The organism is Gordonia sp. PS3, assembly GCF_041950545.1.
In the GTDB taxonomy this organism is placed as follows: Bacteria; Actinomycetota; Actinomycetes; order Mycobacteriales; family Mycobacteriaceae; genus Gordonia; species Gordonia sihwensis.
Map to the genome: position 1 here is coordinate 2,401,462 of NZ_CP169524.1, position 57,671 is coordinate 2,459,132.

The window sequence follows — 57,671 nt, forward strand, 5'->3', positions numbered from 1 at the left end:
AACAGGTCCCCCGACTCCAGGTCGAAGTCCCGGTACGGTCGACTCCGGTTCTCGGTGTTGCCGAACCGGAAACGCGCCGTATCGCCGATCGACAGCGAGACCACCGGCTCGCGCGACACCTCGTCCCGGTCCTGATGCATCCCCATCCTCGCGCCGGCGTCGTAGTAGTTCACAAGCGCCGTGTCGGGCGTGTACCGCTCGGCGCTCGGATCGCCGGCCGCCGTCAGCGCCTGGCGCCCCAGCCGCACCATCCAGTCCGGGAAGCCGAGCACCCGGCGCCCGTTGACGTCGACGGCGTCGCGCGAGTACCGGTACGGACGCCAATGCCAGCCGAGGCAGACGGTCCGCACGCTCATCCGATGCTCCCCGATGCGCGCCGAATGCGGCGGCACCGGTCCGGCCGCCCACCGGCGGTACTGCGCGACCAACCACCGCTGCTGGTGCGGCGTGAGCCACCCGCGGACCAGCGCCGCGCCGTCCGGGAGCTCGGGCGGCGGCCGCCCCAGATCGTCGTCGCCGAAGAGCGTGTTCGGGCTCCCGTTCACGCGGCACGCTCCAGCGTCAGCAGTGCCGTCTTCGCTTCGACGCCCCCCAGATAGCCGCCGAGGCTCCCGTCGGCGCGCAGCACCCGATGGCATGGGACGACGACGGGCAACGGGTTGGTGGCGCATGCGGTGCCGACCGCGCGCACGGCCCCCGGGTTACCCACCGACTCGGCGACCTCCCGGTACGACTGCGTGTGCCCGTACCCGATGTGCGGCAGATACCGCTGCACCGTCTGCCGGAAGCCGGACGACAGCCGGAAGTCCAGCGCCACGTCGAACCGCCGGCGCCGGCCGCGGAAGTACTCGTCCAACTGTGCTGCGACGGCGTCGAGCCGACGCGGCGCGCGAAGTATCCGGGAACTCACCTTCGCGGCCAGAACGTCCAGCACCGCGTCGAAGTCCTCGCTCTCGAACGCGATGCGGACCAATCCGGCCTCGGTGGCGGCCAGGAGCAGCGGCCCGACCGGGGTGTCGACCGTCCGATACGCCACGTCCAGCAGCGCGTTCTCGTCAGCGGCTGTCGTGAGCCGGGCGTGCAGCCGGCCGAGGTCGTCCGGTGCGACCGGGAACAGGTCCGTCATCGCGGGCCTCCCTTCTCCGAGCAGATATCGGTGGTGCCGTAGGTCTTGCGCAGGGATCTGATGCCGTCGGCGGCGGCGCGCCGGACCGCCGCGGGCGTTCCGCCGATGATCTCGGCCGTCTCGACGTGACTGAGCCGAGCGAGGTAGTGGTAGCCGACCGCCAGACGCTGCCGGGGCGGGAGGTCGGCGACCGCGTCCCACACGTCCGCGTCCCCGGTTCCCGGCAGCCCGTATTGCGACTCCCGTTCGGGCACCTCGTCGATCGGCACCGCGTTCCGCGCACGCGCCCGGATGACGTCGATCGCCTTCCGTTGCGCCACCCGGACCAGCCAGGCTTCGACGTCGGTGCCCTCCTCCAGATCCGGCCACGCTCGCAGCGCCGCCAGAAAGGTCTCCGACCACGCGTCGTCCGCATCCGGGCCGGCACCGAGCACACCGCGGCACACGCGCAGCACAACGGCTCCGTGCTGCGCGACGATCCGGTCGAAGGGCTCCCTCATCGTGGATCGTCAGAACAGGCGGGCATCGGACACCTCCGGCGGTTCTTCGATCTCCAGCAGCCGACGTTTGCGATCCAGCCCGCCGGCGTACCCGGTGAGCGAGCCGTCCGCGCCGATCACGCGGTGGCACGGAATGATCACGCTGATCGGGTTGCGGCCCACGCACTGACCGACGCGCTGTGCCAGGCGCGGGTTGCCGAGCCTGCGCGCGAGCTCACCGTACGTCGTCGTCTCCCCGTACGGGATCTCTCTCAGCATCGCCCACACCCGTTCGGAGAAATCGTCTCCGGAGGTCGCGATCTCGACGTCGAACTCACGCCGGTCGCCGGCGACGTACTCGTCGAGTTCCCGGGCCGCCTGGACGAACACCGGGTCGTCGGCGGCGGTCGGCTCCCCGTACTCCGTTTCGGGCGGCAGATGCCAGTGGTGGGGGAAGTAGACGGCTGTCAGTGCCGAGCCGTCGGCGACCATGGTCAACCGGCCCAGTTCGGTGTCCACCACCGCGTGTCGTCTCGTCATCGCACTCACCTCGCTTTCCATTCATAGAGCAGACGTTCTGGCGACGCCGAGTGTGAGGTCCCAGTGGCGTCGATCATGTGTGTCGTACCGGTAAGGTGTCGAGCGCCATGTACACCACCGACGACGCCCGCGACTTCGAACTCGATCCGCGCCCGGCACGAGTGGTCGCCTTCGGGTCGCAACTGGTCTTCGGCTCCGTCGGTCTCAACGCGGCCATGCCCGTCTACGAAGAGGCCGGTGTCCGTTGTGCGGCCGTTCCCACACTCGTCCTGAGCAATCTCCCCCATTACCCGTCGGTGCAGACCGTCGAGGTCACGCCGGAATGGATCGACGCCGCCTTGCGCGACCTCGGCGCCACGGGCGCCCTGCGCGCGGTGGAGGCGATAGCCGTCGGCTATCTGGCGTCGCCGGGACAGGCGCACGCCATCGCCGCGTGGTACCGCTCACTCGACGAGCGCGAGCGTCCGCCGCTGATCCTCGATCCGACCTTCGGCGACTCGGACGTCGGCTTCTACACCGACCCCGCCGTCGCCCCGGCACTCCGCGACGCGCTGGTGCCGCTGGCGGCGGTACTCACGCCGAACCGATTCGAACTCGAGCACCTCGTCGGCCCCGGACACCCCGCCGGCCCCGAACACCCCGCTGGCGAAGCCTCGGATGAGGCCGACTCCGGCATCACCGGCCTGGCACGCAGACTCCTCCTCCCCGCCGGCCGCGCGCCCTCCGATCACTGCACCGTGATCGTGACGGGCGTGCACACCGACGAGGGCGTGATCGACAACCTCATCGTGACCGCCGACGAGCACCGGACCGTGTCGGGCCCGGAGATCGCGACCTGGGCGAAGGGACTCGGCGACACCTTCACCGCCGCACTGGTGACCCGCCTCATCACCGGCGACGACGTTCACACCGCGGTCGCCGCCGCGGCGGCTCGCGTCCGGTACGCGATCGAACACCGGTGACCGAGCACCCGCTCGGCGAAAGCACCCAGACGGCGACCGCATCGCACTAGGGTCGACACCGTGAGCCGCTCGAACAGTTCTCCGGCCGACGATCGCGTCACTGCGCGGGTCCTCGTCTACTCCGACGACTCCGGCACCCGCCGCCAGGTCCTCAGCGCACTCGGCGAACGCCTCCACCCCGACCTTCCCGATCTGGAGTACATCGAGGTGGCCACCGCGCCGATGGTGCTCGCTCACCTCGACGAGGGGACGGTCGATCTCGCGGTGCTCGACGGCGAGTCCGCGCCCACCGGCGGGCTCGGTCTGGCCAAGCAGATCCGCGACGAATACGACCCGTGCCCCCCGCTGCTCGTGCTCATCGCTCGCCGGGCCGACCGCTGGCTCGCCGACTGGTCGCGGGCCGACGCCACCGCCGATCTCCCGGTGGATCCGCTGGAGCTGCCGCGGACCGTCGTCGCGCTGTTGCGGTAGCCCTCGCGGACTCGCGACTTCACCGAGAAGTCCCACAGCACACGCAATTACGTGAGTAGGGTGTGGGTTGAGTCACAGATCATCTGGCACGTGATGGCCGTCTCGACCAGCACTGCGGAAGTGGAGGCTACGCCGGCATGAACGCTTACGGACCGATCCTCGTACTGGGTGCCATCGCGCTGGCGTTCGCACTCGTCTCCGTGGTCATCGCCTCCGTGATCGGCCCTCGCCGCCGCAACCGCGCCAAACTCGAGGCCTACGAATGCGGCATCGAACCGTTGCCCCCGACCGCCGGCGTCGTCCAGCGATTCCCGGTGAAGTACTACCTCACCGCGATGCTGTTCATCATCTTCGACATCGAGATCGTCTTCCTCTACCCCTGGGCGGTGGCCTCCGAGAGTCTCGGGTGGTTCGGGCTCATCGCCGTCGCCCTCTTCCTCGTCAACGTCTCAGTGGCCTACGCCTACGAATGGCGTCGCGGAGGACTCCGCTGGGACTGAGAGCACTGCGAACGAGCACGACCGAAGGAGGCGGGCAATGGGACTCGAAGAGCAACTCCCCGGCGGGTTCCTGCTGAGCACAGTCGAGAAGCTGGCGGGCTACATGCGCAAGGGGTCCCTGTGGCCCGCGACCTTCGGGCTGGCCTGCTGCGCGATCGAGATGATGGCCACCACAGCCGGCCGTTACGACCTCGCTCGCTTCGGCATGGAGGCCTTCCGAGCCTCTCCCCGGCAGGCCGATCTGATGATCGTGGCCGGACGCGTCAGCCAGAAGATGGCACCGGTTCTCCGCCAGATCTACGACCAGATGGCCGAGCCGAAGTGGGTCCTCGCGATGGGCGTCTGCGCGTCCTCCGGCGGGATGTTCAACAACTACGCGATCGTCCAGGGCGTCGACCACGTGGTCCCGGTCGACATCTACCTCCCCGGCTGCCCGCCGCGGCCGGAGATGCTGCTCAACGCGATCCTGATGCTCCACGAGCAGATTCAGCAGATGCCGCTCGGCGTCCACCGGGAGGAGGCGATCCGCGCCGCCGAGGCCGCCGCCCTCTCCGCCCCGGCGACCATCGAGATGAAGGGCCTGCTGCGATGAACGGCGAGGTGTCGCGGCCGCGGCCCGAGCACGAGGTGATCGGAGCACGACACGGCCTGTTCGGCGTCACCGGGACCGGCGACACATCGGGATACGGTCGCCTCGTCGCACCGATCACACTGCCGGGCAACACGACCCGCCCCTTCGGCGGCTACTTCGACGAGATCCTCGACGAGTTGGAGACCGCGCTGGACCGCCGCGGCGTCCCGTTCGACGACGCCGTGGAGAAGACCGTCGTCGACCGCGGCCAGATGACGATCTTCGTGACCCGGGAGCACCTGCTGCCGGTCGCGGCCGCGCTGCGCGACGAACCCGCCCTCCGCTTCGAACTGTGCCTCGGTGTTAGCGGGGTGCACTACCCCGACGAGGCCGGACGCGAACTCCACGCCGTGTACCCGCTGCGGTCGATCACCCACAACCGCCGTGTCCGGCTGGAGGTCGCGATACCCGACGCCGACCCGCACGTGGTCTCCCTGCTGCCGGTGTATCCGACCAACGACTGGCACGAGCGGGAGACGTACGACTTCTTCGGCATCGTCTTCGACGGACACCCGTCGCTGACCCGCATCGAGATGCCGGACGACTGGGAGGGCCACCCGCAACGCAAGGACTATCCGCTCGGCGGCATCCCGGTCGAGTACAAGGGTGCGACGATCGCGCCGCCCGATCAGCGGAGGCGGTACAACTGATGACCGGAGAATCCACGTTCACCGTCTCCGGCCGCGACTGGCAGGAGGTCGTCAGCGCGGTCCGCGAACGCGCGGCCGCCGCCCCCGACGACGAGCGGATCGTCGTCAACATGGGCCCGCAGCACCCGTCGACGCACGGGGTTCTTCGCCTGATCCTGGAGATCGACGGCGAGACCGTCACCGAGGCGCGGTGCGGAGTGGGTTACCTGCACACGGGAATCGAGAAGAACCTCGAGTACCGGACCTGGACGCAGGGGGTCACGTTCGTGACCCGGATGGACTATCTCTCGCCGTTCTTCAACGAGACCGCCTACTGCCTGGCGGTGGAGAAGCTGCTCGGCATCACCGACGACATCCCCGCGCGCGCGAGCGTGATCCGGGTGCTGCTCATGGAGCTCAATCGCATCGCCTCGCATCTGGTGGCTCTCGCGACCGGCGGCATGGAATTGGGCGCCGTGACGCCGATGTTCCTCGGCTTCGGCGCCCGCGAGACGATCCTCGACCTCTTCGAGGACATCACCGGACTGCGGATGAACCACGCGTTCATCCGTCCCGGCGGAGTGTCGCAGGACCTGCCCGACGGCGCCGAGGCGAAGATCGCCGCCGTCCTCGACGCGCTCGGCGCCCAGATCGGCGAGGTGGAGTCACTGCTCACCGACAACTACATCTGGAAGGCCCGGACCCAGGGCGTCGGCTACCTCGACCTCACCGGCGCCATGGCGCTCGGCGTCACCGGCCCGGTCCTCCGCGCCGCCGGACTACCGTACGACCTGCGTAGATCGGATCCGTACTGCGGCTACGAGAACTACGAGTTCGACGTCGTCACCGATACCGGCTGCGACGCCTACGGCCGCTACCTCATCCGCGTGGAGGAGATGAAGCAGTCCGTCCGGATCGCCCGGCAGTGCCTGGACGCCCTAGAGCCGGGACCGGTGATGGTGGCCGACCGCAAGCTGGCCTGGCCCGCCGACCTCGCCGTCGGCCCCGACGGTCTGGGCAACTCTCCCGAGCACATCGCCGAGATCATGGGGATGTCGATGGAAGCGCTGATCCATCACTTCAAGCTCGTGACCGAGGGGATGCGCGTGCCGTCCGGTCAGTGCTACGTCGCGATCGAGTCGCCACGCGGCGAGCTCGGTGTCCACATGGTCTCCGACGGCGGCACCCGGCCATACCGCGTCCACTTCCGCGATCCGTCGTTCACCAATCTGCAGGCCGTGGCCGCGATGTGCGAGGGCGGCCTGGTGGCCGACGTGATCACCGCGGTCGCCAGCATCGATCCGGTGATGGGAGGCGTCGACCGATGAATGAACCCGTCCGCCTGGAGTTGTCGGCCGGTCCGCCGGTCTACTCGACCGGAGTCCCGCACCCGCCGGTGGAGTTCGCCGGTCCCGAGCACTATTCGGCCGAGGACACCGCGGCACTGGCCAACGACGCGGCCACGATCATCGGCCGCTACCCGCAGTCGCGCTCGGCGCTGCTTCCGCTGCTGCATCTGGTCCAGAGTCACGACGGCTACCTCACCCGAGCCGGGATCGCCTTCTGCGCGGAGCAGCTCGACCTGACCGCGGCGCAGGTGGCGTCGGTGGCGACCTTCTACTCGATGTACCGCCGCGCACCCACCGGCGACTACCTGGTCGGGATCTGCACCAACACGCTGTGCGCGGTGATGGGCGGCGATGCGATCGCCTCCCGGATCACCGACGAGCTCGGCGTCCGCCCCGGCGAGACCACCGCCGACGGGCGGGTCACCGTCGAGCACGTCGAGTGCAATGCGGCCTGCGACCACGCGCCGGTGGTGATGGTCAACTGGGAGTTCTTCGACGACCAGACTCCCGAATCGGTGCAACAGCTCCTCGACGATCTGCGCGCCGGCGTGCCGCGATCGCCGACGCGCGGATCGGACACACTGTGCACGTTCCGCCAGACGGCACGCCTGCTGGCCGGCGTGGAGGAGGCGCCGAAATGATCGCCGTGAGCCTGCCCTCGTCCACCCCGGAACCGGCCCGCGTTCCGATACTCAGCAGACACTGGGACGAGCCGGAGTCGTGGACGCTGCGCAGCTACATGGGCCAGAACGGGTATCAGGGGCTCAAGGCCGCGCTGCGACTGTCGCCCGACGAGGTGATCGAGCAGGTCAAGGCGTCCGGGCTCCGGGGCCGCGGCGGCGCGGGCTTCCCGGTCGGCACCAAATGGTCGTTCATCCCGCAGGGCCCGGCACCCGGCGGCGACGGGACACCGCACTACCTCGTGGTCAACGCCGACGAGTCGGAGCCGGGCACCTGCAAGGACATGCCGCTGCTCCTGGCCTCGCCGCACACGCTGGTGGAGGGGGTGATCATCGCGGCCTACGCGATCCGTGCCCACTATGCCTTCATCTACGTGCGCGGCGAGGTGGCCGGCGTGGTCCGCCGCCTGCGCACCGCCGTCGAGGAGGCCTACGACGCCGGGCTGCTGGGCCGCGACGTCCTCGGGTCGGGCTTCGCGCTCGACCTGGTGGTGCACGCCGGCGCGGGCGCCTACATCTGCGGTGAGGAGACCGCGCTCCTCGACTCACTGGAGGGCCGTCGCGGACAGCCGCGACTGCGGCCGCCGTTCCCCGCCGTCGCCGGGCTGTACGCCAGTCCGACCGTCGTGAACAACGTGGAATCGATCGCCAGCGTGCCGTCGATCATGCGCAACGGACCGGACTGGTTCCGCGAGTTCGGAACCGAGAAGTCGCCGGGCTTCACCATGTACTCCCTCTCCGGCCATGTGGCACGGCCGGGCCAGTACGAGGCACCGCTCGGGATCACCCTGCGCGAGCTGCTGGCGCGGGCCGGCGGCGTGCGCGCCGGTCACGAGCTGAAGTTCTGGACGCCCGGCGGGTCGTCGACTCCGATGTTCACCGCCGAGCACCTCGACATCCCGCTCGATTACGAAGGAGTGGGGGCCGCGGGCTCCATGCTCGGAACCAAGGCGTTGCAGATCTTCGACGAGACGGTGTGCGTGGTCCGCGCCGTCCTGCGGTGGACGGAGTTCTACGCACACGAATCCTGCGGGAAGTGCACCCCCTGCCGCGAGGGCACCTACTGGCTGGTGCAGTTGATGCGTCGTCTGGAGGCCGGCGACGCCACCGAAGCCGACCTCACCACGCTCACCGACGTCACCGACAGTGTTGTCGGCAAGTCGTTCTGCGCTCTGGGCGACGCCGCCGGTGCCCCGATCATGAGCTCGCTGGCCCACTTCCGCGACGAGTACCTGGCGCACTTCCCGCACGACGGGCATCCGGGCGGCTGCCCGTTCGACCCCGAGAAGTCGACGGTCTTCGCGTCGCCCGAGTCCGAGGGAGGCGTGCGATGACCGCCGCGGCGACCGACCTGATCACCCTGACGATCGACGACGTCGAGGTCTCGGTCCCGAAGGGCACCCTCGTGATCCGCGCCGCGGAACTGATCGGCGTGGCGATTCCGCGCTTCTGCGACCACCCGTTGCTGGCGCCCGCCGGTGCCTGCCGGCAATGCCTCGTCGACGTGGAGGGCCAGCGCAAGCCGATGGCCTCGTGCACCATCGTCGCCACCGAGGGGATGGTGGTCCGCACCCAGCTCACCTCGGCCGACGCCCGCCGCGCCCAGGAGGGCGTGATGGAGCTGCTGCTCATCAACCACCCGCTCGACTGCCCCACGTGCGACAAGGGCGGCGAGTGTCCCCTGCAGAACCAGGCGATGTCGGCCGGACGGCCGCAGTCGCGCTACGGCGGCGTCAAACGGACGTTCACCAAACCGGTTCCGTTGTCGAGCGAGGTGTTGCTCGACCGCGAACGGTGCGTACTGTGCGCCCGGTGCACCCGCTTCTCCAACGAGATCGCGGGCGATCCGCTGATCGAGCTCGCCGAACGCGGCGCGTTGCAGCAGGTCAGCGCGTACGTCGACGAACCCTTCGAATCGTACTTCTCCGGCAACACCGTGCAGATCTGTCCGGTGGGAGCGTTGACGGGCACCGCGTATCGGTTCCGCTCGCGGCCCTTCGACCTGATCTCCTCGCCCAGCGTGTGCGAGCACTGCGCGGCCGGCTGCGCCCAGCGCACCGACCACCGGCGCGGCGAGGTGCTGCGACGGCTGGCCGGCGACGACCCCGAGGTGAACGAGGAGTGGAACTGCGACAAGGGCCGCTGGGCGTTCACCTACACCTCCCGGCCCGATCGCATCACCACACCGCTGGTGCGCGGCGACGACGGTGAGCTGCACCCGGCTCCGTGGTCGTACGCGCTCGCCGCCGCGGCGCGCGGACTGAGTGCCGCGGGCAGTCGGACCGGAGTGCTCGTCGGCGGCCGCGCCACCGTGGAGGACGCCTACGCCTACGGCAAGTTCGCCCGCGTGGCGCTCGGCACCAACGACGTCGACTTCCGGATCCGCACCCACTCGGCGGAGGAGGACGATTTCCTCTCGGCACATGTGGCGGGCAGCGGGATCGGACTGACCTACGCCGAGCTCGAGCAGGCGTCGACGGTGGTCCTCGCCGGACTCGAACCGGAAGAGGAATGCCCGATCCTCTTCCTCCGCCTGCGCAAAGCGGTCCGGCGTCACGGTCAGGCGGTGCACACCGTCGCACCGTGGGCCAGCCCCGGTGCCGCCAAGCTCGGCGGCTCCGTCCTGCAGTGCGTGCCGGGGCGAGAGGCCGCGGTGCTGCGCGGCCCCCGCGCGCACGAACTGCTCTCCGCACCCGGCGCGGCGCTCCTGATCGGGGAGCGCCTCGCCGGGTGTCCCGGTGCGCTGACCGCCGCAGCCGAGGTGGCCGCCGCCACCGGCGCCAGACTGGCCTGGGTGCCGAGAAGGGCGGGCGAACGCGGCGCCCTCGACGTCGGTGCGGCGCCCAACCTGCTTCCGGCCGGCCGGCCGCTCTCCTCCGAATGGGCCCGGCGCGACGTCGCAGCGATCTGGGGTGTTCAACCGCAGGCAGCACCCGGCCGCGACACCGCGCACATCTTGAGTGCGCTCACCACCGGAGACCTGTCGGCCGCGCTCGTCGGCGGCGTGGAACTCGGTGATCTGCCGAGTCCGTCGGCGGGCGATGCGGCACTCGCGGCCGCCGGTTTCGTGGTCAGTCTGGAACTTCGCCGCAGTTCGGTCACCGCACACGCCGACGTGGTGCTCCCGGTGGCCGCCGTGGCCGAGAAGCCGGGCACGTTCGTCGACTGGGAGGGGCGCCCGCGTCCCTTCGACGTGGCCCTGCCGCCGGCGCAGTCGAACGGAGCCGCGCTGCCGCTCTCGGATCACCGCGTGCTCCACGCGCTCGGGCGGGAGATGGGTTTCGACCTGCGGTGCGACGACCCGGGCACCATTCACCGCGAGTTCGCGGAGATCGGCGGCTGGACCGGCGAACGGCATCGGCCGGCGCCCGGACCGGCCGCCGAGCGCGGCGAGCCGCCGGCGCCGGAGGCGGGCCAGGCCGTGCTCGCGTCGTGGCGGATGCTCCTGGACTTCGGCCGCATGCAGGACGGAGAGCCGCATCTGGCGGGCACGGCACGGCCGGCCACCGTGCGGCTCTCGGCCGCCACCGCCGCGGAGATCGGCGCCGCCGACGGCGAGCGCGTCGTCGTCTCGACCGATCACGGGGCGATCGCCCTTCCCCTGACGGTCACGGATCTGCCCGACCGCGTGGTGTGGCTGCCGATGAACTCCCCCGGTTCGCGGGTCTGCCCGATACTCGAGGCGGAGCCGGGCGCGATCGTCACGATCGGGAGGGACGATCATGCCTGACCTGTCGAGCTTCGGACACGACGCCTGGTGGCTGATGCTGGGCAAGTCGGTCCTCATCTTCGTCTTCCTGGTTCTGACCGTGCTCGTCGCCATCCTCGCCGAACGCAAGATCATGGCGCGGATGCAGTATCGGATCGGCCCCAACCGGGTCGGCTGGCACGGGGCGCTGCAATCCCTGGCCGACGGTGTGAAGCTGGCACTCAAGGAAGGCCTCACCCCGTTCGGCGTGGACAAGGTGCTCTACCTCCTGGCGCCGATCATCTCGGTGGTCCCGGCCATCATGGCGTTCGCCGTGATCCCGATGGGACCCGAGGTGTCGGTGTTCGGTCATCACACACCGCTGCAGCTCACCGACCTGCCGGTCGGGGTCCTGTACGTGCTGGCGATGGCGTCGATCGGCGTGTACGGGATCGTCCTCGCCGGCTGGTCGTCGGGATCGACCTATCCGCTGCTGGGGGGACTCCGTTCCACCGCGCAGGTGATCTCCTACGAGATCGCGATGGGCCTGTCGTTCGCGGCGGTCTTCCTGCTCTCGCGCACGATGTCGACTTCGGAGATCGTCGCGGGCCAGGTCCACCACTGGTACGTGCTGCTGGTGCTGCCGTCGTTCGTGATCTACGCGATCTCGATGGTCGGTGAGACCAATCGCGCACCGTTCGACCTCCCCGAAGCGGAGGGCGAGCTCGTCGGCGGATTCCACACCGAGTACTCGTCGCTGAAGTTCGCGATGTTCATGCTCGCCGAGTACATCAACATGGCCACCGTGTCGGCGCTCGCGACAACGCTATTCCTGGGCGGCTGGCAGGCGCCGTGGCCCCTGTCGATCTGGGACGGCGCCAACTCGGGATGGTGGCCGCTGCTCTGGTTCGTGGGCAAGATGTGGGCCTTCCTGTTCGTCTTCTTCTGGCTCCGCACCACGCTTCCCCGACTGCGGTACGACCAGTTCATGGGTCTGGGATGGAAGGTCCTGATCCCGTTCGCCCTGGCCTGGGTGATGGTGGTCGCCGTGATCCGGGAGGCCACCCGTGACTCGTCCGAGTGGACGGCGGGGGTGATCCTGGCGGCCGCCGGTCTGGTCGTCGCGGCGGCGCTGCTGTTCACGATCGCGCGGGTGGTCGGCCGGCGTCCCGGGCCCGCGCCCGACCGTCCGGATCCCGCCGCCCCGTTCGATCCGATGGCGGGCGGGTTCCCCGTCCCGCCGCTGCCGGGCCAGGTGCTGCCCGATCCCATGCTTCCGCGCTCGACGTCCAAGGAGGCCCCTCATGTCTGATTCCAGACTCCCCGACGCTCTCGCCGGCTTCGGCGTCACCTTCTCCGGCATGTTCCGCAAGACGATCACCGAACAGTATCCGGAGCAGAAGGAACCGACCGCCCGGCGCTACCACGGCAGACACCAGCTCAACCGGTACGCCGACGGACTGGAGAAGTGCATCGGCTGTGAACTCTGCGCGTGGGCGTGTCCCGCCGACGCGATCTACGTCGAGGGCGCCGACAACACCGACGACGAGCGTTACTCTCCCGGTGAGCGCTACGGGCGCGTGTACCAGATCAACTACCTGCGCTGCATCGGATGCGGACTGTGCATCGAGGCCTGCCCCACCCGCGCGCTGACCATGACCAACGAGTACGAGATGGCCGCGCCGACGCGCGCCGGAATGATCTACGAGAAGGACCAGCTGCTGGCTCCGATGGAACCGGGGATGAGGCCCACGCCGCACCCGATGGCCGAGGGAACCCGCGCGGAGAACTACTATCGCGGCGACGTGGGGCCCGACGCATGACGTCGATGCTGGCCGAGGAACTCGTCCGTACCTCCGGCACCGAGGCCGTCACCTTCTGGGTGCTCGGCGCGGTGGTGGTGATCGGGGCGCTCGGGGTGGTGCTGAGTCCCAAAGCCGTCTATTCGGCCGTCTTCCTCGCGATGACCATGATCGTGCTGGCGGTCTTCTACGTGATGCAGGGCGCTCTCTTCCTCGGTGTGGTGCAGGTGGTGGTCTACACCGGCGCGGTGATGATGCTGTTCCTGTTCGTGCTGATGCTGATCGGAATCGACTCCTCGGAGTCGCTGGTGGAGACCATCCGGGGCCAGCGATTCGCGGCCGCGGGGCTCGGCCTGGGCTTCGCCGTTCTGCTGATCGCCGCGATCGGCACCGCCTCGCTGGCGACCTTCGCCGGCGCCCCCGATCACAGCCACTCCGCCGCGCCCGGCGGCGGCAACGAGAACATCCGCGCGCTCGCCGAACTGATCTTCGGCCGCTATCTGTGGGCCTTCGAGCTCACCGGCGCACTCCTGATCACCGCCACCCTCGGAGCGATGGTCCTGGCGCACCGCGAGCGCTTCGGTCCGCGCCGCGGGCAGCGCGAGCGGTCGGTGGAGCGCTTCAAGAACGGCGGTCACGTCACACCGCTGCCTCCGCCCGGCGTGTACGCGCGGCACAACGCCGTCGACGTTCCGGCGCGCGAGCCGGACGGATCGCCGTCGAAGCTGTCGGTGAACGCGACGATCACCGCGCGGGAGATCGACGCCGCGCGGGAGGCGGAGTCCGATCCGGCGCTGGAGGACCGATGACGTTGGAGGAACGCCGATGAACCCGGCCAACTACCTGTATCTCTCGGCGCTGCTGTTCGCGATCGGCGCCTCGGGCGTCCTGCTTCGACGCAACGCGATCGTGGTGTTCATGTGCATCGAGTTGATGCTCAATGCGGGCAACCTCTCGTTCGTCACCTTCGCCCGCATGCACGGCAGCCTCGACGGTCAGGTGATCGCCTTCTTCACGATGGTCGTCGCCGCCGCCGAGGTGGTGGTGGGACTGGCGATCATCATGATGATCTTCCGCACCCGCAGGTCGGCCTCGGTCGACGACGCCGACCTGTTGAGGCGGTGAACCGATGAGCCACGATCTCACCAGCGCCCTGCTCTGGCTGATCCCCGGACTGCCCGCCCTCGGCGCGGCCGTCCTGCTGATCGCCGGCCGCCGCACCGACCGCTGGGGCCACCTCGCCGCCACCGCGCTGGTGACGGTGTCGGCGGTTCTCGGAATCGCGATGTGGATCGGCATGATCGGGCGCGACGGCGGGGCCCGCACAGTGACCAGCGGAAGCTACCGGTGGATCACCGCCGGTGATTTCAGCGTCGACGCCGCGCTGCGCCTGGACCAGCTGTCGATGTGCTTCGTGCTGCTGATCACCGTCGTCGGCGCGCTGATCCACGTCTACTCGATCGGCTACATGAGTCACGATCCCGACCGCCGCCGGTTCTTCGCGTACCTCAACCTGTTCGTCGCGGCGATGCTGATCCTCGTGCTCGCCGACAGCTACCTCGGGCTGTATCTGGGCTGGGAGGGCGTCGGTCTGGCGTCGTACCTGCTGATCGGCTTCTGGCAGCACAAGCCGAGCGCCGCGACGGCGGCCAAGAAGGCCTTCGTGATGAATCGGGTGGGCGACATCGGCATGGTGATCGCGCTGGCCGTCATGTTCGCGACCTTCGGCTCGGTGAGCTTCGACGGTGTCTTCGGCTCGGCGGCCACCGCGAGTGAGGCGACGCTGACGGCGATCTGCTTCATGCTGCTGCTCGGCGCGTGCGCGAAGTCGGCGCAGGTGCCGCTGCAGGCCTGGCTCGGCGACGCGATGGAGGGCCCCACCCCGGTCTCGGCGCTGATCCACGCGGCGACCATGGTGACCGCGGGCGTCTACCTGATCACCCGGTCGGCGCCGCTGTTCGATCTGGCTCCGCACGCGCAGACCGCCGTCGTGGTCGTCGGCGCGGTGACCCTGCTCTTCGGCGCGATCATCGGCTGCGCCAAGGACGACATCAAGAAGGCGCTCGCCGCCTCCACCATGAGTCAGATCGGCTACATGGTCCTCGCCGCCGGACTCGGGCCCGCCGGGTACGCCTTCGCGATCCTGCATCTGCTCACCCACGGATTCTTCAAGGCCGGACTGTTCCTCGGGTCCGGCTCGGTGATGCACGCGATGAACGACGAGACCGACATGCGGCGCTTCGGAGGGCTCCGGGCCGCCATGCCGATCACGTTCGTCACGTTCGGGTTCGGCTACCTCGCGATCATCGGCGTCCCGCCGTTCGCGGGCTTCTACTCCAAAGACCACATCATCGAGGCCGCTTTCGGTGACGGCGGTGTTCGCGGATGGCTGCTGGGCGGGGTGGCCGTCGTCGGCGCGGGAGTCACCGCCTTCTACATGACGCGCGTGATGGTTCTGACCTTCCTCGGCGAGAAGCGGTGGGCACCCGACGCCAAGCCGCATGAGGCGCCGCGGTCGATGACCGGGCCGATGATCGTGCTGGCGGCCGGCTCCCTGCTCTCGGGCGGTCTGCTCGCGATCGGCGGCTCGCTCGCCGACTTCCTCGCGCCGGTGGTCGGCGCCGTCCCCGAGGAGAGCGGTCCGCTGCCCGCCTGGTCCGTGACCGTGATCGTGCTGGCCGTAGTGGTGGTCGGCGCGGCGATCGCCTGGCGTCAGTACGGGCGGGGTGATGTCCCGGAGACGGCACCGGCCGACGTCTCGGGTCTCACCGTCGCGGCGCGCGCCGACCTGTACGGCGACGCCTTCAACGAACGGGTCTTCGCGATCCCCGGTGCCCGGCTCACCGCCGGGCTGGTACGGGCGGAGGACCGTGGTCTCGGCGCGGTGCCCGCGGGGGTCGGAGCCGGCGTCACCGGACTGTCGGTCCTGGCCAGGCGCGGACAGAACGGCTTCGTCCGGTCGTATGCCCTTTCGATACTCGCGGGCACCGTCGCGGTGGCCGCCCTGACCCTGGTGGTGAGCGCGCTGTGACGAACTCCGGAACCGTTCCGTGGCTCACCGTGCTGTGGCTGCTGCCCGCGGTGGCCTCGCTCGTGGTGATGCTCCTGCCCGCCGGCCGGGCCGCCGACGCCCGCCGGGTCTCGCTCGGGGCGTCGCTGCTCACCCTCGGCTGGGCGGTCGTCGTCGCCACCCGATTCTCGTCCGGCACCGGCGGCTACCAACTCACCGAGGACGTCAGCTGGATCCCGGCGTTCGGCGCCCGCTACAGCCTCGCGCTGGACGGGGTCGGGCTGGCGCTGATCCTGTTGACGGCGGTGCTGACACCGATCCTGCTGCTCGCCGGATGGCGCGACGTGAGCGATGCCGGCAATCGCCGGGTGCACATCTACGTGGCGCTGATGCTCGCGGTCGAGTCGATGGTGCTGATGAGCTTCGTCGCGACCGATGTACTGCTGTTCTACATCTTCTTCGAGGCGATGCTGGTGCCGATGTACTTCCTCATCGGCGGTTTCGGCGCCGCTGACGAGGGACGCCGGTCGCGGGCGGCCGTCGAGTTCCTGCTCTACAACCTCTTCGGCGGGTTGATCATGCTGGCGGCGGTGATCGGGCTGTACGTGGTGAGCTCCCGGTCGGGTCTCGGTCCGGACGGGGCCGGGACATTCAGCTTCTCCGACCTCGCCGCGGCCGCGTCCGCCGGTGGCCTCGACGCCTCCCAGGCGACGCTCGACCTGCTCTTCCTCGGATTCTTCTTCGCCTTCGCGGTCAAGGCACCGCTGTGGCCCGTGCACACCTGGTTGCCGGACGCGGCGGTGTCGACCACGCCCGCGGCCGCGGTGATGATGATGGCCGTCATGGACAAGGTCGGCACCTTCGCGATGCTGCGGTTCTGCATCGGTCTCTTCCCCGACGCGTCGGCCCGGTTCGCACCGTGGATCTCCGCGCTCGCCGTCGTCAGCATCGTCTACGGAGCGCTGTGCGCCATCGGGCAGCGCGACGTGATGCGCCTGATCTCGTACACCTCCATCTCACACTTCGGGTTCATCGTCCTCGGCGTCTTCGCCCTCACCGGGCAGGGACAGTCCGGCTCGGCGCTGTACATGGTCAACCACGGTCTCTCGACGGCCGCGCTGTTCCTGGTGGCGGGATTCCTGGTGAGCCAGCGGGGCAGCTCGCTGATCGCCGATTACGGCGGGGTGCAGAAGCTCGCCCCGGTGCTGGCAGGCACGTTCCTGGTGGCCGGTCTGGCGACCCTCTCCCTTCCCGGACTGGCGCCGTTCGTGAGTGAGTTCCTGGTCATCGTCGGCACCTTCACGCGGTATCCTGTCGCCGCGATCGTCGCCGCGTCGGCCCTGGTGCTGTCGGCGGTCTACATCCTGTGGACGTATCAGCGCATGATGGGCGGACCCGAACGGCTCAGCGCCACGGTCGACGCCGGAGCGCAGGTGCCGATACGGGATCTCGATCTGCGGCAGAAGGCGGTCGTCGCGCCGTTGATCGTCGGACTGCTGGTGCTCGGTTTCTTCCCGCGGCTGGTGCTGGACTACATCGATCCGGCGGTGTCCCCGGCCCCGATCAGCACCCCGGCCGTCAGTGCCGGTGAAGGAGGTCATCGATGACCCTCGCGAGTGCTCTCGACGCTCACAGCATCGACTACTTCCGGCTCTCCCCCATGCTGATCGTCTTCGGCGCCGGAGTGATCGCGGTCCTGGTGGAGGCCTTCGCTCCGAAGCAGCGGCGCTACCGTGCCCAGCTGTGGCTGGCCGGAGGCGCCCTGGTGGCGGCCTTCGTGGCGCTGATGTTCGTCACCGCGTCCTTCATGGCGGACGGCGCCTCGGTGGCGATGTCCGGTGCCGTGGTGATCGACGGTCCGGCGCTGCTGCTGCAAGGTGCGGTGCTGGTGGTCTCGCTGGGCTCGATCGCGGTGATGGGCGAGCGCCGGCTCGACCGGGTGTGGGCGCCGCTGGAGGTGCGCACCGCGGCGGGCGAGCGCATCGCGGTCGGCGGGTCGAGCGGCGACGCCGCCGACGCCGATCTCCCCGCCGACGCCTTCACTCCCTCCGGCGCCACCGTTCCCGGCTCCCCCGACGAACTCGTCGCCGGGCGCGCGGGGGCGATCACCACAGAGGTCTACCCGCTCGCACTGCTCGCCGTCGGCGGAATGATGCTGTTCGGTGCGTGCGGCGATCTGCTCACCATGTTCATCGCGCTCGAGGTGCTGTCGCTCCCGCTGTACCTGCTGTGCGGACTCGCACGGCGACGCCGGCTGCTGTCGCAGGAGGCATCGCTCAAGTACTTCCTGCTGGGTGCGTTCTCGTCGGCGATCTTCCTGTTCGGCGCCTCGTTCGCCTACGGCGCGACGGGATCGCTGTCGCTGTCGGCCATCGGCGACGCCGTCGCGGGCGGTGAGCTCGAACCGGCCGCCGACCGCACGCTCGCGGTGCTCGCGGTGACCCTGCTCGCCGTCGGACTGCTCTTCAAGGTGGGCGCGGTGCCGTTCGGCTCGTGGGTACCCGACGTCTACCAGGGCGCTCCGACTCCGGTCACCGCGCTGATGGCCTCCGCGACCAAAGTGGCGGCGTTCGGCGCACTGCTGCGGGTGCTGCACGTATCGTTCGGCGCGCTGGAGCCGCAGTGGCGGCCTGCCCTGTGGGCGGTCGCGATTCTCACGATGGTGGTCGCGACGCTCATGGCCGTCACCCAGGGCGACCTGAAGCGCATGCTCGCCTACTCCTCGGTGAGCCACGTCGGTTTTGCGCTGGTCGGGGCGATCACGATGTCGAAGGACGGCGTGGCCGCCACGCTGTTCTACGTCTGCGCCTACGCGTTGTCTGCATTCGGTGCTTTCGCGCTGCTGTCGGTGGTCCGCGACGGCGCCGGGCGCGAGAGCACCGAGATCGCCTCGTGGGCCGGGCTCGGCCGCAGGCGACCCCTGGTCGGGGCGATGATGTCGCTGTTTCTGCTCTCATTCGCCGGCATCCCGCTCACCAGCGGATTCATCGCCAAGTTCGCGGTCTTCGGCGCGGCCGCCGACGACGGCGCCTGGCCGCTGGTCATCGTCGGCGTCCTCTGCAGCGCCGTCGCCGCGTACTTCTACATCCGGGTCATCGTCGCGATGTTCTTCTCCGATCCCCCGCAGGATGCTCCCGAGGTGGTCACTCCGAGTCTGCTGACCTCGGTGCCGATCGCGCTGTCGGCGGCGCTGACCCTCGTACTGGGTCTGTTCCCCCAGTGGCTACTCGACCTCGCGACCTCCGCCGCCGCCTTCTACCGAGGCTGACTCAGCGCCGCCGAAGGCCGTCGCACCGGTGCCACTGACTGCGAGCTCGATCCGCTTCCTCAGGTCGTCGGAGCCGAGATCGTCGAGGTCGTCGAGACGTCGCCACATCACCTCGGTCAGTTCGCCGTCGGACGGTACTGGGTCGCCCGACCGCCAGCGGCAGCGGAACGTCAGATCGAGGTAGTCCACCTGGTCGCCGTTCACGTGCGTGCGCCGGGGCAACTGGTGCACCCACGCCAGCCGCTCCACCTCGATGTCGACTCCCGCCTCCTCCAACGCCTCCCGCCGCGCGGCCGTCGCGGGTTCCTCACCGGGATCGACGATCCCGGTGATGGGCGCCAGCGCGCCGTTGTCCGACCGACGTCCCAGCAGAACCCGTACTTCGTTCGCGTCCTCCCGCAGGATCACGGCGGTCACACCGATCAGCACCAGCGGGTCATGACCGATGTGCTCGCGCAGCTTCAGGACGTACTCGGGGGTCGGCATGAGCGTCAGGCTACGCGGGCTCGATTCCCTTCTCCGCGGCGATCGCGTCGATCCGCTGCGCCAGCGCGACGTCGAAGGAGGTCAGCTGACCGACGCTGTGCGTCACCAGCCGGAAGGCCACCGCCGGATACCGCAGGTCGACGTCGGGGTGATGACCGGCCTCCTCGGCCGCCGCCACCACGGCGGTCACCATCTCCAGACCGCGGACCATGTTGCCCGGCCGGTACTCGGCCACGAGCATCCCGTCGTCGACGGTCCAGGCATCGGGGGTCTGGGCGAGCGCCTCCGCCCGGGTCACGGGCTCCGGTTTCTGCGTCATGATTCATCCTCCTGTCACCGGTGACACGTCGACGCAGGGCACCGGACGCGGATGCGCCGGATCCAGGGCGTTGAGTACCAGCGCCGCGCTGCGTCTGTTCGACGTGATCGACATGTGGTCGGAACGGTCGCGGGAGCAACCGTCCTGTACGACGATGTTGCGCACCCGGGTGCCGGGCGGACCGTCGAGCAGCCCGGCGGTGTACGGCGTCACGATCTCATCGTCGCGGGTCACGATGTTGGTGTAGGCGACGCCGGGCAGATACGGCGTCGGCTCGCGGACGGCTCTGTTGAAATCGAGATCCTTCGGCGGCGACGAACACTCCGGGCAGGCCGGCCGGACGGGTTCGGCGATGCCGAGGCTCCGGCGGAACGACGCGATCGCCTCACCGCGCGCATCGTCGTCGTCGGGGCCCTGCCGCCAGTACGGCGCCAGGGAGACGTAGTGCGCCACCTCTCCCCGGCCGCCGAGGTACTTCATCCAGTACGTGGGGATCTCGGTGCCAAGCGAGTGCCCGACCAGATCCACCTGGTCCGCGCCGGTGGCGGCCCGCACGCGGTCGATGAATCGCTTGACGTCCCAAGCACTGTCGAGCTTGGGACCGAGGCCCCCGAGCGCGGAGACCGGCCAGACTCGCGCGAGCGCACCGTAGGTCGGGGCGAAGACGCAGTAGCCGTCGTTCTTGAGTACCGGAGCCAGTGTGGCCCAATTGGTCTGGCGGCCGCCGCCGCTGCCGTGCAGCAGCACCACCGGGTGCGGGTGACGCGGCGTCGGTCGGCACGAGAAGTCGTTGGTGCCCGGCAGCGAGCCGCCGGGGTTCGCCAGCTCGGCGCGGATTCCGGCGAGGAAGTCGTACGGGACCGGCAGCCGGGCCGGAGCCGCGGTCGCGGTTCCGGGGACACAGGCCAGCGCGACGAGGAGAATCACCAGTGAAAGCCGCGCCGCCACCGTCTCAACTCCTCGCGGCGGCCAGGTAGTCGTCTTGGAAGATGCCCATCCGCGTGGCGTCCCGGTAGGCGCCGTCGGCGAAGAACTCTCGGCGCAGCACCCCCTCGACGACGAACCCCGCCTTCTCGTACACGTGGATGGCCGCGGCGTTTTCGGTGTCCACCAGCAGGTACACCTTGTGCAGGTTGAGCGAGCGGAATGCGAAGTCGAGCGCCGCGCGCGTCGCCGCGCCGGCGTATCCGCGTCCCTGCTCGCCGGGCGCGATGATGATCTGGAATTCGCAGTTGCGGTGCACCTGGTCGATGTACACCAACTCGACCAGCCCCACCCGGCGTCCGGCGGCGTCGACGATGAAGCGGCGCTCACGGTCTCCGCACCGCTGCTGCCGGACGAATGTCTCCTCGAGGTCGGTGATGGTCACGTGCGCCGGCTCGAACCAGTAGCGCATCACCTCGGGATCGTTGAAAAGGCCGTGGACGAACTGCAGATCGGCCCGTTCCAGCGCCCGGAGCCTCGGCGCTGCGAAGGTCTCCGGAGTCGTAGCGTCACCCATGTCTGAGACCCTACTGCGACGCGGCCCGGCGCGGGAGTGCCGGATGCCCGACTCAGGGTGTCCGGGTCAGATGTCGTCGAACGACCCGCCGCGTCCCCTGCCCGCCGCGAAACGCTGCGCGCCGCCGACACCGTCCGCACGCAGCGAGGTCATGCCGATCGCGAACTCCCGGCGCAGCGCGGCCTCCTCGGAGTCCGCCCATTGTGCGCGGGCCGAGCGACGGTCGCCGCGCATGCAGGTGGCGGGCATGCGCGCGATGTCGTGGGCGAGCGCAACCGCCGCCTCGCGTGCGGTCCCCGCCGGGACCACGCGGTTCACCAGACCGAACGTCAGCGCCTCCGCGGCGTCGACGGGACGGCCGGTCAGGATGAGGTCCATCGCACGGCTGTGTCCGATCAGGCGCGGCAGGCGGACCGTTCCGCCGTCGATCAGCGGTACGCCCCACCGGCGGCAGAACACGCCGAACGTGGCGTCCTCGTCGGCGACCCGGAGATCGCACCACAGTGCCAGTTCCAGCCCGCCGGCCACCGCGTGCCCGTTGATCGCGGCGACGACCGGCTTGTCGAGGTCCATCCTGGTCGGTCCCATCGGGCCGTCTCCGTCCGGCGTCAGCACATTGGTGCGCTCGGTGCCGACGGCCTTGAGATCGGCACCGGCGCAGAACGACGGACCGTCGCCCGCCAGCACCGCCACCCGGGCGTCGGAGGCCTCGAATTCGCGGAAGGCGGCCGCGAGTTCGCGCGCCATGCCGGCGTCGACCGCGTTGTGCCGTTCCGGCCGGGCCATGATCACCACCGTCACGTCGCCGTCGCGCTCCACCCTGACGTCGTTCATCACTGCACTCCTTCGCCGGAAACCCCGATCTTTTGGGGAGTTCGGCGTTCTGTCAAGGCGACCGCGTGACAGGCTGGCCGATATGCGCGATGTCGTCATCTGTGAACCCCTCCGCACTCCGATCGGCAGGTACGGCGGTGCCCTCAGATCGCTGTCGGCGGCCCGGCTGGGCGAGATCGCGCTCCGCGCACTGATCGAGCGCACGGGTCTGGACCCGGAAGCCGTCGACGACGTGGTGCTCGGCAACGTGTACCCCACCAGCGAGGCCCCCGCCATCGGACGCGTGGTCGCACTCGACGCCGGACTGCCGGTGACGGTGCCCGGCGCGCAGGTGGACCGCCGCTGCGGTTCCGGTCTGTACTCGGTGATCATGGCCGCCATGCAGGTGGCCACCGGCGCGTGCGGCTTGGCCGTCGCCGGCGGAACCGAGTCGATGAGCAACGTCCCCTTCTACAGCACCGACATGCGCTGGGGCGTGCGCGGGCCTGGTGTGATGCTGCACGACGGCTTGGCGCGCGGGCGTGTGACCGCGGGTGGGCGCCATCACCCGGTCCCCGGCGGCATGCTCGAGACCGCTGAGAATCTCCGCAGGCGGTACGGGATCTCCCGCACCGACCAGGACGCCCTCGCCGTCGAATCGCATCGGCGAGCGGTGGAGGCACAGCGGTCCGGCGTGTTCGCCGAGGAGATCGTGCCCGTCACGGTTCCCTCGAAGGCGGGCGACATCGTCGTCGACTCCGACGAACATCCCCGTGCCGATACGACGATGGAGACCCTCGGGCGGCTCCGGCCCATCCTGGCCGCCTCCGACCCCGACGCGACGGTCACCGCGGGCAATGCCAGCGGGCAGAACGACGCGGCGGCGGTCTGTCTGGTGACGCACCCCGAGCGGGCGCAGGAGCTGGGTCTCGAGCCGATCGCACGCCTGGTCTCGTGGTCCGTCGCCGGAGTGGACCCGGCGTACATGGGCATCGGACCGGTTCCCGCGACCGGCGCCGCCCTCGCCCGCGCCGGGCTGTCCCTCGCCGATATGGATCTGATCGAACTGAACGAGGCCTTCGCCGCCCAGGCTCTCGCCTGCACTCGCGAGCTGGGTCTGGGAGCCGACGATGCCGCTCGGATCAACGTCCACGGTTCGGGCATCTCGCTGGGGCATCCCGTCGGCGCCACCGGGACCCGGATGCTCGGCACGCTCGCCCGCGAGCTGCGCCGCCGCGACGCCCTGTACGGTCTGGCCACCATGTGCATCGGCGGAGGTCAGGGGCTCGCAGCGATCATCCAGCGCGTCTGAGGGCTACCGGCCGATGTCGCCCGCGTTACCCGCGGATCACGGAGTTCTCGCATCGGCACCCCGCTCGCCGGTGCGTTCGGCACGTGGTCCAGCATTGCCGAATCCACGAACAGGAGAAGGCGATGCACCTCAGCGACCGGCAGATCACCCTGCGTTTCATGGCGGCCCCGACCGATGTCGCGACCCTCGGCGGCGGTGTCCGCGGCGGTCGGATCCTCGAATGGGTCGACAAGGCGGCCTACGCGTGCGCGGCGGCCTGGTCCGGCGGCTACAGCGTGACCGCGTACGTCGGGAACATCAGCTTCGGGCGGGACATCGATTCCGGCGACATCGTCGAGGTGACGGCCACGCTCATCCTCACCGGCCGATCGAGCATGCACATCGAATGCCGGGTGGCCTCGGCCGATCCGCGGCTCGGCGAGTTCACCGAGGCGAGTCGCTGCATCCTGGTGTTCGTCGCCGTCGACGACGACGGCACGCCGACACCGGTCCGTCAATGGCGGCCCGTCCTGCCCGACGACCTCGACCGCGCCGCGTACGCCGCCGAACGCACCGAGGTCCGCAATCGGATCACCGCGGCGATGGCCGGGGCCGACTACGGCGCGCCGTCGACCGCACCCGAGGCCTCCACCCGTTTCCTCGCCGCCCCCACCGACGTCAACTGGGGCGGCAACACCCACGGCGGCCGGGTGATGGGCTGGATCGACGACGCCGCGTACCTCTGCGGGGTGCGGTGGTGCGGCGGCGAAGCGGTGACCGTCTACATGGGCGGCGTCCGCTTCTACGAGCCGATCCGCATCGGACAGGTGGTCGAGGTCAGCGCGCGTCTGATCCACACCGGCCGCCAGACCATGCATGTCTCGGTGCACGTCCACGCCCACTGGCCGCGCGACGGGCGGCAGACGCGCCGCCTCGCGGCCCACGGTCTGACGGTGCTGGCAGCGCTCGACGCGGACGGTGACGCCGCGCCGGCACCGACGTGGACGCCGAGGCTTCCCGGCGACGTCGCCCTCGACCGACACGCCCGCGAACTGATCGCGATCCGCGGCCAGCGGCGCCCGGCTCGCGAGCACCGGATGGTGGAGATCTGACACCTGGCGCAGGCCCGGCGCGCTGTGGCGTGCCGGCCCGGGATAATCGGTGGCATGACCGAATCCGCCGAGCAGAGCCGTCAGTACACCACCGCCGTCGCCGTCGAGGACTTCCGGCGCAACATCGCCGCCGTGCAGGCACGGATCGACGCCGCCGCGCGTCGGGCCGGACGTGATCCGGCTCAGGTGCAGCTCCTTCCGGTGTCGAAGACGGTGCCCGAGGAGCGGATCGTCAACGCGGTCGCCGCCGGCTGTCGTCGCCTCGGCGAGAACAAGGTGCAGGAGGCCAAGCGAAAGCACGGCGCCCTCGCCGACCTCGACGTCTCCTGGTCGGTGATCGGGCACCTGCAGACCAACAAGGCCAAGGACGTGGCCGCTTTCGCCGACGAGTTCCAGGCGCTCGACAGCCTCCGCGTGGCCGAGGCGCTCGACCGCAGACTGCAGGCCGCGGGCCGCGGCCTCGACGTGTACGTGCAGGTGAACACCTCGGGCGAGGACAGCAAGTACGGGCTCGCGCCCGACGAGCTGCCTGCGCTGCTCAGGCAGCTGCCGAACTACTCCGCCCTGCGCGTTCGCGGACTGATGACGCTCGCGGTCTTCTCCGACGACACCGATCGGGTGCGCTCGTGCTTCCGGCTGCTGCGCGACCTCCGCGACCGGACCCGCGACGCCGACCCGGACCTCCTCGGCGACGGCGGACTCTCGATGGGCATGTCGGGCGATTACGAGCTCGCCGTCGAAGAGGGCTCCACCTGTGTCCGGGTGGGCCAGGCGATCTTCGGCGCACGGGCGACTCCGGACAGTATGTACTGGCCGGGCTGACCGCGGCCGGTCGCGTCGCTCAGGCCTCCCTGGCGCCGATCAACGCCTCCGAGATCACGCCGGTGGCCCGCCGGAGCGCGAGGATCGCCCGCTCCTGCAGTTCATCGTCCATCCGCGACGTCGGACCGGAGATCCCGACGGCCATCGGGGTCGGCGCCCCGGGAACCGCCATCGCGACGCAGCGGACGCCGAGTTCCTGCTCCTGTTCGTCCACCGAGTAGCCGTTCGAGCGCACCCGTTCCACCTCCGCGAAGACGCCGGAGAGGGAGGTGACGCTGTATTTCGTGGTCGCGGGCATGCCCGCCTGCGACACGAGCTTGAGGATCCGGGCGTCGTCGAGCTCTGCCAGGATCGCCTTGCCGACCCCGGAATTGTGCAGGTTGACCCGTCGTCCGACCTCGTTGTTGGTGCGCATGGTGTGCGGCGACGGCACCTGCGCGGTGTAGATGACCATGTCTCCGTCGAGGACCGCGAGGCTCGCGGTCTCCGACAGCTCGGCCACCAGCGCCTCCAGCACCGGATCCGCGACCGCGCCGAGCTGCCGGTTGGCGACCTCGCCCAAGCGGATCAGTCGAGGTCCGAGCGCGTACCGTTTGTTCGGCAGCTGCCGGACGTATCCGATGCCGACGAGCGTGCGAAGCAGCCGGTGGATGGTCGGCGGAGGCAGCGGCGACTCGCCGGAGAGGTGGCTGAGCGAGCACTCGCCGCCGGCTCGGCCGATCAACTCCATCAATTCGAATGCGCGCTCGACGGACTGCACGCCGCCCGTCTTGCCCTCGCTTGCCGCTGCGGCCACCGTCTCGCTCCTCAGGTCTGGGACACCAGAACTCTATCTTCCACCATGCGGAACACAAAGTGTCTCCACAATCCGTGTCCGCTTGTGTGAAGTGCACAATTCGCACTAGACTCCACGATACGGAATTACAATTCCGTATTCGACTGACCGGGAGGGTGAATGACCAGCGGCTATCTCAGCGACTCCTTTCTGGCCGACGTCGACAGCCGATTGTCGGAGGCGGACGAGGACCTGGTACGCCGCTACCCCGGCGACGACGGTCGACGCCAGCCGGTCCACACCGTGTACGTTCCCGCCGACCGCTACGCACCCGAACTCCCGCGACAATGGGGCGCCGCCGCACTGGACACCGCGCGCGCGGCCGGCGGCCTCGACGCGGTCGCGGCGATGATCGGACTCGGCGCCGCGCCCGAGTCCACGCCGGAACGGCTCGCCGATCTCGTCGCGGCCAAACTGAGGTCCGAACCCATCGAGGACCTCCGTCTCGACTTCGAGGACGGATACGGCGACCGCGGTGACGCCGCCGAGGACGCCGACGTCGCATCCGCCGCCGCAGCGGTGCGCTCCGCGAACGACTCCGACGCGCTCCCGCCGTTCATCGGCATCCGCTTCAAATGCTTCGAGGCTCCCGTCCGGCGCCGCGGGCTGCGCACGCTCGACGCCTTCATCGGCGCCTTGGCGGCCGGAGGGCCGCTGCCCGACGGCCTCACCCTCACGCTCCCGAAGGTCACTTCGGTGGACCAGGTGGAGGCGATGGTCCAGGTCGCGGCAGCACTGGAACAGGCGCACGGCCTCCCGTCCCGGCGCATCCGGTTCGAGGTCCAGGTGGAGACGCCGCAGGCCGTCCTGGGCCCCGACGGCACGGCTCCGGTGGCGAGACTGATCCATGCGGGCGACGGACGGGTCAGCTCACTGCACTACGGCACCTACGACTACTCGGCGTCGCTCGGCATCGCGGCGGCGTACCAATCGATGGAGCACCCGGCGGCCGACCACGCCAAGAACGTCATGCAGCTGGCCGTCGCGGGCACCGGCGTTCACCTGTCCGACGGTTCCACCAACGTCCTGCCCGTCGGCGACGACCGGGAGCGGGCGGCGGCCTGGCGGCTGCACGCCCGACTCGTCCGCCGCCACCTGGAGCGCGGCATCTACCAGGGGTGGGATCTGCACCCGAACCAGCTCGTGACCCGTTTCCTGGCCACCTACGCCTTCTACCGCGACGGCTTCGCTCCCGCCGCCGCGCGTCTGCGGAACTACATGCACCGCATCGACTCCGGGATTCTCGACGAGCCGGCCACGGCCCGCGCACTCGCCGGTTTCATCGACCGCGGCGCCGTCTGCGGCGCACTCCCCGCCGACGATGTGGAAGCCGCCACCGACCTCCCGATGGAGACGGTCCGGGCCGTCGCCCTCGGTCGCATCACCACTCCGCTCGCCTGAACCGAACTCACACCCCACAGAGGAGACGTCGTGACCCCACCGCAGAAAGCGTCGTACTACACTCCCCGCGGCGGCCTGCCGCCGCAGACCGCGCTGCTCACGGATCGGGCCGTGGTCACCGAGGCGTACACGGTGATCCCCCGCGGTGTCCTCTCCGACATCGTCACGTCGGTCTTCCCCGAGTGGACCCGCACGCGCGGCTGGATCCTGAATCGGCCGGTCGCCGGCGGTTCCACCACGTTCTTCCAGGCCATCATGGAGGTCCAGCCCGGTGGAGGCGCCGACCGGCCCGAGCCGCAGCCCGAGGTGGAGGGTTTCCTGTTCGTCACCTCCGGCGCGCTGTCGGTGGTCGCCGACGGACATGCGCAGACGCTCACCGAGGGCGGGTTCGCCTACCTCCCCGCGGGCACGGCGTGGTCGGCACGCAACGACGCAGACGCCGACGCGACCTTCGTCTGGATCCGCAAGCGTTATCAGCCCGTCGACGGCCATGCGCCGTCGGTCCGCTTCGGGAACGAGCGGGACATCGAACCGTCCGCGATGCCCGGCACCGACGGCAAATGGCGCACCACCCGCATGCTCGATCCGCAGGACCTCGCCTACGACATGCATGTCAACGTCGTGACCTTCGAGCCCGGCGCCACCATCCCCTTCGCCGAGACGCACGTCATGGAGCACGGACTCCTGATGCTGGAAGGCAAGGCCGTCTACCACCTCAACGGCGACTGGGTGGAGGTGCAGGAGGGCGACTACCTCTCCCTGCGCGCGTTCTGCCCGCAGGCCTGCTACGCCGGTGGGCCGTCGAACTTCCGGTATCTGCTCTACAAGGACGTCAACCGCCAGATCCTGCTCTGACTTCAGGCAGATCGTCTCCCCGCACTCCGCCCGGTACGCGTGCTCCCCCACCGCGTGCCGGGCGGTTCCATGCTTCGGTGGTCGGCGGATCAGATCTGGAACGGCCAGCCCACGACCTTCTTCTCACGCGGCGGTGCGTACGTGCGCACCTTGGAGGTCGACAGTCCCATGCGGACGAGCCCCTCGGCGACGGTGACCGCCGAACGCACGCCGTCGACGATGGGAACGCCGGTCGCGGCCCTGACCTTCTCCTCGAGCTCGGCCATTCCGCCGCAGCCGAGGCAGATCACCTCGGCGTGATCGCGCTCGACCGCTTCGCGCGCCTGCGCGACGATCGCCTCCACGGCACGCTCCGGGTCGGACTCCAATTCGAGGACGCCGAGGCCGGACGCCCGCACCGACGCGCAGCGCGTCGCGAGACCGGCGAGGCGCAGTCGGTCCTCGATCAGCGGAACGGTGCGGTCGAGCGTCGTGACGACCGAGTACTTGTGACCGAGGTACATGGCCGTCGAGGCGGCCGCCTCGGTGATGTCGACGACGGGCACGTCGAGCAGTTCCTGCAGTCCCTCTCGGCCGTGTTCGCCGTAGCCGGCCTGGATGACGGCGTCGAAGGGCTCGGGATAGGACGTGATCGCATCCATGACGGCGATAGCGGCGAGGTACGACTCGAAGTTGCCCTCGCAGGAGTCCGCGCCGAAGCGCGGAGTGACCCCGAAGATCTCGGTCCCGGGCGCGGCGACGGCCCGGGCCGACTCCGCGATCGCGTCGGTCATGGACTGCGTGGTGTTGACGTTGGCGACGAGAATCCGCACGGATTCGCTCCTTCGGGGGAATGGACGGGAATGGGGCGTGCCGGACGTCAGTGCGTGCTGGCGACGGCGATGGCCTCGCCGGAGACGTCGGCGAACGGTCCCTTGCGATCGGCGACGAGCAAATAGACGATCGCACCGACGGCGGCCCCGATGAACCACGAGTACTCCGAGACCACTTCGAAGGCCGGCACGAAAGCCAGGACGAGAGCGAACGCCGCCGTCGGGATCAGTGCGATCACCGCGCGGGGGTTGACGCCGCCCCGGTAGTGGTAGGCGCCGTCGGGGTCCTCGGTGAACAGCTCGGGAACATTGACCCGCGATCGCCGGACCAGCCAGTAGTCGGCCATCACGATGCCGAACAGCGGGCCGAGCAGGGCACCGAGTCCGCCGAGGAAGTAATTGATGACCGCGGGCGAGTTGTAGAGGTTCCACGGCAGGATCACCAGACCGATGACCGCGGAGACCAGCGCCGCGCGCTGGAAGTTCAGCGTCTTGGGGAACAGATTGCTCAGCGCGTAGATCGGTGCGACGAAGTTCGCCATCATGTTGACCGCGACCGTCAGGATCAGCAGCGCGAGGCAGGCGAGCACCAGCAGGAACGTGTTCGGCACGGCCTGGACGATGTCGGCCGGCGATTCGATGACCCGGCCGTCGATCCGAAACTGCGCGCCGGCGAGGGTGATGACGATGCCGCCGAAGAGCAGCATGTTCAGCGGAATGCCGAAGAAGTTGCCCCGCACGATGGAGCCCTTCGACTTCGCGTTGCGGGTGAAATCGCAGAAGTTGAGGACGAACGTGCCGTAGATCGCCACCCAGAGGCTGGCGCCGCCGACGATCTTGGCCCACATCTCACCGCCGGTGAGCGAGTCCGGCGTCGTCCACGCGATGGTCCAGTCGGCCTGGCTGAGCATCCAGACGGCCAGCGCGATCATGGTGATGAGAATGACGGGTCCGGCGAAGGCCTCGTACCGGCGAATCATCTCCATGCCGTAGCTGACGATCACCAGCTGGATCACCCACAGCGAGACGAACGAGATCCAGCCGAGGGTGGAGAGTCCGAGGAAACTGTTCGCATCGAGGTTCTGGGCCGACGGGATCAGCGCGACGATCAGGATGCGCAGCACCACCGACGCGAGGAAGGTCTGGATGCCGAACCAGGCGATGGCGACGGCGCCGCGGATGAGGGCGGGGATCTGCGCACCACGGATGCCGAACGAGATCCGGCTCATCACCGGGAACGGGACGCCGGTCTTCTCGCCCATGAATCCCGAGAGATTCAGGAGCAGGAACAGGAACAGTCCGCCGAGGCCGAGGGCCAGCAGGATCTGCCATCCGCCCAGGCCGAGCGCGAACAGGCCGATCGCGAACGCGTAGTTGCCGAGGCTGTGCACGTCGTTGGCCCACAGCGTGAAGATGTTGTACGCGCTCCATCGTCGTCCGGCCCGCTTGGTCGGAGCCAGATCGGCGTTGTAGAGGGCGGGACTCACGCATTCCGGCAGTCCCTGCTCGGTCCGCACGGCGACGTCGTCGAACGACACCGCGGACTCAGTGCGGCCGGCGGGGCCGGCGTCCTCGATCACTCCGGATGATTCGGTGCTCATGGCAGGACTTTCACTCGTCGCGGAGGACCTTGCCGCCAACCGCTGATTCCACTGTGTGGAATTAAGATTCCGTGGTTTTGAACATTTACGCCTACCGCTCGGTCAGATGTCAACCCCCGAGCACGTCGCACGCCCGCTGGGCGCCGTTCCAAAAAACGACGATGTGATTCCACCATGAGGAATTACTCTGCGGTATTCTCTCCTCGACAGATCTGTCCGGCGACCACGTGGAGGAGCAGCCGCACATGAGTACCAGCCCGGAGAGCAACGAGACGGCGCAGTCCGTGTCCGCCGAGCCCGCGACCGCGTTCGATCTGGTCCTGCGCGGCGAGCAGATGTTGACGACGGCGGGGATCGTGGCCCGCGAGATCGGCATCCGCGACGGCCGCGTCACCGCGATCGAGCCGCTCGGCAGCGGCCTGCAGGGTGCCGAGGTCATCGAACTCGCGTCGAATCAAGTGATGATTCCGGGGCTGGTCGACACCCACGTGCACGTGAACGAGCCGGGTCGCACCGAATGGGAGGGCTTCGAGTCCGCCACCAAGGCGGCCGCCGCGGGCGGCGTCACCACGCTGATCGACATGCCGCTGAACTCGATTCCGTCCACCGTCACGGTCGAGGCGCTCAACATCAAGCGGCGGGCCGCCGCGGGCAAGACCTACATCGACGTCGGCTTCTGGGGCGGCGCCATTCCCGGCAACGAGGGCGACCTCCGCGGGCTGCACGACGAGGGCGTCTTCGGTTTCAAGTGCTTCCTGCTGCACTCGGGCGTCGACGAGTTTCCGCATCTCACCGCCGACGAGATGGAAGCGGATATGGCGGAGCTGGCGAAGTACGACTCCCTGATGATCGTTCACGCCGAGGACTCGCACGCGATCGACCACGCGCCCACCGCGGAGGGCAACCAGTACGCGAACTTCCTGGCCTCCCGCCCGCGCGGCGCAGAGAACGTGGCGGTCGCCGAGGTGATCGAGCGCGCCCGCTGGACCGGCGCCCGCGCGCACATCCTGCACCTGTCGTCCTCGGACGCACTGCCGATGATCGCCTCGGCGCGCCGCGACGGCGTCAAGCTCACCGTCGAGACGTGTCCGCACTACCTGACGCTGCTCGCCGAGGAGATCCCCAACGGCGCCACCGCGTACAAATGCTGTCCGCCGATCCGCGAGGCGTCGAACCGAGAGCTGCTCTGGCAGGGGCTGCTCGACGGCACCATCGACTGCATCGTGTCCGACCACTCGCCGTCGACGGTCGACCTCAAAGACGTCGAGGGCGGCGACTTCGGCGTCGCCTGGGGCGGCGTCGCATCACTGCAACTGGGACTGTCGCTGATCTGGACCGAGGCCAAGCGCCGCGGCATCGGCCTGCCGCAGGTGATGGAATGGATGTCGGCCAAGCCCGCGGCTCTGGCCGGGCTGACCAACAAGGGCCGCATCGCCCTCGGCTGCGACGCCGACTTCGCGATCTTCGAGCCCGATTCGGCGCAGGTGGTCGACGTCCGCAACCTGCATCACAAGAACCCGATCAGTCCGTACGACGGCCGCGCCCTGGCCGGCGTCGTCACGGGCACCTGGCTTCGCGGTCAGAAGGTCGACTTCGAGAACCCCCGCGGCCGGATGCTGCGCCGCGGAGACGTCTGATCCCATCACCTGGTCAGACAACGGAAAACGACTTCGCCGGCGAGGCACCACCTCGCCGGCGAAGTGCGTTGTGGCACAGCGAACTTCCAAACGCTTGTCGGCTGATCGGTCTAATCGTCCACCGGGCTCGCTGATATCCCCGAACAAGACATTGCCGACTCCTAAGATTCGTACGGTTTCCGCGCATTGCGCACACGCACATTCAGGAGCACGATGACCAACCAGCCACCCCTTCCACCGAATGGCCCCTACCCGCAGTATGGCCATCCACCCGTCGGCCCAGGGATGCAACCGCCCGTGCCGCCGGCCAAGCAGCGCAAGAAGTGGCCATGGATCGTCGGCATCGTCGTCGTAGTGGTGATCATCGCGGCGGCGATGAGCGGCGGCGATGACGACAAGTCCACTGACAAGACTGCGAAGAGCGCGGCGACCGTTTCCCAGCGAGCCGACACAGCGACCGCTGTCCCAGACGATGAAACGAACGAGAAGTCTGACAAGAAGTCGAAGGATGCGGGGCTCAACACTCCCGTCCGGGATGGCAAGTTCGAGTTCACTGTCACCGGTGTCGAGAAGGGCGTGCCCTCTGTGGGTGACAATCCCTACCTCACCGAGCAGGCTCAAGGGCAGTTCGTCATCCTGTCGGTCACAGTGAAGAACATCGGGAAGAAGCCCCAGTCCTTCTCTCCGACCGCCCAGAAGCTGACCGACTCCGAAGACCGGACATTCGAGCCCGACACGACAGCGCAGATCGCGCTCGGCGGGTCGGACATCACCGTCTGGGACAACATCAACCCGGGCAACGCAGTCGACGTCAAGCTCGTATTCGATATGCCGAAGGGCGCTGTTCCCGCAGCCGTGGAACTGCACGATTCGATGTTCTCGAATGGAGCCTCGGTGGATCTGGCCTAACCGCCTACACCACCCGCTTCAGGCGGTCACCCGGGTCATCGCCCAGGTCCAGCACCTCGTTGAAGCCGTCGACGAGGCACTCGGCGAATAATTCCGGCTCGGTGACGGCGGCGGCGTCGAAGTTCAGGCCGAGGCACGCCGTGCCGTTGTGCGTGATCATCGTGGCCATCACCGCGCAGCCGGGCAGCGGGCCGAAGGGGAACATCCGCTCCACACGGGCGCCGGCGACGAACGTCTCCCACGGAATCCCCGGCACATTGCTGGCCTGCAGATCGTTCTGCGACGTGGTGCCGCTGAACTGCGCCAGCAGCGGGCCGGGCAGCCAAGCCGCCACCGGCCCGATGGTGTTGAGGATGTCGACCGCGGGCTCGGCGCGCGCCGCGCGGACCTGCTCCCGGATGGTCAGCACACGCTCGAACGGGTCGTCGATCCCGATCGGTCCCGCGAGCCGCCCGACGGCGATCCGGTTTCCGCCATCGGGATCGCCGGGTTCACGGACCGAGATGGGGATCGCGACGGGAATCGTGTCGACCACCGTCCCCATGCTCTCGTGGTACCGCCGGAAGCCGCCGATCAGGCCGCCGAGGTAGACGTCGTTGATCGACGCGCCGGTCGCCGAACTCACGGCGCGCAGCGCGGCGAAGTCCACCTCGAACGCACTGAACCGCCACGAGAGGCTGCGAGCCGCCAGCAGCGGTGATCCGGGCGGACTGATCATTCCGGCGACTCGCGGAACCGATCGGCCGTACCGAAGCACTCGGCGCAGGGTCCGCTTGGGATCACCGATCGCCCGGACTCCGGCGACGGCGAGTCCGGCCAGTTTCGGCAGCCGGCGGATCTCCTCTCCGATCTGGCGGCTCAGCACGTCGAGAGACGACAGATCCCCGGGTGCGGGGGCGGGCGGCTGCGGCTTGCCCGGTATCGGCTCGCGGCTGGTGGAATGCAGTTGCGCGAGAACGAGAATCGCACCGAGTCCGTCGGTGAGAGCATGATGCGCCTTGAAGAAGTACGCGGTCTTGCCGTCGGCCAGCCCGTCGATGAGGTAGCCCTCCCACGGCGGTCGAGCCGAGTCGAGCGGTGTCATCGCCAGCTGTTCGCAGAGGGTGAGGACCTCGCGCATCGATCCGTCGCCGGCCACCCGGACGCGCCGCAGGTGGTAGTGCAAGTCGAAGTCGGGGTCCACCTCCCAACTCGGGGTGCCGGTGCGCAGCGGCGATTCGATCACTCGCTGACGGAACCGCGGCGCCATCCGGCTTCCCCAGTCGTGCGCCGCCACGAGCCGATCCCAATCCGGTTCACAGTCGTAGACCTCGAGCATCGAGATCGTCGACCGCAACCTGCGGTCGGCGTCGCCGCGCCACATGACCGTGTCGACCGCACTCATCTCCGGTTCGGTGCCCCATGCAAGAGGCCGGTCCACCACCGGCTCGCGCGGTGCGCCGGAATCACTCGTCACCTTCGGACTCCTGCCACTCGAAGACTCCCATCGTCCTGGTCATCCGGCCGTCGTCGAACGCGGTGACCGGCCAGTCGGCCAGCGCGTCCAGGAACTGCTGTCGCACCTGGCTCGCGTACTCGCCGACCTTCTCGGGCACCCACGAGGAGGTGTCCACCGGCGGCAGCACTCGGACCTCGACCGTGCCGGGTTTGATCAACTGCGCTCCGCGCCACATCAGCTCGCCCGCGTTGCGCAAGACCACCGGCACCACCGGCACGCCGGCCTGCATGGCGATGTGGAACGGTCCCTTCTTGAACTCACCGATCCGCGGCGTCGCCGACCTCGTCCCCTCCGGGGCCACGACGAGCGAGAACCCCTCGTCGACCACCTTCCGGACCACCGGTTCCAACTGTTCGATCGCCCGGCCGGCGTCGGCGCGGTCGATGAACGCCACACCCCCGACCTCCAGGATTCTGCCGAACAGCGGCAGGTCGCGGATCTCCTTCTTCGCCACCCCCGTGGCCTGGCCGCGGATGAGATGGATCATCACCGGGAGATCGAGTTTGGACTGGTGGTTGAACACGAAGACGCACGGTCGAGCCGACTGCAGATAGCCGCCTCCGTCGAGGACGTCCACCCGGACCCCGGCGAGTGCGAAACCGGTGTCGATCCCCGACGAGACAGCCTTCTGCATCACCTGCGTGCCGTCGTCGCTGAGCACTCCCCTGGCGAATCCGACGGCGGCGCCGCCGAGAAACGAGCCGTAGAAGGCACTGGTGCGGGCGAGCATGCCGAGCCTGTTGTGCGACGGATTCCGCAGTTCCAGGATCGGCCAGCCACGCGATTCGGCGACCGCCCGCAGCCCCCGCTGGGGCGACACCGCCGCCGGATGTCCTACCGCCTCCAGATAGGGCACATCCTCGTTTCCGTCGCTGTAGGCGAACGACGACGCCAGGTCCAGATCGTGCTCGGCGGCCAGGCGCCGCACCGCGGCGGCCTTGCCGGGGCCCCACAGAGGTCTGCCGAGGATCTTGCCGGTCGCGATCCCATCGATCACCTCGACGTCGGTCGCGAGCGCGTCGTCGGCATCGATCTGCCGGGCGATGGGCTCGATCTGAAAGCGCGTGGCCGAGGACGCGATCACGATGCGGTGTCCCTTGGACCGGTGCGCGCGAATGATCTGCCACATCTGCGGCCGCAGCTTGGACGCCGTGTCCTCTTTGAACAGCCGCTCGCCCATCGCCAGCAACTCGGCGTAGGTCTTGCCCGCGAACGCCGGCCGCGTGGCTTCGAGCACCTCGGCGAAGTCCTGCTCCGACGAGCAGCCGCGCAGGGCGATCATCAGTCCGTCGAGGAGTTCGCCGGGCGTGAACTCGAGGCTGCGCAGACGCGCCCGCAGGATCGCCGTGGCCGAGAACCCCTCGATCAGCGTGCCGTCGTAGTCGAAGAAGGCACAGACCCGCCCGCCCTCGGGCGCGGACCGGATCGCCCGCAGCCGCTCCGCCAGCGCACTCATGCGTCCGCCTCCCGCGCTGCGGCCTGCGCCGCTTCGATCTCGGCGATCCGGGCGAGCCTGCACCGCATCTCCTCCACCTCGTCGAGCCAGGCTCTGCGGCGGGAGGCCACCTCGCTCGCCGAATCACCGTGCACCGCGCCACGGTTGTCGGCCAGCCGGTACGCGCCGTCGTACAGTTCCCGGGACACCGAGTCCTTGCTGTGCACCACGCCCTGCAACGACAACTGGCGGCCCAGGCCGAGACACTCGGTCAACACCTCCTCCTTGTCGAGTTCCTCGGATCCGAGGGCGACCAGCCGGGTCGCCACCACCAGCTGCGCGTCGAAGAAGGTCTGCAGCGTGCGGCGGGCGAACAGTTGCCCCGCGCTCGCCAGCAGCGCCGCATGCACCCATTCCTTGGTCCGCCGGTCGGTCCGCCAACCGGGAGCGAGCAGATCCATCTCGGCTCCGAGCCGATGGAGGAACTCCTGCTTGGCGGGGAAGAAGAACTCGAACTTGAGCAGATCGCGGATGCGGAGCACCTCCTGCTGCGCGGGAGCGAGCAGCCCCTCGTCGGCGCCGGCCTGCGCGTCGGGCGCCGGGCCTCCCTCCACCACGTCGCCCGCCGACACGGCGAGCATCCCCAGTTCGACGATCGCCCGGCCGACGAAGTGGTGCAGCGCGCCGTTGCGGTAGTAGGCGGCGACCGCATGATTGTCGGGGGCGATGGACCACACCTGCTCCGGGCCGCCGTCGAAGGTCTCGAGGACACCGGCGTCGGTGAGTTCGCGGAGCGTGGTGAGCAGCCCGAGCCCGCGGCACAGCGACGGGTCGGGGCCGGGCAGGCCGCGGGTGTCGATGTAGGTCAGCAACGGCGCCAGAATCACCTCGATCTCCCGCGCCGTGTACGCCCGGTCCGCGGCGCCGAGCAATGCGAACCCGGCCAGAGACGTCGCCGAGATCGGAGTCGCGGCGTTGATCTCGTCCATGACCTTGAACGCGACCTTCTCCAGGCGTGCCCGCCCGGTCCCCGCCTCGGCCAGCGCTTCGCGGAGCGAGAACGGTTCACCGAACCGGACGCGGGCCTCGCCGCGATACGTCCGCTGGGCGCGAGCGTACTTGAGCAGCCACTTGAGGTCCTCGGGACTCTTGGTGCCCCCGGCCGACTCCTTCGCCATGGCGGCGATCTCCGGAAGCTGGTCGTAGACGATCGAGGTCGGCACCACCACCACGTCCGCGGCGTCGAGCGCCTCCACAGCGTCCGCGACGTAGGCGAGCAGACCGAGCATCGGCGGCCGCAGCTTGCCGGTCCGGCTTCGGCCGCCCTCGATGTACCACTCCAGATTGAAGCGCTTCTCGACGATGAAGGAGAGGTACGAGCGCATCGCCAGCTTGTAGACCGGGTCGGCGCCGAACTTGCGCCGGATGAACACGGTGCCCGCGCGGCGGGCGATCGGTCCCATCGGCCAGAACGCCAGGTTCTCACCCCCGAGCACGAGGTTCGGCGGAAAGTCGTGCTGATGCAGCACACTGGCCAGGATCAGCGAGTCGACGTACGACCGGTGCGAGGGCAGGAACACCAGCGAACTCGACTTGTTGACCGAGCGCAGACGTCCGAGGGTGTCCAGATCCGCCGACACCGACCATGCGCGCTCGTAAAGTCCGCTGAAAGTGGAGGTGAAGACGTCGCGGACCAGTCTGCTCTGGGTTGCGACGAAGGCGCTCATCTTGTCGGTGGCCTCCTGCGCCACGGATGCGGCGGACCGCCCGAGTTCGGCCGCGAGTTCGGCGGCCGCGGCCTGGAATCTGGCCGACGAGCTGATCTGCTCGGCCACCAGTCGCGGCACCTTGTACCGGGTTCCGACGAGTTCGAGTTCCGCGCGCTCGGCCGAGATCGCGGCCTGCATGCCGACGAAGCCTGCGAACGACGTCCCCTCGGCCTGCCGCTCGTCGTAGCGAGCGCCGAGTTCGGCCACTGTGGCGGGGACGCCCTGCACCACGCGGACCCGATCCGGTCCGTGCCTGCGGATGGCCGCCTGCCGGAAGGCCGGTGGGCGCCGCGGATTCGAGAGCACGATCGCGTCGGCCAACGCGACCTTGCGTTCACCGCGACGCACCGGCGGCAACCACACCACGCGCGCCGGAATCAGGGTGGTGTCCGGATCGAGAGCGGCCACGTCGACGTCCTCGAGCCTGACCACGCCGACACCCGGATGATGCTTCGCCGCCCACTCGTCGAGGATCTCCTGCTCCACTCCGGTCCGCACCTGCGCCAGTACGATCGCGCTCACCGAATCTCCTCGTCCGACGATCTGCCCCCGGACACGGCTGAGTTCCGGCGGGAACTGAATTGTCGCCGATCGCGGATCGGTCCGGGGCGGTATTCGATGCCGTTCGGTATTCCGGTCGAGCCGGCACCAAACACTCCCGCCGGTCTTGATCGTCTGATCTACTCGATCGTGTGAGTGTTTCGACCTCCGCGCCGCCGGTGTCACGCCGGGTCACCGCGGGCTTCGCGGCCGGCAGTCTGGGAACCGGTGGCTTCGGCGTGCTGCCCGGACTGGTGCTGGCGTACTACCTCACGGACACTCTCGCGGTCGGCGCCCTGCTCGCCTCGGCGATCGTGGTGATCCCCAAGATCGTCGACGTCCTGGTGAACCCGCTGATCGGCGCTCGCAACGACACCGCGTTCGCCGCCACCGGATCCCGCACGCGGTTGATGTGGATCGGCACCCTCGCGATCGTGCCGACGTTCATCCTCACCTTCGCCGCACCGACGGCCGCGCCGCCCGCGGTGGCCGCACTGTGGGTGCTCGTCTTCTTCACCACCGCTGCCGTGGCCTACGCCTGCTTTCAGGTCCCGTACATCGCGCTGCCCACCGATCTGACGCCCGACTATCACGCGCGCACACGTCTGATCTCGGCGCGGATCGCGGTTCTCGCGCTGGCGATCCTGTTGATCGGCGCGGGCGCTCCCGCGGTCCGCGATGCGCTCGGGGGCGGCGCCGCCGGTTACGCGGTGATGGCTGCGGTGTCCGTGGCCGTGATCGCGGGAGGCATGGCCGTCTCGACAGCGGTCGCCGGCGCCGCGGGCCGTCGGGCGCCGATCCGGGCGCGGACCGCGACGCACGCGGTGGGCGGAGCCGCGGCGTTCCGGGCCGTCCGCGATCATCACCACTATCGGGTCCTGTTGTCGGTCTTCGTGATTCAGGCGCTCGCGAGCGCGGTGATGCTCGCCGGAGCGCAGTATCTGGCGACCTACGTCCTCGACAGCTCCGCCGCGCTGACCCCGCTGTTCGTCGCGCTCGTGGCACCGGCGCTGCTGGTGATGCCGCTGTGGGTCCGTGTGGGACGACGTTTCGGGAAGCTGCGCGGTCTGTACGCGGCGTCGGCGTTGTTCCTGCTCGCGGACGTGATCCTCGCTTTCGCGATCGCGGCGCCGGGGGCGTGGGTCTTCGGAGTCCTGGCGATCACCGGCGTCGGCTACGCCGGCATGCAGACCTTTCCGCTCGCGATGCTTCCCGACGTGATCGACGAATACTCCGCGCGCACCGGCCGCGAGCAGGGCGGCGCCCTGTCCGGCCTCTGGACCGCGGGCGAAACGCTGGGCATGGCCGTGGGACCGGGTCTGTACCTGCTGGTGCTCGCGGCCACCGGGTTCGTCTCGTCGACGGCCGACACGGTCGCCGATCAGCCGCGCAGCGCGATCATCGGCATCACCGCGGGATTCTCGGTGCTGCCCGCAGTCCTGGTGACGCTGAGTCTGGTGCTGCTGACCCGCTACGAGAGGAGACACCCGTGACGAGCCGCGACCCGGACGAGGTACTGGCCAGACTGCGCCGACTGCGCGAATCCGACGCGCCGACCCACGGCGGCCGGATCCTCTCCTACGTGTACGACAGCGGGCTGGGCGTCCTCGACCGGCTGGCCGCGGACGCAGCCGAGCTCGTCCGTCCGGTGAACGGACTCGATCCCACGGTCTTCGGATCGGTCGCCGCGATGGAACGCGATCTGATCGAGTTCTCCCGGAGCGCGTTCGGCTCCCCCGACGCCGTCGGGACGGTCACCTCCGGCGGCACCGAGAGCTGCCTCCTCGCCGTCGCCGCGGCCCGCCGGACCTCCGGGCTCCCGCGCGGGCACGGAAATGTGGTCGCGCCGTCGACGGCGCACGCCGCCTTCGACAAGGCCGCCGAACTGCTCGGCGTCGATCTACGACGAGTTCCGGTGGATCCCGACTCCACTCGACCGTCCGCCGCCGACGTCGCCGCGCACGTCGACGACGAGACCTTCCTGCTGGTCGCGTCCGCTCCGAACTATCCGACCGGAACGATGGACCCGATCGCCGAGTTCGGCGAGCTGGCGCTCGAACGCGGGCTGCCGCTGCACGTGGATGCCTGTCTCGGCGGCTTCGCACTCGCCTGGTGGCCCGAACCGTCCGATCCGTGGGACCTGTCCGTGCCCGGTGTCACCAGCCTGTCCGCCGACTTCCACAAATACGGCTACGCCCCGAAGGGCGCGTCCATCCTGTTGCACACCGATCGGGATCGGCACCGCGCCGGCTACTTCGCCACCGCGGACTGGCCGGGCTATCCGGTGGTCAACCCGACGCTGCTCGGGTCGCGATCGGCCACCGGCACCGCCGCAGCGTGGGCGATCACCCAGTTCCTCGGCCCCGAGGGGTTCGCCGGACTCGTCGGCGACATCGCCGCCGCACGCACGGTGCTCCTCGAGCAGGTCTGCGCCATCGACGGGCTCCGGGTGGTCGGCGACCCCTTCGGTCCGGTCTTCGCGGTGGCCGCCGACCACGCGTCGGCGCGGCCGATCGACCCCCACCGGTGGGCCGACGAGGTCCACGCGCGTGGATTCACCCTGCAGGCGCAGCCCCGCTACCGGCAGTCCGACGGCTCCGAACTCGCCGCGAGCACCCATCTGACGATCACTCCGGTGACCCGGACGGTGGCCGCCGAGCTGTCGGCTGCGATGGTCGACGCCGCGACCGCGGCTCGTGCACTTCCGCCGATCGACGCACCGGGCCCGCTCCGCGAGCTGGCCGCGGCGTTCGAGTCCGGAGCCGTCACGGTCGAGGACGCCGTCGGGCTGGACTCGGCGGCCACCGAGGCCGTGCTGATCGGAGCGGGGATCGACCCGCACTCCGACCCCGCGCGGTCGGAGGAGGCGCTCGACATCGGCGCCGTGATCGCCGCCATCGACCTCCTCCCCCGACCGGTGACGGCGAAGATGCTCATCGAGTTCCTCGCCGCCTTCACCAATCCGCCGCCGGCCGGGACGGGCACTACAGTGCGCGCGAGATGATCTCCTTCATGATCTCGTTGGTGCCGCCGTAGATCATCTGGACGCGGTTGTCGGCCCACATGCGGGCGATCGGGTACTCGTTCATGTAGCCGTAGCCGCCGAAGAGCTGCAGGCAGGTGTCGGCGACCTGCATGGCCTTCTCGGTGGTCCACCACTTCGACATCGCCACGGTCGGGATGTCGAGTTCACCGCGCAGGTGCTGCTCGATGCAGTCGTCGATGAACACGCGAGCGACGTGTGCTTCGGTCGCGACCTCGGCGAGCTTGAACTTGGTGTTCTGGAAGCCGTAGATCGGACGGCCGAAGGCGGTGCGCTCCTTGGTGTACTCGAGCGTCTTCTCCAGGGCGACCTCCATGCCCGCGACGGACGCGACACCGATGATCAGGCGCTCCTGCGGAAGCTGCGTCATCAGCTGGATGAAGCCCAGCCCCTCCTGGTCGCCGAGCAGATTCGACTGCGGCACACGCACACCCGAGAAGTTCAGCTCGGCCGTGTCCTGGCCGCGCATGCCGACCTTGTCGAGGATCCGGCCGCGGCTGAAGCCCTCGCGGTCGGTCTCGACCAGGATCAGCGAGATGCCCTTGGCGCCCTCGTTGGTGTCGGTCTTGGCGACGACGATCACCAGATCGGCCTGGCCGCCGTTGGTGATGAAGGTCTTGGAACCGTCGATGACGTAATCGTCACCGTCCTTGATCGCCTTGGTCTTGACGTTCTGCAGGTCCGATCCCGTTCCCGGCTCGGTCATGGCGATCGCACCGACCACCTCTCCCGAGGCCATCTTCGGCAACCAGTGCTGCTTCTGCTCCTCGGAGCCGTACGCGAGCAGGTAGTGCGCGACGATCCCGTTGTGCAGGCTCTGGCCCCATGACGAGTCGACGGCCCGCGCCTGCTCCTCGATCAGGACCGCCTCGTGGGCGAACGTGCCGCCGCCGCCCCCGTACTCCTCCGGGATCGACATGCAGAGCAGGCCCACCTCGCCCGCTTTGAGCCACAGATCGCGGTCGACGTGGTGCTGCTCGATGAAGCGTTCGGTGTTCGGAGCGAGCTCCTTCTCGCAGAACGCGCGCGCCATGTCGCGCAGCGCGGTGAGTTCCTCGGTCTCCCACGAAGGACGTCGTGCCATGAGTTGAGCTACCTATCTCGAGTGCGGTGTTCGACGCTGAGCGTGCCGCCCAGCCCTACCGGCGACTATACAGTCGTACCGTATTTTGAGTGCCTCGCGAGCTTAACATCGCTCGATGTCAACGTCGCGTCCGGGGCGGCGCCGACCGCCGCTCCGGCCACCCCGCGCACAACCGTAAACGCCCGGAACCAGGCGGTTCCGGGCGTTTACGGGGACGAGAGATGCAGGTCAGGCGTTGCCCTTAGACCACGTCGACCAGGGGATGTTCCAGTCGCCGAGACCGTCGGTGCCGGGCAGTTCGGGCCCGCTCGTGTTCTTCACCGTCACCGGGTCGCCGCGCAACGTGTTCCGGACCACCCAGAGGGCGTCGTCCGGGCTGAGGTTCAGGCACCCGTGGCTGGTGTTCGTGTTGCCCTGCGCCCACACCGACCACGGAGCCGAGTGCAGGTAGATACCGCTGTACGACATCTGGGTCGCGTAGTCCACGGGGGTGCGGTAGCCGTCGGCGGAGTTCGTCGGGACGCCGTAGGTCGAGGAGTCCATGATGATGTGATCGAGACGGTCACCGATGATGTAGATGCCGTTGTCGGTGGGGGCGCTCTCCTTGCCCATCGAGGTCGGCATGGTCCGGATGACCTTGCCGTCGCGCTTGACGGTGACCATCTTGGTGTTGTCGTCCGCGAACAACTCCATCTGGCGGCCGACCTTGAACGACGACGAGACGTTCTCCTGGCCGAAGAGCCCGTCGCCCAGATCGATTCCGAAGGTGTTGACCTTCACGCTCACCTTGGTGCCCGGCTTCCAGAAGTGCTCGGGACGCCAGCGGACCTCCTGGTCGCTGATCCAGTAGAAGGCGCCCTCCACCTTCGGGGTCGAGGTGATCTTGATGGCGGCCTGGGCCGCCTTGCGGTCCGGGATCGCCTCGTCGAAACGCACACCGATGGTCTGCGCGATACCGACGGTCTCACCGTCGGGCGGGCTGATGTACGCCTGCGTCACGTTGTTCGGAGCGCGGGTGGTGAAGGTGCTCTTGCTGGTCGTGGTGCCGCCGACCCCGATCGCGTCCGCGGTGACCGTGTACGACCTGTCGTATCCGAACGGCTCGGCACTGGTCCACTTGGTGCCGTCCTCGCTCAGCACGCCCTTGATCGGCGTGCCGTCCGACTTCGGGATGTTGACATTGCGGATGGTGCCCTCGGTCGCGGTCACGACGATCGGCGCACCCGGCTGGACGCCCACCTCACCCTTCTGCAGAGGCTTGCCCGACTCGTCGGTGAACGCGAGTGCAGGCTTGATCATGTCCCCGAACTCACCGTTCGCGTGGACCTGACCGTCATAGCTGCTGCAGGACGAGATCAGCGCGATGGCGGCAAGCATGGCAAAAACGGCAGTGACCTTGGCCCCGAACCGACGGCCGCGCATCCGACGAAAACGCATTGTGCTCCCAAGAAGAATTCAGCGGGCTCCGCAGAGACGGAGCCTGTTCCGGCTGCCCATTGTACGAGAGGCGCCAGACCGCCTGCACCTCGGACGCATGTGGAGCGCCACACATCATTCACGCGAACGACCTGCGCACGTTCCCGGCGTCGAGCGGTCGTCCCGGACGGCTCAGGCCGCCGACTCCGCGAGCGGGCGGCGGTCGCCGGTCCCGTCGGGGCCGCCGGCGTCGGCGCCGCGCCCGGCCGAGCGGTCCACCTGCGCGAATCCCGGCCGAGCCGAGCCCGCGAAGGAGCGGAACCAGGACAGCACGGCGCCGACCCTGTTCCGGAATCCCACCAGGTAGAACAGGTGCACCCCGAGCCACGTGAGCCAGCCGAGGAAGCCGGTGAGCTTGATGCCGAACGGCGCGTCGACGACGGCGTTATGGCGGTTGATCACCGCCATGCTGCCCTTGTCGAGGTAACGGAACCGGGTGCCGCGGACCGTGGCACCGCGGATCATGTCGGCGGCGTGACGGCCCTGCTGCATCGCGACCGGACTCTGGCCGGGCAGCCTGTCGAGGCTCGTCATGTCGCCGATCGCGAAGACGTCGGCGCGGCCGCCGACCGTGAGGTCGGGGTTGATGAGCAGTCGTCCGGCGCGGTCGGTCTCGCATCCGGTCGCCTCGGCCACCACCTGCGCGAGTGGCGTGGCCTTCACTCCAGCCGACCACACCACCGTCCGCGCCCGCAGAACCCGCTCGGTTCCGTCGGCGGCCCGGACGGTCACCGCGTCGCCGTCGATATCGGTCACGACGGTCTCGGTCATCACGTCGATTCCCGACTTCTCCAGCGTCTTGCGCGCGAAGTCCGACAACTTGCCCCCGTACACGGGAAGGACGTCGCCCGCCCCCTCCACGAGGTGGACGGTGGCCGGCGCGTCGGTGAAATAGCGCAGGCCCAGCTCTTGAATCTGGCCCGCGATCTCGACACCCGTGGCGCCGGCGCCGACGACGACGAAGGTGTGCGCGGTCTCGTCGGCGAGCGGAGCCTCGAAGCAGTCCAGCAGGTGCGCCCGCAGATCGATCGCGTCGTCGCGCGTCTTGAGCGAGAAGGTGCTCTCAGCCCACTCGTCGTGGCCGAAGTATCCCTGGCTCGCGCCGGCGGCGACGATCAGGAACTCGTAGGCGATCTGCTCGCTGCCGTCGTCGGTGCTGTAGGTGATCACCTTGCGCTCGGCGTCGAGCGCGGTGACGTAGCCTTCCACGACGTCGATCGACTTCTTGTCCGCGAGAACATCGGCGATCGACGGCGCGATCTCCTGCGCCGGGAGGACGCCGGTGGCGACCTGGTACAGCAGCGGCTGGAACAGATGCTCCGGCGTCGCGGAGATCAGCACCGTCTCGACCTTCGACTTCGCCAGCTGCTTGGCTGCCGCCAATCCGCCGAATCCCGAGCCGATGATCACGACCTCGGTGCTGCGCATGTGCCTCATCTCCTGTGCGTTGTCCGCCAATTGCTTTCACTGATCACAGTGCCGGATAGCTACGTTGCCCCTCAACCCGATTGACCACTCGTTTACCGATGACATTTATCTGTTCTACTCATACAGTGAGGGAATGGAGTTCCGGCAGCTCGAGTACCTGACCGCGGTCGCCGACACCGGCGGCTTCTCCAAGGCCGCCGAACGGTGTTTCGTCTCGCAGTCGGCGATCAGTCACCAGATCGCCGCGCTCGAGCGCGAGCTCGGAACCGAGCTCTTCGACCGCTCCACCCGCCGGGTCCGACTGACCGAGGCCGGCGAGACCCTGCTGCCACGCGCGCGGGAACTGCTGGGCTTGCGCGATGCCGCGATCGCCGCCGTGAGCCCACAGCCCAACCGGATCCGGATCGCGGCGAACATGTCGTTCGCCGGTTCGGCGCTGGCGGCCGTGTCGGCGATCCGCGACCGCCATCCGGACGCAGAGATCGACTTCCTCATCAAACCCTTCGCCCAACGGATCGAGGCCGTCGCCGCCGGCGACGCCGACATCGCACTGATCCGCGGCAGCCTCGACCACGAGGGTCTCTACCTCGATCCGCTGTGGATCGAGCAACCCGTCGTCGCATTCAGTCCGCGTCACCGTCTCGCCAAGCTCGGGAGGCCGCCCCGGCCCGAAGAACTCGCCGAGTACCCCCTGCTGCTACCGCCGATCGAGAAGCAGGTTCTCCTGCACCGTCTCGTCGAGCGAGTCTTCGCCAAGGCCGGAGTCGCCGCCCTGCTCGGTCCCGAGATCCGCGACGGACACCCGGTGACCTTCGATCTCATCAACCGGCCGGAGTCGTGGACTCTGCTGTACGAGGATCTCAAACAGCCCGGCATCATCTGCAGGCACAATCCGGCGTTCACGCTGACGGTCTCGGCGGCACTGCGCACCGACGCCGCCCCGAATCCACTGGTCGCCGATCTGCTCACCGAACTCTCGGGAGGGTATCGGCGCGGCTGACCGGGGGAGCAGGCCCTGGGAACGAGAAGAGCCCCCGTCGAACCGATTGGTTCAAACGAGGGCTTCTGCTGTGCGCCATCAGGGACTCGAACCCCGAACCCGCTGATTAAGAGTCAGCTGCTCTGCCAATTGAGCTAATGGCGCTTGGCCTTGCTGCATCGCCGTGGCGGTCTGCGCCGCTGCGGCCTTGCGGAGAAAACATTAACACCATGGTTGCCGAGATTAAAAATCGGCTGGTCAGATGCAGTTTCGCGTCATCTTCCGCGGTTGCAGCACGTGCGGCTCAGCGGAGGATCTTGCGCACCACCACGACCGCGACGAGCGCTCCGACGGCGATGAGTCCATACTTGACCGGCGGACGGCTCACGATGGCGACGGCCTTGGTCTTGGCGTCGTCCGCCAGCCGCTGCGGATTAGCTCGCTCCACGAGCTGGTCGAGCGTGCCGGCGAGTTCCTCGCGGGCCTTCGTGATCTCCTGCTCGATGCGTGCGGTTTCGTCGGCCACTGCGATCCTCCGTGATCTGTTGGGACGTATAGACGGCTGTACGCTGCGCGAGTACACAACGGTTCTGAGCCTACAGAGTCAGACGTCGATTCGAATCCGATAGCCTGGCCGTATGTCTGCCAATGGACGACTTTCGGTCGGAGACAAGGCCCCTGCGTTCACTCTTCCCGACTCGACGGGCAAGCCGGTCTCGCTCTCGGACTACGCCGGCCGCAAGGTGATCGTGTACTTCTACCCGGCCGCGATGACGCCCGGATGCACCAAACAGGCCTGCGACTTCCGCGACAACCTGGCCGAACTGAACGACGAGGGCATCGACGTCATCGGTGTCTCGCCCGACAAGCCGGAGAAGCTGGCCGAGTTCGTCGAGCGGGATCAGCTCACGTTCCCGCTGCTGTCGGACCCGGAGAAGGAGGTCCTCGCCGCGTGGGGCGCCTTCGGTGAGAAGAAGCTGTACGGGAAGATCGTCAACGGCGTCATCCGCTCCACCTTCCTGGTGAACGAGGACGGAACCATCGGTGCCGCGCAGTACAACGTGCGCGCGACCGGCCATGTCGCGAAGCTGCGCCGCGACCTGTCGATCTGATCGACCCCGGCATCACTTCATGTCCGAGCATTCGACGTCCGACATCAGTTCCCCGGAACCGCTCGTCCCCCGCAAGCGGCCCACCCAGGAACGGAGCAGGCGCACCTTCGAGTCGATCCTCACCGCGGCCCGCGAGGTGCTCATCGACGTCGGCTTCGAATCGCTGACATGCGAGCAGATCGCCGCACGCGCCGAACTGCCGATCGGCACCATCTACCAGTATTTCGCGAACAAGTACGTGGTGGTCTGCGAACTGGACCGCAACGATTCGAGCGCGGTGCGCGACGAACTCACCTCGTTCGCCTCGGAGATCCCGTCACTCAAGTGGCCGGAGCTGCTGGAGAAGTTCCTCGACCACCTCGCCGAACTGTGGCGCACCGATCCCTCGCGCCGCGCGGTGTGGCTGGCCGTGCAGTCGACCCCCGCGACGCGCGCGACGGCCTCGATCAACGAAGGGATCCTCGCCGACCAGGTCGCGCGGATCCTGGCGCCGTTGACGCCGGATCAGCGCGACCGTCGGGCGATGATGGCCCAGGTGCTGGTCCACACCGCGTACTCGCTGCTGAGCTTCTCGGTCCAGGACGGTCACGATCATGAGATGACCGTGTACGAACTCAAGCGGATGCTCGGCGGCTATCTCATGCTCGAAGAGGTCTCCGGCCGGAGCTAGCTCTCGCCTCGATCCTCGAGGATCGCCACGGCGGCGGCCATGTCGCCGTCGTGGGTGAGCGATACGTGGATCGACAGTCCCGCGAGTGCCTGGGCGATGTCGCCGTGCAGCCGGATCCGCGGGCGTCCGTGAGCGTCCGACTGCACCTCGACGTCGTTGACCGCGGACTCCGGAAGGAGCGGCGCCAAGCCGAACCGGCTCGACGACCACGCCTTCACGACCGCCTCCCTCGCAGCCCAGCGGGCCGCGAGGTGACGCGCCTCGTCGCCGGTGCGCTCGGCCGCATCACGCCGCTCCCCCACGCTGAAGTGAGCGCCGAACGAGGAGCCCGGAGTGCGGAGTTGCTCGGCGAACTCCGGCACCGACACCATGTCGATGCCGACCCCGACGATGCTCACCGGGCGAGACCGTCCACGGCGTAAGCGCCCTCGTCACCGAGGCGGACCTCCGGATCGAGCAGGAGCCCGGCTTCGGTCTCGTGCTCGTCACCGTCGCCGAGGCGGCGGTCGGCGGGACGCTGGTACATCGCATCGCCGCCGCACATCGCCTGCAGCAGACGCTGACGGCCGTCGCGCAGACGCCGGGCGCTCTGCTCGCGGTACGTCGCCCGCTCGGACTCGTCGAGAGTGGCGACGAACGCCTCCGGATGCACCACCGCGATGAGACCCGAGACGTGACCGAAGCCCAGCGAGGTCAGCAGTCCGGCCTTGAGCGGGAAGCGTCCGCCCATGCGCAGGGTCTCGCGCGGCCACACCAGGTGCGGGTACTCTCGCATCTTCTCGTCGACGCAGTCCAGGCTGCGGTTCGGCGGGATGACGCCGTCGCGGAGCACCTGGCACAGGCCGATCAGCTGGAAGGCGGCCGCACCGCCCTTCGCGTGACCGGTCAGCGACTTCTGCGAGACGACGAACAGCGGCGCGCCGGTGTTGCGGCCGATCGCCTCGGCCAGACGCTCATGGAGTTCGGACTCGTTCGGATCGTTGGCGCGGGTGGAGGTGTCGTGCTTGGACACCACTGCCACGTCGTCCGGGCTCACCCCCAGGGCTGACAGCGCGGACGCCAACGGCGAGGCCTTCTCGCCGCGGGCCGCGCCGAGCGCCCCCAGTCCCGGCGCCGGGATGGAGGTGTGGACGCCGTCGCCGAAGCTCTGAGCCCAGGCCACCACGCCGAGGACCGGCAGTCCCAGCTGAGCTGCCACATCGCCGCGCGCCAGCAGCACCGTGCCGCCGCCGGCCGACTCGACGAAGCCGCCGCGCCTGCGGTCATTGGCTCGGGAGAACCGTCGGTCGTCGATGCCCTTGGCAGTCATCTTGGCCGAGTCGGCGGTCGCCGACATGTCACCGAATCCGACGATGCCCTCGATGCCGAGGTCGTCGAATCCGCCGGCGACCGAGAAGAGTGCCTTCCCGAGGCGGATCTTGTCGACGCCCTCCTCCACCGAGACGGCGGCGGTGGCGCACGCGGCGACCGGGTGGATCATCGCGCCGTAGCTGCCGATGTACGACTGCACGACGTGCGCGGCGACCACGTTGGGCAACGCCTCCTGCAGGATGTCGTTGGCCTTCGACTCCCCGAGCAGGGTGTCGACGTACAGCGACCGCATCGACGTCATGCCGCCCATGCCCGTGCCCTGAGTGTTGGCGACCAGACCCGGGTGCACCCAGCGCATCAGCTCCGACGGCGAGAAGCCGGCGGTGACGAAGGCGTCGACGGTCGCGACCAGGTTCCACAGGGCGACGCGGTCGACCGACTCGGCCATGTCCGGAGAGACGCCCCAGCGGACCGGATCGAAACCGGTCGGGATCTGGCCGCCGACGGTGCGCGACAGGCTCGCACGGCGCGGGACGCGGATCTCGGTGCCCGCCAGGCGGGTGACCGTCCAGTCGCCGGTCTCGGCGTTGGGTGCGATCCGGGTGCGTTCGGGGTCGGCCGAGACGAACTCGCGGGCCGCGGCCTCGTTCGGGACGGTGAAGGTCAGATCCTGGTCGAGGAACACCGACTCCAGCAGCGGCGAGGTGTTGTCGACCATCGCCCCCTCGTCGGCGTAGCGGCGGATGCCGCACCGTTCGACGACGGCGTCGTGATAGCGCTCGGCGATCTCCGACTCGGCGACCGGCTCACCGGACTCGACGTCGTACCAGCCGGCCTTCGGGGTCTCCTCCCACGTCACCAGACCCGTGGTCCACGCCAGTTCGAGGACGCCTGCGGCCGAGAGCTTCTCGTCCACCTCCATCTCGAATCGGGTGCGTGCCGAGCCGTAGGGGCCGACCTCGCCTGCGCCGACGATGACCACCAGATCCTCGGGGCGCGAATCGAGTTCGGGCCACGCGTGCTCGATCGGGACGTCGGCGCGGGCCGGCGCGGGAAGCGCCGCCACCGTGACGCCCGCGGTGCTCGCAGCGCCGTTCTCCGCAGAGCCGTTATCCTCAGGGCCGTCCTCGGTCTGTGCCTCGGCGGCAGCAGCCGCCAGGGCCCGCAGATCGATCTTCTCCGGGTCGAGCCCGGCCGTCAGATCGGCGATCAGCGGCTCGGCGACCGCGCTCTCACGCGCCTGCTCCGAGCACAGTTCGACGAGGGCCGCGGCCATCTCGGGCGTGCTCCAGGTCTTGACGCCCGCGGCTTCGACGGCCTCGACGAGTCCGTCGTTGTGGCCCATCAGTCCGGTGCCGCGCACCCAGCCGATGAGGGCGTGCGCGAGGGTGGTCCGCTTGTTCCAGGACTCCTCGGCGCCCCACCGGGTGACGAGCGCGTCGAGCGCGGCCTTGGCCTCGCCGTAGGCGCCGTCCCCGCCGAACATGCCGCGGTTCGGCGATCCCGGCAGCACCACGTGCAGGCGGGCGTCGATGTCGTGGTCGGCTCCGATGGCCGACAGACCGGCGATCAGCCGTTCCACCGACCACAGCAGCACCTTCATCTCCAGTTCGGCGCGCGAACCGGCGTCGGTGAGATCGCCCGCCACCCGCGGCGCGGCGAACGGGAACAGCAGCGTCGGGCGCATCACCGGCTTGACGACGGCAGTGCTGGCACCGAGGTTCTCGGTCTGTTCGGAGCCGAGCCACTCGATCAGTCCGTCCACATCGCCGTACGACGCGAGGTTGGCCGGCACCACCCACAGCGCGGCGTCGTGCCGTGCGTGGGTGCGGTAGAGCTCCTTGTAGAAGTCCATCCGGTCGCTGTTGAGGCGCGAGGTGGTCGCGACCACCGTCGCGCCGCCGGCGAGCAGCTCGCCGACCACGGCCGCGGCGATCGATCCCTTCGACGCACCGGTGACGACGGCGATGTCGTCGGCGAACCGGCCGGGCTCGGGCAGCTGGGCCGCGTGGGCGATGGCACCGTACACATCGGCGTGCTCGCTGTATCCGAGGGCCAGGGCCTTGCCCTGCCACCAGGTGGCGTGCTCGGCGACCTGGTCGCCCGCACCGGTCATCGCCTCGGCCAGCTCGTGATGACGTCCGTGGACGTCCTCCTCGGAGTCCAGCCACAGGCGGGCGAGATCCTCGCGGGCGGTGGCCCAGCGGTCGTCGAGCAGCACCGCGCGCTCGGCGTCGAACGCCGGGGCGACGGTCCGCTGCCAGTCGGAGCCGAGCTCGCTGCTGACCAGGTCGGCCAGCTCAGCGGTGGGGTCGGTCTCGGCCTGCGAGGCGTCGACCACATCGGTCAGCCCCAGCTGATCGAGGATCGTGTGCGCGGTGCGCGCCAGGACGCCGCTCGGGCCGGTGATCTGCTCGGTGAATTCGCCGAGCGCCGCCGCGTCGACCGTCCCGCCGGAAGCCGAGGCCGCGGCGGGCAGTTCCACGGCGATGCCGCGGGCCTGGCCGACGCTGCGGACCGCGCGGTCGATCAGCGCGTCGAAGTCGGCGGCCGAGCCGACCGCGCCGTCGAGCAGATCGCCCAAGTCGCCGCCCCGGACGCTGACGCCCTCGCGGGAGCCGAGGGCCACGGCCACCAGCGTGTGCCGACCCCAGCCCTCCCCCAGCTGCCAGGCGTTGGTCACGCGATCGGTGATGTACGAGGCGCGCTTGCCGATGGGACCGGCGATCTTGCGGATCTGGTCGCCGACGGCGTCGGTGAGCACGTCGCCGAGCGGCTTGTAACCGCGGGCCAGGGTGCTGACCGTGGACGCGAGCGCCCCCATGTCGGCCTCGGCCGCACCGTCGATGGCTCCGAGTCCGAGCTCGGTGCCGATGTCGAGCAGCAGCTGGTTGCGCCGGGACGACACGCCGTCGCACAGCGATTCGATGGTGTCGGCCGGGCCGATCTGCGCCGGCGTCATCTTGGTCCACAGGGCGATCACCGCGCGCACCGCGTCGGCCGGGCCGAACGCGATGTCGTCCGGTCGGGGCCCGGCGGCAGCCGCCGGAGCCGGAGCGGGAGCCGACGGTGCCGGAGCCGCGGCGGCAGCAGTCTCCGCCGGCGCCTCCTGCACCACGTCGTCCTCGACCGGCTCGGGTGCGGAGTCCTCCGCGCGCAGCACCGCTGCGTCGGACTCGGCGTTGAGCACCTCGGCGGCGGCTGCCGCGTAGTCGGGCAGCTTCAGGGTGTTGCGGGCCAGGCCGGAGAGCGTCGGGGCGTTCTTGACGCCCACTTCGACGAACCGGTCGATGCCCAGGCCGCCGTCGGCAGCCGGTGTGAACAGCAGATCCTGCGTCTCGATCCAGCGGACCGGGCTGGCGAACTGCCAAGCCAACAGCTCGATCAGGATGACGCGCGTCAGCTCGGAGGGCCGTGCGGCCCACGCGTCCCACTCGGCGAGCACCGCGTCGAGCGGATCGGACGGCACCAGTCCGGCGATCTCGGTGACGAACTCGCGGCTCAGGTTGAACAGCCGAGGCACCAGGTTCGGAATGTAGCGGCCGACGAGGATGTCGGGATCGATGTCGGCGGGCAGGAGTTCCTCGAGCTTGCCGCGGAACTCGGGCACACCGGCGCGGAGCACCGTCGAGTGGAACGGCACGTCGATGCCGGGCACCAGGATGAAGGCGCGCTTGCCTCCGAACTCCTCGACGCGGCGGACGATCTCCGCCTCCAGCCGCTCCAGTCCGCGGACGGTACCGGCGATCGCGTACTGCGAACCGAGCAGGTTGAGGTTCACCACCTCGAGGTACTCGTCCACCTCGCGGCCGACGGACGCGACGAACTCCTCAACGTCGGCGTCCTTGAGACCGAACTGGCTGGGCCGGATGGCGGCCATGCGGTAGTCGGAACGGCCCTGCTCGTCGCGCGGAACCAGGTGGTGCATCGCGGAACCGCGCTGGAACACCACCTCGAGCACCGCCTCGAGCGGAAGCACGCCGGCGCAGGCGGCGAGCGCGTTGTACTCGCCCACCGAGTGACCGCAGGTGATGGATCCCTCGACGAAGGCCCCGGCTTCACGGAGCTCGGCGATCTGCGCGACACCGAGCGTCGCCATCGCGACCTGGGTGAACTGCGTCAGGAAGAGCACGCCGTCGGGGTGGTGGTACGTGGTGCCCTTCGCCACCAGAGTGGTCGGGTTGTCGCGCACCACTGCGAGGATCGAGAAGCCGAGCGCCTCGCGGGTGTGCTTGTCCGCGCGGTCCCAGACCTCGCGGGCGGCCGCCGAGCGCGAGCGTGCCTCCAGGCCCATGCCCTTGTGCTGAATGCCCTGGCCCGGGAAGGCGTACACCGTGCGCGGGGCGTCCAGCAGCGCGGTCGCCGCCATCACCAGTTCGCCGTCGACCTTGGCGGTCAGTTCGACGGTCTCCCGACCGGCATCCATGCCGACGCGGTCGATGCGAATGTCGACGGTGTCGCCGAGCCGGACCATGCCGAGGTAGCGGGCGGTCCAGCCGCGGATGGCGCGCGGAGCGGGAACCGGGTTCTCCCGGTCGCCCGCCGCCAGCACCTGCTGGGCCGCGGCCGAGAGCCACATACCGTGGACGATCGGATCGCCCAAGCCGGCCAGCCGGGCCGCCAACGCGTCGGTGTGGATGGGGTTGCGGTCGCCGGAGACCACGGCGAATCCGTTCATGCGGGCCGGTGCGGTCAGCGAGGCCGAGCGGAGGAATTTCCGCGTTCCCGGCTGCTCACCGGCGGCAGCGCCGCCCGCGCGGACCGGGTCGGGCAGCGCGGCCGAACCGATCCGGCCGCGGATGGCGAAGCGCTCACGCAGCACCGCGATCGGAGAGTCGTCGGCGGCGGCGACCTCGACATGCACCTCGACCACTCGGCCGACGCCGGTGTCGGAGACGCCGATGAGGCGGGCGGTCACCGTCAGTTCGGTGTCGACCGCGGGGATCTCACCGGTGAGTTCGACCGCGTGGTCGAGGTGGACCAAGTCCAGCAGACCCTCGACCACGGGATGGCCCGCGTCGGTCCGGGCGGCGCCGATGACGCTGAAGACGCTGGGCCAGCAGGCGACGACGAGGGTGTCGGGCACGGCGAAACCGTTCGGGGCCACCGGCGTGGTCGGGGTCAGCGGGCCGGGCAGGCTCGACGCGGTCGCTCCGCTGTGGTCGGCGACCGAGTCGGCCTTCCAGGCGACCGTCGACGTGACGACGCCGTCGACCGAGTCGAGCAGCGAGCCGCCGGCCGCGACGGTCAGGAGTTCGGTCATCGCGTCCGCCGCGCCGGCCGTGGTGATCCGAGGGCTGCCGCCGTCGGTCGCCCGGAGGTCGCCGGTGAACGGGATGCGCAGAATCGAGCCCGACACCGGGACCACCAGGTCGAGCCGGATCTCGTCGTCGGCCGTCTCGGCATCGGGGACGAAGGCGACCATCGCGCCGCTGGGGTGTTCGGCGTACTCGCCGTCGTAGAGCTTCCAGGCGTCGCGGTCGCCGAGCAGAGCGATCGGGTTGCGGACCTGTCGGCCGGCCCACAGCACGTCCTCCGCTTCGATGAGAACGCTGAGCGGTCCCGACTCCGGGACGATGTCGCGGTGACGGCGGGCCGCGACCACCCGTGCCTGCTCACCGGCGGCCCGCAGGTCGGCGGTGACCTGCGCCTCGAAGCGGTTCAGCAGTTCGCCGACCGGCTCGTCGACGCGGGTGATGCCCGCGACGGCGACGGTGCCCGGGATGATGCAGACCTGGTCGGCCGAGTAGCGGGCGTCGTGCGCCTGCCACAGCGAGTCGCTGCGGTACCAGCGACGGACGTCCTTGTCGATCACCGGAACGAAGTTCACGGGCTTGCCGGGCGTACGGCACAGCTCGAGGAAGAACGCGACGTCGGCCGGGTGGAGGATGTCGGACTCGATGGCCGGGTACAGCTCGGCCAGCTCGGCGATCGCCTCGTGCGGGTTCGGGACATCGCCGGCGAAGGCGGAGACGAACTCACCCGAATCGAGCTCGTTCATGCGCGCCTCGGTGCGCCGCAGCATGTCGGAGAAACGCTGCTCCCAGGTGATGTCGGCCCACTCGAGGGGCGCCTGCGCGCTGCCCACGGCGAGTTCGGCGTAGCGGTCGAGCCACTCGCGGTAGGTCATCGTCGCGACGTCGCCGAAGTACGGCTTCGCGGTCGCGGCGAGGGCCTCGATGATCTCGTCGCGGCGTTCCGCGACGGCGTCGGCGTCGCCGGCCACCTCGTCGAGCAGGCGGCCGGTGCGCGAGGCGGAGTTGTCGATCTCGTGGATGTCGGCGCCCAGCTGGCTGCGGCCCGAGGCCATGCCCGCCTCCGCGTGACCGGCACCGATCCAGGTGTCGCAGCCCTGGGTCTCGACGAGGAGCTGCTTCACCTCGGGTGCGGTGGTGGCCTCGAGGGTCGCCATCGCCGCGGTGCCGACCAGAATGCCGTCGAGCGGCATCGCCGGGTAGCCGTGCGCTGTGGCCCACGCGCCGGTCAGGTACTCGCTGGCACGCTCGGGCGTGCCGATGCCACCGCCGACGCAGAGCACGATGTTGGGACGGTCGCGCAGTTCGGCGTAGGTCGCCAGCAGCAGGTCGTCGAGGTCCTCCCAGGAGTGGTGACCGCCTGCGCGTCCGCCTTCCACCTGGACGATCACCGGGAAGTGCGGCACCTGCAAGGCGATGCGGACCACCTGACGGATCTGGTCGACGGTGCCGGGCTTGAACGCGACGTAGTGCAGGCCGGCCTCGGTGAACTCGTGGACCAGGTCGACGGCCTCATCCAGTTCGGGGATGCCCGCGGTGACGATCACGCCGTCGAAGGGCGCTCCCTTGGCACGTGCCTTCTGGACCAGCTTGTTGCCGCCCAGCTGCAGCTTCCACAGGTACGGATCGAGGAACAACGAGTTGAACTGGACCTGGCGGCCGGGTTCGAGCAATTCCTGCAGACGCGCGAGGTTGCCCTCGAAGATCTCCTCGGTCACCTGACCGCCGCCCGCGAGCTCGGCCCAGTGGCCGGCGTTGGCGGCCGCGGCCACGATGGCGGGGTCGACAGTGGTCGGGGTCATGCCCGCGAGCAGCATCGGCGAGCGGCCGGTGAGACGGGTGAACGCGGTGTCGACCACGGTGCGACCGTCGGGCAGGTTCACCAGGCGCGGCGCGAACACCGACCACGGCCGCGAGACCTCCGGAGCCGAGCCGGGGACGAAGAGGTTGCGCTGACCGCCGCGGGTGGCCGCGGCGATCACGCCGACACCCTGGCCGCGCAGGTTCGGCGCCGACAGCCGCGACGCGAGATCGGCGGGTCCGAAGTCGATCACCCAGCGAGCGCCGGAGTCGACGGTGTCGCCCACCAGCTCCACCCAGTTCACCGGGTCGACGAGCACGGCCGCGGCGTGCCTGCGGACCAGCTCGGTGTCCAGACCGCAACGCTGAGCCCAGTCGACGGCCAGTTCCACCGCCGGTGCGAGATCAGGGTGATGGAAGGGGACGGTGACGTTGAGGTCCTCGATGACCGGCGAGAAGGGCGTGCCGCCGGTGACCTTGCGCTTGCGTTCGTCGGCCTCGGCGGCCGCGCGGAGCTCGGCGAGCGCACTGAACGCCGCGAGATGGCGCGGCGAGCCCGTCAGCACCACGGTGCGCCGGGAGTTCACGATCGCGACGGTCGGCAGTCCCGTGGCGTCGGCGGGCTGTCCCGCGACGTACTCGGCGAGCAGTTCGTCGATCTGCGCGGGGCTCACGCCGGCGACGGAGATCATGGGGGCGGCCTCGTGGGTGCCGAGCAGACCCGTCCGGCGGGACACGACGG

47 protein-coding genes, 1 tRNA gene and 1 pseudogene (2 of these 49 only partly in view) are annotated in these 57,671 nt (G+C 69.3%); 27 read left to right on the forward strand and 22 right to left on the reverse strand.

The annotated features are described in order from the left end of the window. The 4 genes in view from ACE11G_RS11145 to ACE11G_RS11160 are tightly spaced (at most 9 nt apart) and all read right to left on the reverse strand, a layout consistent with a single transcriptional unit that may run on beyond the window. Positions 1-545, reverse strand: the 5' portion of a protein-coding gene (locus ACE11G_RS11145) for an alpha-ketoglutarate-dependent dioxygenase AlkB (protein ID WP_375002178.1). 133 nt of this gene lie to the left of the window's left edge; the window shows 545 of its 678 coding nt (coding positions 1-545); the start codon lies at positions 543-545; the stop codon falls past the left edge of the window. Continuing rightward, positions 542-1,126: a methylated-DNA--[protein]-cysteine S-methyltransferase gene (locus ACE11G_RS11150; protein WP_062367594.1), complete on the reverse strand. Its 585-nt coding sequence runs from the start codon at positions 1,124-1,126 to the stop codon at positions 542-544. Before ACE11G_RS11150 ends, ACE11G_RS11145 begins: the two co-directional genes overlap by 4 nt. Beyond that, positions 1,123-1,626, reverse strand: a complete 504-nt coding sequence (locus ACE11G_RS11155; protein WP_045539932.1) for an RNA polymerase sigma factor — start codon at positions 1,624-1,626, stop codon at positions 1,123-1,125. The genes ACE11G_RS11150 and ACE11G_RS11155 overlap by 4 nt, the downstream gene beginning before the upstream one ends. 9 nt (positions 1,627-1,635) lie before the next feature. Beyond that, complete coding sequence (locus ACE11G_RS11160; RefSeq protein ID WP_039867493.1) at positions 1,636-2,145, reverse strand: methylated-DNA--[protein]-cysteine S-methyltransferase; 510 nt, start codon at positions 2,143-2,145, stop codon at positions 1,636-1,638. A 107-nt stretch (positions 2,146-2,252) separates the two neighbouring features. On the opposite strand from ACE11G_RS11160, the gene ACE11G_RS11165 reads away from it, so the two are divergent. The 15 genes and pseudogenes from ACE11G_RS11165 to nuoN all read left to right on the forward strand — a co-directional run bounded on the left by ACE11G_RS11165 (position 2,253) and on the right by nuoN (position 19,135). Then, positions 2,253-3,107 carry a bifunctional hydroxymethylpyrimidine kinase/phosphomethylpyrimidine kinase gene (locus ACE11G_RS11165; protein WP_375002181.1) on the forward strand — a complete coding sequence of 285 codons (855 nt, stop codon included), beginning with the start codon at positions 2,253-2,255 and terminating at the stop codon, positions 3,105-3,107. 60 nt (positions 3,108-3,167) lie between these two features. Then, on the forward strand, positions 3,168-3,578 hold the full coding sequence (locus ACE11G_RS11170) for a hypothetical protein (protein ID WP_006896581.1): 411 nt from the start codon (positions 3,168-3,170) through the stop codon (positions 3,576-3,578). A 137-nt stretch (positions 3,579-3,715) separates the two neighbouring features. Then, the gene (locus ACE11G_RS11175; RefSeq protein WP_006896580.1) at positions 3,716-4,078 is read left to right on the forward strand and encodes an NADH-quinone oxidoreductase subunit A; all 363 of its coding nucleotides are present in this window, start codon (positions 3,716-3,718) and stop codon (positions 4,076-4,078) included. A 37-nt stretch (positions 4,079-4,115) separates the two neighbouring features. After that, positions 4,116-4,670 carry an NADH-quinone oxidoreductase subunit B family protein gene (locus tag ACE11G_RS11180; protein ID WP_006896579.1) on the forward strand — a complete coding sequence of 185 codons (555 nt, stop codon included), beginning with the start codon at positions 4,116-4,118 and terminating at the stop codon, positions 4,668-4,670. Further along, a complete protein-coding gene (locus ACE11G_RS11185; protein ID WP_006896578.1) occupies positions 4,667-5,359 on the forward strand; it encodes an NADH-quinone oxidoreductase subunit C in 693 nt (230 codons plus the stop codon). Before ACE11G_RS11180 ends, ACE11G_RS11185 begins: the two co-directional genes overlap by 4 nt. Further along, the gene (gene nuoD, locus ACE11G_RS11190; protein ID WP_045539936.1) at positions 5,359-6,666 is read left to right on the forward strand and encodes an NADH dehydrogenase (quinone) subunit D; all 1,308 of its coding nucleotides are present in this window, start codon (positions 5,359-5,361) and stop codon (positions 6,664-6,666) included. The genes ACE11G_RS11185 and nuoD overlap by 1 nt, the downstream gene beginning before the upstream one ends. Beyond that, a pseudogene (gene nuoF, locus ACE11G_RS11195) lies at positions 6,663-8,701 on the forward strand (NADH-quinone oxidoreductase subunit NuoF). The gene nuoD and the pseudogene nuoF overlap by 4 nt, the downstream one beginning before the upstream one ends. Beyond that, the gene (locus tag ACE11G_RS11200; RefSeq protein WP_375002186.1) at positions 8,698-11,097 is read left to right on the forward strand and encodes an NADH-quinone oxidoreductase subunit G; all 2,400 of its coding nucleotides are present in this window, start codon (positions 8,698-8,700) and stop codon (positions 11,095-11,097) included. The pseudogene nuoF and the gene ACE11G_RS11200 overlap by 4 nt, the downstream one beginning before the upstream one ends. Continuing rightward, the gene (nuoH, locus tag ACE11G_RS11205; RefSeq protein WP_006896573.1) at positions 11,090-12,367 is read left to right on the forward strand and encodes an NADH-quinone oxidoreductase subunit NuoH; all 1,278 of its coding nucleotides are present in this window, start codon (positions 11,090-11,092) and stop codon (positions 12,365-12,367) included. Before ACE11G_RS11200 ends, nuoH begins: the two co-directional genes overlap by 8 nt. Beyond that, complete coding sequence (gene nuoI, locus ACE11G_RS11210) at positions 12,360-12,878, forward strand: NADH-quinone oxidoreductase subunit NuoI (protein WP_006896572.1); 519 nt, start codon at positions 12,360-12,362, stop codon at positions 12,876-12,878. Before nuoH ends, nuoI begins: the two co-directional genes overlap by 8 nt. After that, a complete protein-coding gene (locus tag ACE11G_RS11215) occupies positions 12,875-13,666 on the forward strand; it encodes an NADH-quinone oxidoreductase subunit J (protein ID WP_062367591.1) in 792 nt (263 codons plus the stop codon). Before nuoI ends, ACE11G_RS11215 begins: the two co-directional genes overlap by 4 nt. Positions 13,667-13,682: 16 nt before the next feature. Next, a complete protein-coding gene (gene nuoK / locus ACE11G_RS11220) occupies positions 13,683-13,982 on the forward strand; it encodes an NADH-quinone oxidoreductase subunit NuoK (RefSeq protein ID WP_006896570.1) in 300 nt (99 codons plus the stop codon). A 4-nt stretch (positions 13,983-13,986) separates the two neighbouring features. Next, entirely contained in the window at positions 13,987-15,888 is a 1,902-nt protein-coding gene (gene nuoL, locus ACE11G_RS11225) for an NADH-quinone oxidoreductase subunit L (protein WP_278126996.1), read from the forward strand. Beyond that, on the forward strand, positions 15,885-17,474 hold the full coding sequence (locus ACE11G_RS11230; RefSeq protein WP_375002190.1) for an NADH-quinone oxidoreductase subunit M: 1,590 nt from the start codon (positions 15,885-15,887) through the stop codon (positions 17,472-17,474). The genes nuoL and ACE11G_RS11230 overlap by 4 nt, the downstream gene beginning before the upstream one ends. Further along, complete coding sequence (nuoN, locus tag ACE11G_RS11235; RefSeq protein WP_375002192.1) at positions 17,471-19,135, forward strand: NADH-quinone oxidoreductase subunit NuoN; 1,665 nt, start codon at positions 17,471-17,473, stop codon at positions 19,133-19,135. Before ACE11G_RS11230 ends, nuoN begins: the two co-directional genes overlap by 4 nt. Here the strand turns inward: nuoN and ACE11G_RS11240 are convergent. The 5 genes from ACE11G_RS11240 to ACE11G_RS11260 all read right to left on the reverse strand — a co-directional run bounded on the left by ACE11G_RS11240 (position 19,091) and on the right by ACE11G_RS11260 (position 22,275). Continuing rightward, positions 19,091-19,621, reverse strand: a complete 531-nt coding sequence (locus ACE11G_RS11240; RefSeq protein ID WP_278126990.1) for an NUDIX domain-containing protein — start codon at positions 19,619-19,621, stop codon at positions 19,091-19,093. The two genes, nuoN and ACE11G_RS11240, sit on opposite strands and share 45 nt — an antisense overlap. A gap of 10 nt (positions 19,622-19,631) precedes the next feature. Further along, positions 19,632-19,940, reverse strand: coding sequence for a 4a-hydroxytetrahydrobiopterin dehydratase (locus tag ACE11G_RS11245; RefSeq protein ID WP_278126989.1), 309 nt, complete (start codon positions 19,938-19,940; stop codon positions 19,632-19,634). Positions 19,941-19,943: 3 nt separating this feature from the next. Then, positions 19,944-20,888: an esterase/lipase family protein gene (locus ACE11G_RS11250; protein WP_375002194.1), complete on the reverse strand. Its 945-nt coding sequence runs from the start codon at positions 20,886-20,888 to the stop codon at positions 19,944-19,946. Between the two features lie 4 nt (positions 20,889-20,892). Then, positions 20,893-21,441 (reverse strand): GNAT family N-acetyltransferase, encoded by a 549-nt coding sequence (locus tag ACE11G_RS11255; protein ID WP_062367587.1) that lies wholly within the window; start codon positions 21,439-21,441, stop codon positions 20,893-20,895. A 66-nt stretch (positions 21,442-21,507) separates the two neighbouring features. Then, the gene (locus ACE11G_RS11260) at positions 21,508-22,275 is read right to left on the reverse strand and encodes a crotonase/enoyl-CoA hydratase family protein (RefSeq protein WP_346077032.1); all 768 of its coding nucleotides are present in this window, start codon (positions 22,273-22,275) and stop codon (positions 21,508-21,510) included. Positions 22,276-22,357: 82 nt separating this feature from the next. Between ACE11G_RS11260 and ACE11G_RS11265 the strand changes: the two genes are divergently transcribed. From ACE11G_RS11265 to ACE11G_RS11275, 3 genes are all read left to right on the forward strand, one after another. Beyond that, a complete protein-coding gene (locus ACE11G_RS11265) occupies positions 22,358-23,566 on the forward strand; it encodes an acetyl-CoA C-acetyltransferase (protein WP_062367586.1) in 1,209 nt (402 codons plus the stop codon). 122 nt (positions 23,567-23,688) lie between these two features. After that, entirely contained in the window at positions 23,689-24,657 is a 969-nt protein-coding gene (locus ACE11G_RS11270; RefSeq protein ID WP_006896560.1) for an acyl-CoA thioesterase, read from the forward strand. Positions 24,658-24,711: 54 nt separating this feature from the next. Continuing rightward, entirely contained in the window at positions 24,712-25,479 is a 768-nt protein-coding gene (locus ACE11G_RS11275) for a YggS family pyridoxal phosphate-dependent enzyme (protein WP_375002198.1), read from the forward strand. A 19-nt stretch (positions 25,480-25,498) separates the two neighbouring features. Here the strand turns inward: ACE11G_RS11275 and ACE11G_RS11280 are convergent, their stop codons facing one another. Continuing rightward, entirely contained in the window at positions 25,499-26,275 is a 777-nt protein-coding gene (locus ACE11G_RS11280) for an IclR family transcriptional regulator (protein ID WP_006896558.1), read from the reverse strand. 159 nt (positions 26,276-26,434) lie between these two features. On the opposite strand from ACE11G_RS11280, the gene ACE11G_RS11285 reads away from it, so the two are divergent. Continuing rightward, entirely contained in the window at positions 26,435-27,715 is a 1,281-nt protein-coding gene (locus ACE11G_RS11285; RefSeq protein WP_346077026.1) for a DUF6986 family protein, read from the forward strand. A 30-nt stretch (positions 27,716-27,745) separates the two neighbouring features. Further along, a complete protein-coding gene (locus ACE11G_RS11290) occupies positions 27,746-28,570 on the forward strand; it encodes a bifunctional allantoicase/(S)-ureidoglycine aminohydrolase (protein ID WP_006896556.1) in 825 nt (274 codons plus the stop codon). An 89-nt stretch (positions 28,571-28,659) separates the two neighbouring features. On the opposite strand, the gene ACE11G_RS11295 is transcribed toward ACE11G_RS11290, so the two are convergent. After that, positions 28,660-29,382, reverse strand: a complete 723-nt coding sequence (locus ACE11G_RS11295; RefSeq protein ID WP_346077024.1) for an aspartate/glutamate racemase family protein — start codon at positions 29,380-29,382, stop codon at positions 28,660-28,662. 47 nt (positions 29,383-29,429) lie between these two features. Further along, positions 29,430-30,983, reverse strand: a complete 1,554-nt coding sequence (locus tag ACE11G_RS11300) for an NCS1 family nucleobase:cation symporter-1 (RefSeq protein WP_346077022.1) — start codon at positions 30,981-30,983, stop codon at positions 29,430-29,432. A gap of 245 nt (positions 30,984-31,228) precedes the next feature. Here ACE11G_RS11300 and allB point away from each other — a divergent pair, with 245 nt between their 5' ends. Beyond that, a complete protein-coding gene (allB, locus tag ACE11G_RS11305) occupies positions 31,229-32,620 on the forward strand; it encodes an allantoinase AllB (RefSeq protein WP_346077020.1) in 1,392 nt (463 codons plus the stop codon). 213 nt (positions 32,621-32,833) lie between these two features. Then, on the forward strand, positions 32,834-33,529 hold the full coding sequence (locus tag ACE11G_RS11310; RefSeq protein ID WP_346077019.1) for a DUF4352 domain-containing protein: 696 nt from the start codon (positions 32,834-32,836) through the stop codon (positions 33,527-33,529). 4 nt (positions 33,530-33,533) lie between these two features. Here ACE11G_RS11310 and ACE11G_RS11315 read toward each other — a convergent pair whose 3' ends face one another. The 3 genes from ACE11G_RS11315 to ACE11G_RS11325 are packed head-to-tail and all read right to left on the reverse strand — an operon-like array spanning position 33,534 to position 38,753. Beyond that, positions 33,534-34,985 carry a wax ester/triacylglycerol synthase domain-containing protein gene (locus ACE11G_RS11315; protein ID WP_375002203.1) on the reverse strand — a complete coding sequence of 484 codons (1,452 nt, stop codon included), beginning with the start codon at positions 34,983-34,985 and terminating at the stop codon, positions 33,534-33,536. Further along, a complete protein-coding gene (locus ACE11G_RS11320) occupies positions 34,975-36,483 on the reverse strand; it encodes an HAD-IB family hydrolase (RefSeq protein WP_006896550.1) in 1,509 nt (502 codons plus the stop codon). Before ACE11G_RS11320 ends, ACE11G_RS11315 begins: the two co-directional genes overlap by 11 nt. Next, the gene (locus ACE11G_RS11325; RefSeq protein ID WP_006896549.1) at positions 36,480-38,753 is read right to left on the reverse strand and encodes a glycerol-3-phosphate 1-O-acyltransferase; all 2,274 of its coding nucleotides are present in this window, start codon (positions 38,751-38,753) and stop codon (positions 36,480-36,482) included. The genes ACE11G_RS11320 and ACE11G_RS11325 overlap by 4 nt, the downstream gene beginning before the upstream one ends. A 170-nt stretch (positions 38,754-38,923) precedes the next feature. Here ACE11G_RS11325 and ACE11G_RS11330 point away from each other — a divergent pair, with 170 nt between their 5' ends. Beyond that, positions 38,924-40,264: an MFS transporter gene (locus ACE11G_RS11330; RefSeq protein WP_006896548.1), complete on the forward strand. Its 1,341-nt coding sequence runs from the start codon at positions 38,924-38,926 to the stop codon at positions 40,262-40,264. Next, positions 40,261-41,775 (forward strand): aminotransferase class V-fold PLP-dependent enzyme, encoded by a 1,515-nt coding sequence (locus ACE11G_RS11335; RefSeq protein WP_006896547.1) that lies wholly within the window; start codon positions 40,261-40,263, stop codon positions 41,773-41,775. The genes ACE11G_RS11330 and ACE11G_RS11335 overlap by 4 nt, the downstream gene beginning before the upstream one ends. Here the strand turns inward: ACE11G_RS11335 and ACE11G_RS11340 are convergent. The 3 genes from ACE11G_RS11340 to ACE11G_RS11350 form a co-directional block, all read right to left on the reverse strand. Further along, a complete protein-coding gene (locus tag ACE11G_RS11340; RefSeq protein ID WP_006896546.1) occupies positions 41,756-42,898 on the reverse strand; it encodes an acyl-CoA dehydrogenase family protein in 1,143 nt (380 codons plus the stop codon). The two genes, ACE11G_RS11335 and ACE11G_RS11340, sit on opposite strands and share 20 nt — an antisense overlap. A 228-nt stretch (positions 42,899-43,126) precedes the next feature. Continuing rightward, positions 43,127-44,335, reverse strand: coding sequence for an Ig-like domain-containing protein (locus ACE11G_RS11345; protein ID WP_375002206.1), 1,209 nt, complete (start codon positions 44,333-44,335; stop codon positions 43,127-43,129). 171 nt (positions 44,336-44,506) lie between these two features. Further along, the gene (locus ACE11G_RS11350; RefSeq protein ID WP_062367575.1) at positions 44,507-45,802 is read right to left on the reverse strand and encodes an NAD(P)/FAD-dependent oxidoreductase; all 1,296 of its coding nucleotides are present in this window, start codon (positions 45,800-45,802) and stop codon (positions 44,507-44,509) included. A 133-nt stretch (positions 45,803-45,935) separates the two neighbouring features. Here ACE11G_RS11350 and ACE11G_RS11355 point away from each other — a divergent pair, with 133 nt between their 5' ends. After that, a complete protein-coding gene (locus ACE11G_RS11355) occupies positions 45,936-46,802 on the forward strand; it encodes a LysR family transcriptional regulator (protein ID WP_006896543.1) in 867 nt (288 codons plus the stop codon). 71 nt (positions 46,803-46,873) lie between these two features. On the opposite strand, the gene ACE11G_RS11360 is transcribed toward ACE11G_RS11355, so the two are convergent. After that, positions 46,874-46,946, reverse strand: a tRNA-Lys gene (locus ACE11G_RS11360). A gap of 139 nt (positions 46,947-47,085) precedes the next feature. Further along, the gene (locus tag ACE11G_RS11365; protein WP_006896542.1) at positions 47,086-47,307 is read right to left on the reverse strand and encodes a DUF3618 domain-containing protein; all 222 of its coding nucleotides are present in this window, start codon (positions 47,305-47,307) and stop codon (positions 47,086-47,088) included. Between the two features lie 112 nt (positions 47,308-47,419). On the opposite strand from ACE11G_RS11365, the gene bcp reads away from it, so the two are divergent. Both bcp and ACE11G_RS11375 read left to right on the forward strand, forming a co-directional pair. Then, positions 47,420-47,893, forward strand: coding sequence for a thioredoxin-dependent thiol peroxidase (gene bcp, locus ACE11G_RS11370; protein ID WP_045538928.1), 474 nt, complete (start codon positions 47,420-47,422; stop codon positions 47,891-47,893). A 19-nt stretch (positions 47,894-47,912) separates the two neighbouring features. Then, complete coding sequence (locus ACE11G_RS11375; protein WP_006896540.1) at positions 47,913-48,563, forward strand: TetR family transcriptional regulator; 651 nt, start codon at positions 47,913-47,915, stop codon at positions 48,561-48,563. On the opposite strand, the gene ACE11G_RS11380 is transcribed toward ACE11G_RS11375, so the two are convergent. Continuing rightward, positions 48,560-48,961: a holo-ACP synthase gene (locus ACE11G_RS11380; RefSeq protein WP_062367943.1), complete on the reverse strand. Its 402-nt coding sequence runs from the start codon at positions 48,959-48,961 to the stop codon at positions 48,560-48,562. The genes ACE11G_RS11375 and ACE11G_RS11380 overlap by 4 nt on opposite strands. Beyond that, on the reverse strand, positions 48,958-57,671 hold the 3' portion of the coding sequence (locus ACE11G_RS11385) for a fatty acid synthase subunit beta domain-containing protein (protein WP_375002210.1). It continues 538 nt past the right edge of the window; 8,714 of the gene's 9,252 nt are visible here — the last part of the coding sequence; its start codon lies beyond the right edge, outside the window — the gene reads right to left on this strand; it ends in the stop codon at positions 48,958-48,960. Before ACE11G_RS11385 ends, ACE11G_RS11380 begins: the two co-directional genes overlap by 4 nt.

Excerpts from the sequence above, each read along its gene's own strand:
- nuoI (WP_006896572.1), top strand. The coding sequence starts at position 12,360 with ATGTCTGATTCCAGACTCCCCGACGCTCTCGCCGGCTTCGGCGTCACC.
- ACE11G_RS11255 (WP_062367587.1), bottom strand. The coding sequence starts at position 21,441 with ATGGGTGACGCTACGACTCCGGAGACCTTCGCAGCGCCGAGGCTCCGG.
- ACE11G_RS11270 (WP_006896560.1), top strand. The coding sequence starts at position 23,689 with ATGCACCTCAGCGACCGGCAGATCACCCTGCGTTTCATGGCGGCCCCG.
- nuoN (WP_375002192.1), top strand. The coding sequence starts at position 17,471 with ATGACCCTCGCGAGTGCTCTCGACGCTCACAGCATCGACTACTTCCGG.
- ACE11G_RS11175 (WP_006896580.1), top strand. The coding sequence starts at position 3,716 with ATGAACGCTTACGGACCGATCCTCGTACTGGGTGCCATCGCGCTGGCG.
- allB (WP_346077020.1), top strand. The coding sequence starts at position 31,229 with ATGAGTACCAGCCCGGAGAGCAACGAGACGGCGCAGTCCGTGTCCGCC.
- ACE11G_RS11350 (WP_062367575.1), bottom strand. The coding sequence starts at position 45,802 with ATGCGCAGCACCGAGGTCGTGATCATCGGCTCGGGATTCGGCGGATTG.
- ACE11G_RS11240 (WP_278126990.1), bottom strand. The coding sequence starts at position 19,621 with ATGCCGACCCCCGAGTACGTCCTGAAGCTGCGCGAGCACATCGGTCAT.
- ACE11G_RS11200 (WP_375002186.1), top strand. The coding sequence starts at position 8,698 with ATGACCGCCGCGGCGACCGACCTGATCACCCTGACGATCGACGACGTC.
- ACE11G_RS11185 (WP_006896578.1), top strand. The coding sequence starts at position 4,667 with ATGAACGGCGAGGTGTCGCGGCCGCGGCCCGAGCACGAGGTGATCGGA.
- ACE11G_RS11160 (WP_039867493.1), bottom strand. The coding sequence starts at position 2,145 with ATGACGAGACGACACGCGGTGGTGGACACCGAACTGGGCCGGTTGACC.
- bcp (WP_045538928.1), top strand. The coding sequence starts at position 47,420 with ATGTCTGCCAATGGACGACTTTCGGTCGGAGACAAGGCCCCTGCGTTC.
- nuoK (WP_006896570.1), top strand. The coding sequence starts at position 13,683 with ATGAACCCGGCCAACTACCTGTATCTCTCGGCGCTGCTGTTCGCGATC.
- ACE11G_RS11215 (WP_062367591.1), top strand. The coding sequence starts at position 12,875 with ATGACGTCGATGCTGGCCGAGGAACTCGTCCGTACCTCCGGCACCGAG.
- ACE11G_RS11265 (WP_062367586.1), top strand. The coding sequence starts at position 22,358 with ATGCGCGATGTCGTCATCTGTGAACCCCTCCGCACTCCGATCGGCAGG.
- ACE11G_RS11375 (WP_006896540.1), top strand. The coding sequence starts at position 47,913 with ATGTCCGAGCATTCGACGTCCGACATCAGTTCCCCGGAACCGCTCGTC.
- ACE11G_RS11180 (WP_006896579.1), top strand. The coding sequence starts at position 4,116 with ATGGGACTCGAAGAGCAACTCCCCGGCGGGTTCCTGCTGAGCACAGTC.
- ACE11G_RS11345 (WP_375002206.1), bottom strand. The coding sequence starts at position 44,335 with ATGCGTTTTCGTCGGATGCGCGGCCGTCGGTTCGGGGCCAAGGTCACT.
- ACE11G_RS11150 (WP_062367594.1), bottom strand. The coding sequence starts at position 1,126 with ATGACGGACCTGTTCCCGGTCGCACCGGACGACCTCGGCCGGCTGCAC.
- ACE11G_RS11260 (WP_346077032.1), bottom strand. The coding sequence starts at position 22,275 with ATGAACGACGTCAGGGTGGAGCGCGACGGCGACGTGACGGTGGTGATC.
- ACE11G_RS11275 (WP_375002198.1), top strand. The coding sequence starts at position 24,712 with ATGACCGAATCCGCCGAGCAGAGCCGTCAGTACACCACCGCCGTCGCC.
- ACE11G_RS11340 (WP_006896546.1), bottom strand. The coding sequence starts at position 42,898 with ATGGCACGACGTCCTTCGTGGGAGACCGAGGAACTCACCGCGCTGCGC.
- nuoD (WP_045539936.1), top strand. The coding sequence starts at position 5,359 with ATGACCGGAGAATCCACGTTCACCGTCTCCGGCCGCGACTGGCAGGAG.
- ACE11G_RS11155 (WP_045539932.1), bottom strand. The coding sequence starts at position 1,626 with ATGAGGGAGCCCTTCGACCGGATCGTCGCGCAGCACGGAGCCGTTGTG.
- ACE11G_RS11285 (WP_346077026.1), top strand. The coding sequence starts at position 26,435 with ATGACCAGCGGCTATCTCAGCGACTCCTTTCTGGCCGACGTCGACAGC.
- ACE11G_RS11355 (WP_006896543.1), top strand. The coding sequence starts at position 45,936 with ATGGAGTTCCGGCAGCTCGAGTACCTGACCGCGGTCGCCGACACCGGC.
- nuoL (WP_278126996.1), top strand. The coding sequence starts at position 13,987 with ATGAGCCACGATCTCACCAGCGCCCTGCTCTGGCTGATCCCCGGACTG.
- ACE11G_RS11320 (WP_006896550.1), bottom strand. The coding sequence starts at position 36,483 with ATGAGTGCGCTGGCGGAGCGGCTGCGGGCGATCCGGTCCGCGCCCGAG.
- ACE11G_RS11300 (WP_346077022.1), bottom strand. The coding sequence starts at position 30,983 with ATGAGCACCGAATCATCCGGAGTGATCGAGGACGCCGGCCCCGCCGGC.
- ACE11G_RS11245 (WP_278126989.1), bottom strand. The coding sequence starts at position 19,940 with ATGACGCAGAAACCGGAGCCCGTGACCCGGGCGGAGGCGCTCGCCCAG.
- nuoH (WP_006896573.1), top strand. The coding sequence starts at position 11,090 with ATGCCTGACCTGTCGAGCTTCGGACACGACGCCTGGTGGCTGATGCTG.
- ACE11G_RS11165 (WP_375002181.1), top strand. The coding sequence starts at position 2,253 with ATGTACACCACCGACGACGCCCGCGACTTCGAACTCGATCCGCGCCCG.
- ACE11G_RS11310 (WP_346077019.1), top strand. The coding sequence starts at position 32,834 with ATGACCAACCAGCCACCCCTTCCACCGAATGGCCCCTACCCGCAGTAT.